This window comes from Brevundimonas sp. SL130, from assembly GCF_026625805.1.
Lineage (GTDB): Bacteria > Pseudomonadota > Alphaproteobacteria > Caulobacterales > Caulobacteraceae > Brevundimonas.
In genome coordinates, this window is sequence record NZ_CP113064.1 from 2,131,965 (window position 1) to 2,189,013 (window position 57,049).

The following is a 57,049-nucleotide window of genomic DNA, read 5'->3' on the forward strand; positions in this document are numbered from 1 at the left end:
CAACTGGGCCGGGGCGTAAAATCCCATCGGCTGGCTGTTCAGCAGCGCACAGGCGAACACCGCCGGATGATGGCATTTGATCCAGGACGAGATGTAGACCAGCCTGGCGAACGACACCGCATGGCTCTCGGGAAAGCCGTAGGAGCCGAAGCCCTTGATCTGTTCGTAGCAACGCTCGGCGAAGACCGCATCATAACCTCGCGCCTTCATGCCCTCGACCATGAGCTGGCCATAGTGGCTCAGGTTCCCGTCGCCTCTGAAGGTCCCCATGGCCTTGCGCATGCCGTTCGCCTGCCTGTCGTCAAACCGCGCCGCGACCATGGCGATCTTCATCGCCTGTTCCTGAAACAGCGGCACGCCCAAGGTCGCCTTCAGCACGTCCTTCAGCTCATCGGGGTGCCCGAACTCTGAACCGGGAGAAGGATAGTCGACGGCTTCCAGACCCTGCCGCCGTCGCAGATAGGGATGGACCATATTGCCCTGAATCGGCCCGGGACGAACGATCGCCACCTGAATGGCCAGATCATAGAACCGCTTCGGCTTCAGCCTCGGCAGCATGTTGATCTGCGCCCGGCTCTCCACCTGGAAGACCCCGATGGAGCGCCCCTGTTGCAGCATTTCGTAGGTCGCCTCGTCGGCGTCGGGGACCGTATCCAAGCTGAGATTCAGCGCCCCATGCTCAAGCAGCAGGTCGAACGCCTTTCGGATACAGGTCAGCATCCCCAGAGCCAGCACATCGACCTTCATCAGCCGCAGCGCATCGATGTCGTCCTTGTCCCATTCGATGAAGGTCCGGTCCGGCATGGCCGCATTGCCGATGGGGACCAGTTCGTCCAACCGGTCCTGGGTCAGGACGAAGCCCCCGACGTGCTGCGACAGATGTCGGGGAAACTCCAGCAGCCGCCGGGTCATGGCGACGGCGCGGATCACGGTCGGATTGCCGACCTCAAGCCCGGCCTGTTCCAGATGTCGGTCGGGAATGTCGGATCCGAAACTGCCCCACTGGCTTCCCGCCAGGCGCGCCGTCACATCCTCGGTCAGCCCCATGACTTTTCCGACCTCGCGGATGGCGCTGCGCGGACGATAACGGATCACGGTGGCGGCGATGCCGGCCCGATGGCGACCATAACGCTCATAGATATGCTGGATGACCTCCTCGCGCCGCTCGTGCTCGAAATCGACATCGATGTCGGGCGGCTCCTTTCGATCCGACGAGAGGAAGCGTTCGAACAGCACGTCGTGCACGCTCGGATCCACCGAGGTGATCCCCAGAACATAGCAGACAGCCGAATTCGCCGCTGAACCCCGCCCCTGACACAGGATGCGCTGGTCGTTCGCAAATCTGACGATGTCGTGGATCGTCAAAAAATAATGGGCCAGATTTTCCTTGGCGATGAAGTTCAGCTCTTTCGTCAGAAGGTCTCGCACCTTGCCCGGCACGCCCAGCGGATATTTCCGCTCCTCATAGGTCGCCACCAGTTCGGCCAACCGATCCTGCGCCGTCATGCCGGGCGGCACCGGCTCTTCGGGATAACTGTAGCTCAGGTCCCCCAGATCGAACGCCACGCGCGCCAGAACCTCCTGCGTCTCGGCCACTGCGTCCGGCGCATCGGTGAACAGGCGGCTCATTTCGGCGGGCGGCTTCAGGTGGCGTTCCGCGTTCTGGTCCAGTCGGCGGCCGGCGTTCTCCAGCGTCACCCCCTCGCGAATACAGCTGACGACGTCCTGCAGGTCGCGCTGGTCGGCGTCGTGATAGAGGACGTCATTGACCGCCAGCAAGGAGACGCCCGTCGTCCCGGCCAAGACCTTCAGCCGCGCCAGTCGACGGCGATCATCGCCCCTCCGGCCCATGACGGCGCCCAGCCAGACCGCCCCCGGCGCAGCCTCGTTCGCCTGACGCAACAAGGCCTCCAGCCCTTCCAGCCGGCGGGGCGGCATGACGATCAGCAGCAGCCCCTCGGGCGCGCGCAGCAGGTCGTTCAGCCCGATCTCGCATTGCCCCTTCCTGGCCCGCCTATTGCCCAGGGTCAGCAGGCGGCACAGACAGCCCCAGCCCTGCCGGTCCTCGGGATAGGCCAGAATGTCCGGCGTCCCGTCGTTGAACCGCAGCCGCGCCCCCAGGATCAGCTTGAAGGCCTGGGCCCGCGCCTTGATCGCCTCCGGGTCGAGATCGACCGGAAACGAATCCTCCACCAGCACCGTCTCGCCCGGTCCGCCGCCATGCCGCACCCGATCCGGCGGCGACCAGCCCTCCTCCCGCAAGGTCTTCAGCGCGCTCCACGCCCGCACCACCCCAGCCAGAGTATTGCGGTCCGCCAGCCCCAGGCCGGTATGCCCGCGCAGAATGGCGCTCAACACCAGATGTTTCGGATGCGACGCCCCCTCCAGAAAGGAGAAGTTGCTGCGCGCCGCCAGCTCGGCATAGGCGGTCATGCGAAGACCCCGTGCACGAACCAGCGCGGCGCCGGCTCCTCGCCGTAGAAGCCGGAACGGAACAGCCAGAAGCGCCGCCCCTCCTGGTCCTCGACGCGGTAATAGTCGCGCGTCGGCTCCAACGGCCCCCGCAAGCTGCGCCACCATTCGGGTGCGATGCGTTCGGGGCCTTCGACACGAACCAGGCGATGATCGACCCGCCGCCAGATGAAGCGGTTCGGCGGATGGTCGGGCACTTCCGCCGTGGCGAGGACCGGTTGGGGCGGATCGAACATCTGCAAAGGACGCAGCGGCGGGTCGGCGGGGTCCGGTTCGGGCCAGGCGGCGATCTCGCCCACCGGAAGGGCCGCAGGCGTCAGACGCACGGCGCGTTCGGGCCTGTGCGACTCTATCGGTTCGAACCGGCTGACCGCCTCCGGTCCCAGCCGCGCCGTCAGCCGATCGACCAGCCGCCCTAGGTCTTCCGCCCCCGGCGGGGTGGCGTCAAAGCCGCGCTGGCGCGACGCCAGACGGTCGGCGACCGGCACGGACAGGCGCAGCTGATCGAATCCGAACCCCGGGTCGAGCGGTCGCGCCAGACTGGCCAGCCGTTCGCGAAACAGCCGCAGCACGGCCGCCGCATCGCGACTGGGCCGGCCCGTCCGTACGGTGATGTGGCGCACCTCCCCGTCCAGGCGGAAAAACCCGGCCTGAAAGGCGCGGCCGCCCTGACCGCGCAGGTCCAGCCGGTCCATGGCCTCGCCCAGCAGGTCGCCGATGACCGCCTCGACATCGGTCGTCTCGGTGATCGGTTCGACCAGGATGCGGTCGACCGAAATCAGCGGGATCGGCCTTTCGGGCCGGATACGAGCATCCTCGCGACCCAGCACACGGTTCAACCGCGTCGCCGCCGCCGCACCGAACCGGGCGGCGATCGGAGCGGTGGGGCGGTCGGCCAGATGCGCCAGGGTCTTCAACCCCGCTCGGGACAGGGCCTGTGTCTCCTTGTCCGACAGCTCCAGGGCCGCGACCGGCAGGCGCCGCAAAGCCTGGCTCTGGTCCTCGCCCTGATAGATCCCGTCCCGCCCGAACCGGGCCAGGGCGCGCGCCGCTTCTGGCGTGCCGGCCATGGCCAGACGCACCGCCAGCCCGACACCCTGCGCCCGCGCCGCGACCGCCTGGACCAGCCCCTCTTCGCCTCCGAACAGATGCGCGCACCCCGTCACATCCAGCGCCAGCCCGTCCGCACCGTCGGTCGCCGCCATCGGGGTGAAGCGGCCGAAATCCAGCAGCACCCGTTTCAGCAGGGCCGCGTCCGCCTCAGGCCGATGCGCGACCACCCGGATGTCCGGCGCCCGCGCCCGCGCATCGGCCAAGGTCATCCCCGGCGACAGCCCCAGGGCCAAGGCCGACCCGTCTGCGGCCGCCAGGCGCAGCGCCCCCTTCAGCTTTTCGACCAGGACAGTGGCCGGCTTAGCCGTAGCGTCGGACCGCCCCTCTTCCCGCCGTAACCGATCCGTCGGCAGCAGGGGAAACCAGACCGCCAGGTAGCGCCGGTCGTTCCGACTGTTGATCTCCAGCATTCCGTCCGCCTTCCTGGAAGACTCCGCGCTCACGATCCCACTCCATGATCCAGCTCCTCGGCTGAGCGCCCAGCCGATGCCGCAACAGTTCGACCGCATAGGTCGGATGGCCGGGGGCGTCCGCCTCCAGCGCCCGTGACAAGGCCCCGCTGACCCGCCACCGGGTCTCGGCCGCGCTAGGCTGGGGCTGGGCCGCCAGCCGCATCAGGACCGCCGTCGCCCGCCCCTGGCTCGCCGCCATCGACAGCCGACGCGTCGCAGTCAAACTCAGAACCCTACTCTCTCCCCAGGCCGTCAGCAGCACCGCCCCCACGGCCCCGCAGGACAGGGCCTCCTCGCCCGCCGCCAACAGGTCCTTCATCTCCTTGACCCGCACCAGAACCAGCCGTCCGGGATCCAGCCCCAGCTCACGCAGGCCCGGCCCGTAAATCCGCCCTGTCTCCAGCCCCGCCATCGCCTGGACGCCCCAGACCACGGGCCGCTCGCCGGCCGCCCGGCGCACCAGCCCCAGGGCGAACCCCAGGGCCGCCGTCGCATCCGGGGTGGTCGCGGCATAGACCTCGTGCAGGCCATGGGTCGCCAGCCCGCCCAGATGCCGGTCCGCCGCCTCCAGCCCCAGGTCGAAGCGCGCGTCATCGACCGGATGGCCATCGGCCTCCAGCGCTTTCAGATGCTCGCGCAGGGCTTCGATCTTAGGGCTCGAACCCAAAACAGTTCTCCTTTTGTTCTAACATATGCCTCCTCCACGCCCGGACGAGTCAAGCAGAGTCCCAGCTTGGCCATGGGAATTTATTCCGCGACGGCCGGTCCAACGAAATATCGAGAATACTTGACTTTGACGCAGGGACTTCTATATCGCCCCCAGCCTCGGGACAGGTCTGCGATCCGCGCCGCCCGCTCGCCCAAAGAGGGGCGGTTCCGTTGCTGCTATGCACGCAGACGCTTTCCACCCCAAGGATTCATGACCGAATTTTCCCAACTGGGCCTTTCGCCCACGACACTTCAGGCCGTCGCCGACACCGGCTACACGACCGCCACTCCGATTCAGGAACAGGCCATCCCGGTCGCCCTCGCCGGACGCGACGTCCTGGGCATCGCCCAGACCGGCACCGGCAAGACGGCCGCCTTCACCCTGCCCCTCGTCGAACGCCTGGCCTCGGGCCGGGCCCGCGCCCGCATGCCGCGCGCCATCGTCCTGGCCCCGACCCGCGAACTGGCCGACCAGGTCGCCGAAAGCTTCGCCAAATACGCCAAGGGCACCAAGCTGAGCTGGGTGCTGCTGATCGGCGGCGTCTCCATGGGCGACCAGGTGGCGGCGCTGAACAAGGGCGTGGACGTCCTGATCGCCACCCCGGGCCGCCTGCTCGACCTGTTCGAACGCGGCAAGATGCTGCTGACCGGCGTCGAGATCATGGTCGTCGATGAAGCCGACCGCATGCTCGACATGGGCTTCATCCCGGACATCGAGCGCATCTTCAAACTGACGCCGCCGCGTCGCCAGACCCTGTTCTTCTCGGCCACCATGCCGCCCGAGATCACCCGCCTGACGACCGCCTTCCTCAAGGATCCGACCCGGATCGAGGCCTCGCGTCCGGCGATGACCGCCGACACCATCACCCAGTATATCGTCCGCATCCCGACCTCGGATCCCAAGGCCAAGCGCGTCGCCTTGCGCGCCCTGGTCGGTCGTGAGGACGTGCGCAACGGCATCGTCTTCTGCAATCGCAAATCCGAAGTCGACATCGTCGCAAAGTCGCTGAAGACCCACGGCTTCGACGCCGCGCCGATCCACGGCGACCTGGACCAGTCGCACCGGATGAAGACCCTGGCGGACTTCCGGTCGGGCGCGCTGAAGATCCTGGTGGCCTCCGATGTCGCCGCGCGCGGCCTGGACATCCCGGACGTCAGCCACGTCTTCAACTACGACGTCTCGCACCACGCCGACGACTATGTCCACCGCATCGGCCGCACCGGTCGAGCGGGCAAGCTGGGCCAGGCCTTCATGATCGTCACCCCGGCCGACGACAAGTCGCTGGATAAGGTGCTGAAGCTGATCAAGATGGACCCGAAAGAATTGGTCCTCGACGACATCGACTTCGCCGCAATCAAGGACGGGGCGCGAGACGACAAGCGCGCGCCGCGTTCGAACGAGTCCCGCTCGAGCGGTCGTGGCCGTTCCCGCGCCGCCGAGCCGACCCAGGCGCCCGTCGCCGTCTCGGCGGCCGCCGCGGTCGAAGCCGAGGCCGTCGAGGCGACGACCCGGTCACGCAGCCGCCGCAAGGCCAAGCCCGAGGTTTCCGCCCAGGCCGTGATCGAAACCGAGATCGCGCCCTTCGCTGAAAAGCCCGTCGCTGAACAGCCGGTTGCTGAAAAGCCCGCCGGCCGCGGCCGCAACCGCACCAAGCCCGCGCCCCGTCCGGAGCCGTTACAGGACTCTAAGATCGAGGCCCAGACCGCGGACGTCACCGCGCCCGTCGAGGAAACCCGCGCCGCCCGCACCGACCGCGAGCCCCATCTGCGTCAGTCGGATCGTCGCGGCGAGCGTCGTCCGGAAGAACGCGAACGCTCGGGCGTAAAGGGCTTCGGCGACGACATCCCGGCCTTCCTTCGCCGTCCCGTCGTCATTCGCGCCTAAACCCCCGCGCGTTTACTCGCTATTACGGATAGGCCTGTAGGTTCTCCCCGAACTCCAGAACGGAGTTTTGGGAGAGACGAATGACGGCGCAGATCGAAATGGCGGTTCGGGGACCGGAAGCCTATTCTCTTGCGCGGGACGTCATCTCCGACATGGAGAAGGTCGGCGTCTGGCCGACCCCGCTGAATTTCGAGCTTTGGCTTCATTACCTCGGTGATCCCGAGGCTCCGCTGGGCCGTGAGATCAAGCGCCTGCTGTCCGAATCGGTCGTCATCAACGACGAGACTGCGGAGCTGCTGGCCGCGGAATTCCTGCCGCGCAGCCGTCTGTCTGAAGATATCCGCGACGCCGGCGCCGTGCTGGATCGTGAACTGGCCAATGTCGCCGGCGCCATCGCCAAGGCCCACAAGACCCAGGCCGACTATGGCGAAACCCTGGTGGCCGCGTCCCAGACCATGGAGGCGGCCGAAGACGGCGCGCCCCTGAAGACCTTGGTCGGCGGTCTAACCGTCGCCACCAAACGGGTTCGGCGCGAAACCGCCATTCTCGAGAAACGCCTGGAAAGCTCCAACAAGGAAGTCGCCCGGCTGCGCGAACACCTGGAACAGGTCCGCCGCGACGCCATGACCGACGCCCTGACCAATCTGGCCAACCGCAAGGCCTTCGACGAGCGGCTTGAACGGGTCTGCGACGGCGACGCCCATGCGCCCCTGACCCTGGCGATCCTCGACATCGATCACTTCAAGCGCTTCAACGACACCTGGGGCCACCAGACCGGCGACCAGGTCCTGCGCTACGTCTCCACGATCCTATCGCGCGTCTGTAGCGGCAATCGCTTCGTCGCCCGTTTCGGCGGCGAAGAGTTCGCGATCATCTTCCCCGGCGAGAAGGCCGGCGCCGTAAACATGGCGCTGGAGACCATCTTGGAAGAGGTTTCGTCGCGCTCACTGCGCCGCCGCTCGACCAACGACGACCTCGGCGCCGTCACCCTGTCCGCAGGCTTCGCCGAACATGTGTCCGGCGAGACCGCCTCCAGCCTGCTGGAACGCGCCGACGCGGCCCTTTACGCATCCAAGCACGCAGGTCGCAATCGGGTCACCAGCGCGATTGCGCTCGAGAACGCCGCCTAAACGCCTGACACGGTCGAGCTTTCTGCCATAGTCGGCCGATGCGCAGCTTCACCTTCAATATCGCCTACTGGATCCTTTCGATCGGCTACGGCCTGACGGCGGCTTTCGCCGCCCTCGCGCCTGGACGCGGTCCGACCAGCCGGGTGATCCGCGCCTATGTCAGGCGCATGGTCCAGGCCATGGCTGTCTTCGCCGGCATCCGACTGGACGTGCGCGGCAAGGACCGCCTGCCCGACGGCGCCTTCATCATCGCTTCAAAGCATCAGAGCTGGGGCGACGGCTTCGCCACCTACGATCAGTTCGACGACCTGGCCTTCGTCACCGGCGACCATCTGGAGAAGTTTCCGCTGCTGGGCGGGGTGCTGAAAAAACTGGGCGCCATCGTGGTCAACAGCTGCGGCGGCCACGAAGCCCGACAGGCCCTGGCCACCCGCGCCGCCGAGGCCAAGGCGGAGAACCGCAAGATCCTGATCTATCCCGAAGGCCATCTGGCCGCGGTCGGGCAGAAATACCGCTACCGCTCCGGCGTCTGGCACATGTACCGCGACTTCGACATGCCGGTCGTGCCCCTGGCCACCAACCTCGGCCTGTTCTGGCCCGAGGAGAAGTACGAGAAACACCCGGGCACGGCCACGCTGGAGTTCCTGGAGCCCATCCCCGTAGGCCTGCCCAAGGACGAGTTTCTGGCGCGGCTCGAAGCCGTGGTCGAGACCCGCACGGCCGAGCTGATCGCCGAGGCCACGGGACAGCCGATCACCCCGGCCGTTCTGGTGGATGCGCCTGTTTAACCCGCCGCCGGCACGATGGTGACGCTCTCGCCGCAGCCGCAGGCGTCGGTCTGGTTCGGATTGTTGAACACGAACTTGGACGCAAGCCGGGTCGTCTCGTAGTCGATTTCGGTGCCGATCAGGAACAGCACGGCCTTGGGCTCGATCAGGATAGTGACGCCCTTGTCCTCGACCACCTCGTCCATCGGGCCGATCGCGTCGGCATAGGCGAAGGTGTACTCCTGCCCGGCGCAACCGCCGTTCTTCACACCGATCCTTAGACCGATGTGGTCGTTCTCGGCATTGTCCAGGATCTCGCGCACGCGTTCGGCGGCGGCGTCTGTCAGGGTCACGGCCTTGGGACGCGGGCGGCGGGGACGGGATGTGGCCTGGAGTTCGGTCATTTGAATATCCCCGTCAGAACATGTTGAGCGCGAGCTTGGCCTCGTCGCTCATCTTCGAGGAATCCCAAGGCGGGTCGAACACCAGATTGGCCTTGGCGCTGCGCACCCCCTCGACCTTCTCGACCGCCGTCTCGACCCAGCCCGGCATCTCGCCGGCGACGGGGCATCCGGGGGCCGTCAGGGTCATGTCCACCACCACGTCGCGGTCGTCTGACACATCAACCCGGTAGATCAGGCCCAGTTCATAGATATCGACGGGGATTTCCGGATCATAGACCGACTTCAGGGCCTCGATCAGGTTCTCGGTCAGGGTGTCCAGCTCGGCCTGCGACAGGGCGCTCTTCTGGGGTTCGTCCCAGGCGTCCGTGAAGGCGTCGCTGTCTTGAATGGTGTCGTCTGTCATCAGCTTACACGAAGAAGTTCCGCGCCTTGATCAGCGCGTCCACGAAGGCGTCGGCATCCTCCACGGTGTTATATAGGGCGAAGGAGGCGCGGGTGCTCGACGTCACCCCCATTCTTTTCGACAACGGCTCGGCGCAGTGCAGTCCGGCCCGCACGGCCACGCCGTAACGGTCCATGATCTGGGCGACGTCATGGGCGTGGGCGCCCTCGACGGCGAAGGTCAGGATCGCGCCCTTCCCTTCCGCCTGCCCCAGGATCCGCAGCCAGTTCTGACCCTGAAGGCGATCAATGGCGTGCTGGTAAAGGGCATGCTCATGCGCCTGAACCGCCGCCCGGTCGTATTGCGCCAGCCATTCCAGCGCCACGCCCAGGCCGATGGCCTCCAGGATCGGCGGCGTCCCCGCCTCGAACCGATGCGGCGGCTTGGCGTAGGTCACGCGGTCCTGTTCGACCGTCTCGATCATCTCGCCCCCGCCCTGATAGGGCGGCAGAGCCTCCAGCGCCTCGGCCTTGCCATACAGGACGCCGATGCCGGTCGGGGCGAACAGCTTGTGGCCGGTCAGGACATAGAAGTCGCAACCGATGGCCTGCACGTCCGGCGTCGCATGGACCGCGCCCTGGCACCCGTCGATCAGCACCTGAGCACCGGCCGCATGCGCCAGTCGCGTGATCTCGGCCACCGGATTGATGGTGCCGAGCACGTTCGACATATGGGTGACCGCGACCATGCGCGTCTTCGGCGACAGCAGGTCCGCGTAAGCCGCCATGTCCAGCGACCCGTCGTCCAGCACCGGGATCCATTTGAGCACCGCCCCGCGTCGCTCGCGCAGCAGGTGCCAGGGCACTATGTTGGAATGGTGCTCCATCTCCGAGACGATGATCTCATCACCCGGCTGGATGGACAGGCCCAGCCCGTTGGCCACCAGGTTGATCGCCTCGGTGCCGCCCTTGGTCCAGACGACCTGTTCGGGGCTTTCGGCGTTCAGGAAGCGGGCGACGATCTCCCGCGCCTTCTCGAACGCCTCGGTCGCCTCGTTCGACAGGGTGTGCAGGCCGCGGTGGACGTTGGCGTAGCCGCCCTCCATCGTCGCTGTCAGGGCGTCGATCACCGCGCGCGGCTTCTGCGCCGAGGCCGCATTGTCCAGATAGACCAGCGGCTTGCCGTTCACCGACCGCGACAGGATCGGGAACTGCGCTCGCACGGCATAGGGATCAAATCCTCCCCCCTTGGGGGAGGTGGCGCGGCGCTCTTGCGCCGCGACGGAGGGGGCAAGATCAGTCACAACCGAGCCGTCAGCCATTCTCGCGCCACCTCTCTCGCGCCCTCATGTTCGATCCGGTCGATGACCTCGATCAGGAAGGCCTGGGTCAGCAGGGCGCGGGCTTCCTCGGCCGGAATGCCGCGCTGCTCCATGTAGAACAGGGCGCTCTCGTCCAGCGTCCCCACCGTATTGCCATGCGCGCACTGCACGTCGTCGGCATAGATGATCAGTTCCGGCTTGGCGTCGATCTCGGCCCGTTCGCTGGCGATCAGGGCGTGGTGCCCCATCCGCGCGTCCGTGCCGTCGGCCCCGCGCTCGACCACGATCTTGCCCTGAAAGACGCCGCGCGCCGTATCGCGGGCCACGCCCTTGATCAGTTGCGAGGTCGCGCCGTCGTGCTCAACGTGGCGAACCACGCTGGTCAGGTCCGCGTGGCGCGATCCGTTCAGCAGATACAGCCCGTCGGCCTGGACCTGCGCGCCTTGGGCATGGTGGCTGATCAGCGTCTCGATCCGTTGCAGCTTGGCCCCGGTCGTGACGATGGTCTGGCGATAGACGCCTCCGGCCTCGACCTTCACATGGGCTTCGGCGATGGAAATCGCGTCTTCCGGCTCCTCGACCAGGACGACGCGCGTCACCTCAGCCCCGGCCGCCACGTCCAGCTCCAGCGTATTATGAGCGACATAGGCCGAGCCGGCGCCCTCATGCGTCTCCAGCAATAACAGTTTGGCGCCCGCCCGCGCCGCCACCCGCGCGCTCGCCGTGTGGCCCGTGCCGACGGCGTCAGAGATGTAGCGCAGCCGCAGCGTCTGCTCGCCCGAGGCGATGAAGTCGGTCACGCCCACCGGTCGCCCATTGGCGAAGACGATGGCGTCTCCACCCAGGGCGTAAAACGGCCCCGGCGCGCCCACAGCCGCCGTGCCCGACAGCGCGGGCGCCTCACGCAGATGACGCTTCAGGTCGCTGTATTTCCACGCCTCATCTCGCCGCGACGGGAATGTGGCGGCGTCGGTCAGGTCGATGGCGAAGGCCGCGCTCACGCCGCGCCCTCAAGCACCGGCGGCAGGTATTTGTCATACCCCTCCGCCTCCAGCTGCAACGCCAGCTCCGGCCCGCCCGAGGCCACGATCCGGCCGCCGGCCAACACATGGACCCGGTCCGGTTTGATATAGTCCAGCAGCCGCTGATAGTGGGTGATGACCAGCATGGCTCGGTCCGGGCGGCGCAGGGCGTTCACCCCCTCCGACACGATCCGCAAGGCGTCGATGTCCAGGCCGGAATCGGTCTCGTCGAGGATCAGCAGCGACGGCTCCAGCAGGGCCATCTGCAGGATCTCCATCCGTTTCTTCTCGCCGCCGGAGAAGCCGACGTTCAGCGGCCGTTTCAGCATGTCGAAGTCCATCTTCAGCGCCTTGGACGCCTCGCGGACCAGCTTCAGGAAGGCCGGCGCCGCCACCTCCTCCTCGCCCCGCGCACGCTTCTGGGCGTTCAGCGCCGTCCGCACAAAGGTCAGGGCCGGCACGCCGGGGATTTCAATCGGATACTGGAAGGACAGGAAGACGCCCTTGGCCGCGCGTTCGGCCGGGTCCAGCGCCAGCAGGTCCTCGCCCGCCCATTCGACCGCGCCCTCGGTCGCCTCATAGCCCGGCCGGCCCGACAGGGCGTAACCCAGCGTCGACTTCCCGGCCCCGTTCGGCCCCATGATGGCGTGCACCTCGCCGGCCGGAACGTCGAGCGTCAGCCCCTTGAGGATCGGCTTTTCGCCGACGGAGACGTGGAGGTTGGAAATGGAGAGCATGTTCAATCAGTCGTTCGGAGTGGGATGAACGGCGCTCAAATCCTGTCGAGCGTCGTAGAAAGCGATGATGCGAATGCCGTCCGGGCGTTCGCGATAGACGATGATCTTCTTCCAGTCGGCTGCGCTCCATTCGAGAAGCCCAGGCCAGCGGGACAGATGACCTTGATGAGGATACTCGGCCAGACGCCAGAGCGTGGCTTTGATCTCCGTTTCCGCCTTGTCCGCAATTGCATGACCGTGCGCGTCAAGATGATCGAGGAAATCGGAGAAGGCCGTCAGCGCGGGCTCAGACCATTCGAAATCCTTCACCGCGTACGACGCGCCGCAAGCCGGGCCTCCGCCTCCGCGTTTGAAATGATCCGCCCCTCGCGCTCCGCGGCCAGTCCCGCCTCGATCTGCGCGATCTGATCCGCCGATAACGGCGAGCCACGGTGAACCTCTTTGTCCATGATGAAACCTTCGGCAGCCGAGGCGATAAATTCGCCGACCGGCATCCCGATCTCGGCCGCCGCACGCTTCAAGCGATCAGCAGTGTCTTCACGGAAAGGAACGGCAATCGTTTCCATCAGAATGTCCTCGACAATCGGATCAGACCCGATTTCTCGATAATACCACGACCCAGCCCCTTGATGGCGTGCACCACGGCCGCCGGGACGGCGAGCGTTAGACCCTTCAGAATCGGTTTTTCGCCGCCGGAGTCGTGGAGGTTGGAGATGTGGAGCATATTTCTCACAGATCCGATCGGGTGGACACAAAGCCGTTGTAGATGATCATCGCGACCACCAATCCGCCGAGAATGGCCTGACCAATCAGTCGGTGACCGTTGGACATCATGACGAGTCCGACCGCTAAAACGGCAATGAAGATGATCAAGCCGACAAGAGCGAAACGTCGCGCTTTTGGCCCCTTCGGGTAGAAGCCGGATGGTCGCCGTTTGAAGAATCGTTCGTGGAAGCTCGTCACCCCACGCTCCCCTCAAGACTGATCGCCACCAGCTTCTGCGCTTCAACCGCGAACTCCATCGGGAGCTTCTGCATCACGTCGCGGACGAAGCCGTTGACCAGCAGGGCCACCGCCTCTTCCTGCGAAAGCCCGCGCTGCTGGGCGTAGAACAGCTGGTCGTCGCTCAACCGCGTCGTCGTCGCCTCATGCTCCAGCTGGGCCGAGCCGTTGCGGGCCTCGATATAGGGGATGGTGTGCGAGCCGCACTCCTTGCCGATCAGCAGGCTGTCGCATTGGGTGAAGTTCCGCACCCCCGTCGCCTTCGGATGCACCGAGACCAACCCGCGATAGGTCGAGTCCGATTTCCCCGCAGACACCGCCTTGGCGATGATCCGCGACTTGGTGTTCTTGCCCAGGTGGATCATCTTGGTGCCGGTGTCGGCCTGCTGATGTCCGTTGGTGATGGCGATGGAATAGAACTCGCCCGAGCTGTCGTCGCCCTTCAGGATGCAGGACGGATATTTCCAGGTGACGGCCGAACCGGTCTCGACCTGGGTCCAGCTGACTTTGGAGCGATCGCCCCGGCAGTCGGCCCGTTTGGTGACGAAGTTGTAGATGCCGCCCTTGCCCTCGGCGTCGCCGGGGTACCAGTTCTGGACCGTCGAATATTTTACCTCGGCGTCGTCCAGGGCCACGATCTCGACCACGGCCGCATGCAGCTGGTTCTCGTCGCGCATCGGCGCGGTGCAGCCCTCAAGGTACGAGACGTAGCTGCCCTTGTCGGCGATGATCAGGGTCCGCTCGAACTGGCCCGTCTGGCTCGCATTGATGCGGAAATAGGTCGACAGCTCCATCGGGCAGCGCACGCCCGGCGGGATGTAGACGAACGATCCATCCGAAAAGACCGCGCTGTTCAGGGCCGCAAAATAGTTGTCCGAGACCGGCACCACCGACCCCAGATATTGCCGCACCAGCTCAGGATATTCGCGCAGGGCTTCAGAAATCGGCATGAAGATCACGCCGACCTTGGCCAGTTCCTCCTTGAAGGTGGTGACCACCGAGACGCTGTCGAACACGGCGTCCACGGCCACGCGTGGCGCCCCCTGCACCCCCGCCAACACCTCCTGCTCTTTCAGCGGGATGCCCAGCTTCTTGTAGATTTCCAGGATCTCGGGATCGACCTCGTCCAGCGACTTTGGCCCCTCCTTCTGCTTGGGCGCGGCATAGTAGAACAGCGACTGGTAATCGACCGGCTCGTACTTCACCGCCGCCCAGGTCGGTTCCTCCATCGCCAGCCAGCGCTCATAGGCGGCTAGGCGCCATTCCAGCATCCACTCCGGCTCGCCCTTCTTCTCGGAGATGAAGCGCACGATGTCGGCGTTCAGGCCGCGCGGCGCGAACTCCTGCTCGATGTCTGACGTAAAGCCGTGCGCGTATTTCTCCAGCGCGGCGACGGCGTCGATGGTTTCCTTGACGGCGGCCATCAGGCGACCTCTCTCACGCGCTCTGCGGCGCGTGTCTTGTGCTTGTCGTAGGCGGCGATCCAGGCGTCGGCGAACCGCACCCAGTCGCTTTCTGTCGTGCCCCAGCCGCCGGAAACGCGCACGCCCCCGGTGGCCAGAGCGTTCAATCCCATGGCGCTGATGGTCTTAGACGGCTTGACCTTGCCCGACGAACAGGCCGAGCCCGCCGACACCATGACCCCAGCCAGATCGAGCGTAATCAACTGTTGAGGACTGTCCCAACCCTCGACCGCCATGAACAGGGTGTTGGGCAGGCGCGCCACGTCAGCGCCGATCACGGTCGCCCCGGCGGCCTTAACCTTGGCCTCGGCGGAATCGCGCCAGCAGACATGCGAAGCCATCGTCTCCAGGTCCCGCGCGGCGCAGTCGGCGGCCACGCCGAACCCGGCGATGCCCGGAACATTCTCGGTCCCGGCGCGCAGCCCCCGCTCCTGCCCCGCTCCGTGCAGGATGCGCACGCCCGACACGCCCTCCTTGAAGACCAACGCCCCGACGCCTTGCGGCCCGCCCAGCTTGTGCGCCGACAGGGTCAGGCTATCCGCGTCCAGAATCCGCATATCGACCGAAATCTTGCCCGCCGACTGTATGGCGTCGATGTGCAGCCAGCCTCCGGCCGCGCGCACCAGAGCGGCGGCCTCGACCACGGGCTGGATCACGCCGCTCTCGTTGTTCGCATGATGAATGGCGACCACGGCCCGCCCCCGACGCGTCAAGGCCTCGGCCAACCAAGCCAGATCAACCACGCCGTCGGCATCGACCGGCAGCACCTCGACGGGCGCTCCCGCATTCGCCGCCGTCTCGGCCACGCATGGGTGCTCGGTCGCCGAAACGATCAGCCGCTCGCATCCGGCGGCCAGGGCGCTGGCGATCGCCTGCGCATTGGCTTCGGTTCCGCCGCTGTTGAACACCACAGCGGTTGGATCGGCGCCGACCAGTTCGCCCACCTGGGCCCGCGCCGTCTCGACCCGCGCTCGTGCGCGCCGCCCGGCCGCATGGACCGCTGACGGATTGCCGTTGTCAGCTAGGGCCTTAGCCATGATCTCCAACACTTCCGGCCGCACCAGGCCCGAGGCGTTGTAGTCCAGATAGACGCTGGTCATGCCGCCACCCCCACAGCCTGCGAAGGTTCGACATTGCGTCGCCGCTGCCCCGTGCGGTTCAGGACCACATCCTCCAGCGACACACCCGCCAGATAACGATGAATTTCGTCGCCCAGGTCTTCCCACAGTTCATGGGTGATGCAGCGCTCGCCCGCCAGCATACAGCCCTTGGGCGATCCGTGGGCCACGCAGCGCGTCGCCCGGATCGGCTCGTCCACCGCCAGCACGATTTCGGCCACCACCGTCTCTTGCGCCGCCTTGGCCAAACGATAGCCACCGCCGGGTCCGCGCACGCTCTTGACCAGGCCGCTCTTGCGCAGACGGGCGAACAACTGCTCCAAATAGCTCAGCGAAATCTCCTGGCGCGCGGCGATTTCAGCCAGCGAAACCGCCCGGATTTCGCCGCTCTCGCCGCGTCCGTTCTTCGCCAGATCGGCCATCGCCATCACGGCGTATCGTCCCTTGGTCGACAGACGCATATCGCACCCTCAAAAATTGCGCGCTTTTCGGGGCTCTTGTGCTAGAACCCGCGCCTTCGCAAAGGCGGCTCGCTTGCGGAGGGACTTAGAAAGTCCCACCTCAGCGGTCAAGTATTACGCACACGCGAAATGACAGTTGAACGGATTCCAGAGCCCCTATGCCTGAAGTCATCCTGCCCGGCGCCTCCGGTCGCATCGAAGGCCGCTATTCCCCGGGCAAACGCCCGAACGCGCCGATCGCGTTGATTCTGCACCCACACCCCAAGGCGGGCGGGCATATGAACAACCCGGTCGCGGTCACCCTGCACCAGCTGTTCCAGCAGCGCGGCTTCGCCACCCTGCGCTATAATTCGCGCGGCGTCGGCAAGTCTCAGGGCGAGTTCGATTCCGGCATCGGCGAGCTGGCCGACGCGGCTACGGCGCTGGACTGGCTTCAGTCGAACAACCCCGGCGCCAGCCAGACCTGGGTCGGCGGTTACCAATTCGGGGCCTATATCGGCATGCAACTCCTGATGAGACGGCCGGAGACGGACGGCTTCATCTCGGTCTCGCCGCCGTCGAACATGTACGACTTCAGCTTCCTGGCCCCCTGCCCGGCGTCTGGCCTGTTCCTGCACGGCACGGCCGACACCATCGTGCCCCCGGTCGAGGTCGAGCGCGTGGTCAACAAGCTGCGCACCCAGAAGGGCATCATCATCGACTACGAACTGGAAGAGGGCGCCAGCCACTTCTGGCAGGACCATATGAGCGCCGTCGAACGCCGTGTCGGGGCCTATCTCGACAAGCGTCTGGAAGAAAAGCCGGCCTGAGCCTAGTTTCGGGTCATCTTAAGGAGACCCGGATGCAGCACGACATCGTCATCATCGGCGGCGGCGCTGGCGGGCTTGAGCTCGCCGCCCGCCTGGGCCGGAAGTTCGGCCCGCGCGAGGGCCGTCGGCGCGTTTTGCTGATCGACCGCTCCATCTTCCATCTTTGGAAGCCCAGCCTGCACGAGGTGGCTGCGGGCTCCATGGACAGCCACCAGGAGGGTCTGTCCTATCCGGTCCTGGCCCGCCGCAATCATTTCAGCTTCGCCTTCGGCGATCTGACGGGTCTCGACCCCACCCGCAAAACCCTCACCTTAGGCGAAATCCGGGATCAGGACGGCGTGGTCCTGGTCAAGCCCCGCACCTTGTCGTTCAACACTCTGGTTCTGGCCATCGGCAGCGGGTCGAACCTGTTCAACACGCCCGGCGCCGCCGTACATGCGCATCTGCTGGAAGACGTCGCCGACGCCGAAGCCTTCAACAAGCGACTGACCGCAGCCTTCCTCGCCGCCGCCTACTCCGATGAGCGGACATTGAACATCGCCATCGTCGGCGCGGGCGCCACCGGCGTGGAACTGTCGACCGAGTTGATCGAAGGTCACGACGAACTGTCCGCCGGCCTGGCCCCGGACCAGAAATTCGACCTCAACGTCACCATCGTCGAGGCCGCGCCCCGCATCCTGGGCGGCCTGCCCGAAACCGTCTCGGCCAAGGCGGCTCACGCCTTGAAGGCCAAGGGCGTGCGGCTGCTGACGGACGCCAAGGTGAGCGCCGTCTACAACGACCGACTGGACACGTCCAAGGGCCCGGTCCCAGCCGGCCTGATCGTCTGGGCGGCCGGGGTGAAGGCGGCGGAATCCAATCGTGATCTCGGCTTGACGACCGGCCGCATCAACCAGTTCGTCGTGGACGACCACCTGCGCGCCTCGACGCCCGACGTCTACGCCATGGGCGACTGCGCCGAGGCGCCGGGCCCTGATGGCCGCCCGGTCCCCGCCAGAGCCCAGGCTGCGGCCCAGCAGGCCGCCTATCTGGCCAAGGCCCTGTCCGATCCGTCACGCGATCCCGGCCCCTATGTCTATCGCGACAAGGGTTCGTTGGTGTCCCTGGGCGGCGACCGAGGCGTCGGCTCGCTTATGGGCAATCTCGGCGGCCCCGACTTTCTGATCGAAGGCCTGATCGCCAAATGGGCCTATATGGCCCTGCACCTGGAGCATCACCGCGCCATTCTGGGCGTACGCCGCACCGCCCTGCTGGCCTTGTCCCGCCTGCTGCACCGTCGCGTCTCCGGACGTCTGAAGCTGCACTAGATCTGACGCCTCTCAGCTGGGTCAGAGGTAGCGCAGCTCCTGCAGATCGACCTCGCGGATCATCCGGCGCGCCGTCACTTCGTCCAGCTGACGCGACCGCGCCATGCGGGTCAGTTCATCCCGTTCCGCCGCCAGGCCGGCCAGCCAGAGCCGACGCTCCACGTCGTCGATCTTGCGCGCCAGCACGGCGTCGTCTTCGTCCGTGCGGGTGTGGGTCTCGATGCGTCGGCGATAGACCTCCATGATCCGGCTGGCGATGTCGGAATAGAGGTCGGGGTTGGTCTTGCCCTCGGCCATGGCGTGGGACACGTCCTCGACAGCGCGCAGGGCGGCTGAGGCGGCCGCAACGCGACCGCGATCCGTCTCCCGTTCCTGCGACGGCTCGGGCGGCAGCTCGACCCCCTTCATCAGACGCGGCAGGGCGAAGGTGGCGACCAACAACGACACGATGATCACCCCCGCGGCCAGGAAGATCGCCAGATTGCGCGACAGCATCGGCGATCCGTCCGCCAGGACGAACGGCAGGGTCAGAATCCCCGCCAAGGTGATCGCCCCCCGCACGCCGGCGAGCGACATCACCATCGTCAGCCGCAGCCCCACCTTGGCCGGCGGCCCGCGATGACGCCGCCGGAACAGGGTCAGCTTCAGCGAGGTCCACACCCAGGCAAACCGCAAGGCGGCCAGGGCGGCGACAATGGCGAAGACATAGATGGCCAGCCACCAGATTTCCGGCCGACTGGTCCCCCGCACCACCTCCGCCGCCCGCGCCAGGATCGACGGCATCTGTTCGCCCAGAATGACAAAGATGATGCCGTTGGCGACGAACTGAACCGTGTCCCACACCACGCCGCGGCGGATGCGGGTCATGGCCAGGGACTGGCCGCCTATGCCGCCGCCTCGCTCGGTGAAACTCATGGTCACGCCCGCCGACACCGCCGCCAGAATGCCGGAAGCCTGCAATTCTTCGGCGACCAGATAGGCCGCGAACGGGATCAGCAGGCTGATCAAAATCTGCGCCCCGACATCCTCGCCCCAGCGACGACTGACGAAGGCCTTGGCCGAGCTGATGGCCATGGTCACCAGAACCCCGACCGCGACACCCACCAGCGCCAACCAGGCAAAGGTCCCCAAGGCGCCGCCGACCGAAAAGGCGCCCGTAGTCGCCGCCGCCACCGCAATCCGCATACAGGTCAGGCCGGTCGCGTCGTTCAGTAACGATTCGCCCTCGAGAATGTGCATGAGCCGCTTCGGGATCGGGGCTCGCGCGGCGATGGCCTTGACCGCAATCGGGTCGGTCGGCGACAGGATGGCGGCCAGGGCGAAGGCCACCGGCAAGGGCATCTCGGGGATCATCCACCAGATCAGGAAGCCCAGCCCGACCACGGTGAACAACACCAGGCCCAGGGCCAGCTCCAGGATCACCGCCCGGTCACGGAACAGGGCTTCCTTGGGGATCCGCCATCCGTCGAGAAACAGCAGAGGCGGCAGGAACAGCAGGAAGAAGATATCCGGCTCCAGATCCACCGTCGTCCCCGTCGCCAGGACGATGGCGGCCCCCAGCCCGATCTGCACCAGCGGCAGGGCGATGCGCGTGATCCGTGCGACCGAGCCCGACACCACAACAGCCAGAAGCAGAAGCAGGACGGTCTCGATCAGGTGCATGAAAACTCAGTCCGCCAGATCAGGATAAAGGCGCTCGAATCGCCCGAGCGCGGCAGGATGCAGACGCACCGTGACATGAGTACGTCCAAGGTCATCGGTATCCCGGAATGTCACCCGCCCATGCTCATACAGCCAGGCCAAGGCCTCGCCCTGCGCAGGCGCGAGCGTCAGACGCGTTTCCGGATCGTCGTCGATCAGGCCGGCGATGGTCTGGCGCAGAGGCTCGACCCCCTCGCCCGTCCAGGCGGAGACCGCGACCGCCTCCCCCGCCTTGGCCAGACGTTCAGCCTGGCCCAAAACAGCCTCACGCGCTTCGTCGTCCAGCAGGTCGATCTTGTTCCAGACCTCCAGCACGCGACGCGTCTTGCCCTCGGGCGTCTCGATCTGTTTCAGCACCGCCTCGACGTCCTTGGCCTGGGCGTCGCTGTCGGCCGAGGCGATGTCGCGGACGTGCAGGATCAGATCGGCTTCGCCCACCTCTTCCAGCGTGGCGCGGAAGCTCTCGACCAGTTCGTGCGGCAGGTCGGAGATGAAGCCGACCGTGTCCGCCACAATCGCCGGCCGGCCCTGCGGCAGCCGGATGGTGCGCTGGGTCGTATCCAGGGTGGCGAACAGCAGATCCTTGGCGAAGACCTCTGATCCCGTCAGCCGGTTGAACAGGGTCGATTTGCCGGCGTTGGTGTAGCCGACCAGGGCGATGGTCGGGAACGGGACCTTCTGACGCTGTTTACGGTGCAGGCCGCGCGTGCGGCGCACCTCTTCCAGCTCGGCTTTCAGCCGCACGATCCGGTCGGCGATCAGGCGTCGGTCCAGCTCGATCTGGGTTTCGCCGGGACCGCCGGTCGAGCCGGTGCCCCCGCGTTGCCGCTCAAGGTGGGTCCAGGTCCGCACCAGGCGCGACCGCTCATAGTCGAGCCGCGCCAGCTCGACCTGCAGCCGGCCTTCCTTGGTGCGCGCGCGGCGTCCGAAGATTTCCAGGATCAGGCCGGTGCGGTCGATGACCTTCACCTCCCATTCCTTCTCCAGATTGCGTTGCTGCACCGGCGTCAGGGCGTCATCGATAATGACCGCCTCGGCATCGGCCGCGCGGACCAAGGCGGCCAGTTCCTCGACCTTGCCGCTTCCAAACAGGGTGGCGGGCGTGGTCCCACGCAGTCGCACGATCTCTTCAGCGCGCACATCAAGGTCCAGCGCGCGGGCAAGGCCCACGGCTTCCTCAAGGCGCTCGCTCGCCAGCCGAGGGCTGTCTGAGCGTCGGTCGGGATGGATAACGACCGCCCGGATCAGCGGGACGGAGTGGTCGATCAGTTTGCTGGTCAATCAGTCTTCTTCGGCGTCGGGCTCGTACATCTGCACGGGCGCGGACGGCATGATGGTGGAGATGGCGTGCTTGTACACCAACTGGGACTGGCCATCGCGGCGCAGCAGCACACAGAAGTTGTCGAACCAGGTCACGATTCCCTGCAGCTTGACCCCGTTCACCAGGAAGATGGTCAGCGGCGTCTTGGTCTTGCGGACCGAGTTGAGGAAGGTGTCCTGAAGGTTCTGACGTTTGTCTTGCGACATGGCAGGTTTTTCCTGTTCTTGGTTGTTCGTCGCCGAGGGAGCGGCGTCGGGGCCGAACGGCGGCCGGAGGCGACCTTAGACGCCGCCTAACCACACCCGCAACGGTCGAGGACCGCTTTTTCTAGTTGGTCGCTGTGCTGTCGGTCTTCAAGATGCGTCAAGCCTCGCGCCGACCGCGAATACAGGCGCCGTGGAAGCCACCGTGGTCCGTATGGGACAGTTCGATGTCGGCGACCCCTGCGTCGAACAAGATCGCAGAGATCACGGTCAGATCGTAATCGAACATGACCATCTCGCCCTTGGCCAGTTTGCGCAGAGCTTTGACATTGGAGATCGTGGTGAAGTCCTCACCCATGACGATGCGCCCGCCTGGAACGGAGGCGTGACGCGGATCTCGATATAGAGCGAACTGAAGGGTGACGAAGCCGCCGGGCGCCAACCGCGCCATCAGGGCTTTCAGCAGAGGGTAGCCGCGCTCAGGAGGTATGTGCTGAAAGACGATCAGCGAAACAATCCAGTCGAAAGCGCGATCAGGCAGCTGTCGCCCGAACGTCGCGCCCGCAGGCACATTTTGACGCGCCTCTACCAGCATGGAATCCGAGATATCGACTCCAAACACGTCGCCTGTGACCGCGGCCAAGGCGCGTGTCAGCCGGCCGACGCCACAGCCGAAATCAAGCGCGGATTTGGGCGCAAAGTCGGGATACCGCCCCCTCAACCATCTGACCTCGTGTTCGATCCCCTGCACGCCGCTCCGGAAGAAGTCAGCCAGAACCTCATCAGTCAGATTGTCTGACTTGAAGCGCGGATCCGTCAGGACGCCGTAATAGGGATTTGTGCGACCGATCTCTTCCCAATCAGCATCAGTATCACGCGGAGCGGCGTCAGCGGCGCCACGACCGAACAGGGTCTTGAGCATGGTCATCCCTCAGACAGAGTCTCGGCGCGCCTGATCAAGATAGAGCTGGCGCAGCTTCAGCGTAATCGGCCCAGGCTTGCCGTCGCCGACCTTTGTTCCGTCAATGGACACCGCCGGCGTGACGAAAGCGCCTGCGGCGGTGAAGAAGGCTTCACGCGCCCGCTTGGCCTCGTCAACGCTGAACGGACGCTCGTCCAGCTCGACCCCGTGTTCCTTGATCAGCGCCATCAGGGTCGTGCGGGTGCAGCCCTTCAGGATGTTGGCCTGGGTGTCGCGCGTCCGCAGCTTGCCGTGTTCGTCCACGATCCAGGCATTGGTCGAAGACCCTTCGGTCACCAGCCCCATTTCGTCCACGAACCAGGCCTCATAGGCGCCCGCCTCGCGCGCCGCCTGTTTGGCCAGGATGTTTGGCAGCAGCCCCACCGTCTTGATGTCGCATCGTCCCCACCGGATATCGGGCTGGGTCAGGACGGCGACGCCCTTCTGCGCCTGCGCCTCGCCGCGCGCGGGCGAAATCGACTTGGCGGTGACGATGACGCTGGGGGGCGTGCCGGGCATGGGAAACGGGTGATCGCGACGGGCCGTGCCGCGCGTGACCTGCAGGTAGACGATGCCGTTCTTGACCCGATTGCGACGGACGGTCTCGCGCAGCACCCGCGTCAGGGCCTCGACCGACATGGGAATATCGATGCGCAATTCGTTCAGGCTGCGGTGCAGGCGGGTCATATGGCCGTCGAAATCCGCCAGCCGACCGTCGAACACGGACCAGACCTCATAAACGCCGTCGGCGAACTGGAAGCCGCGATCCTCGATATGGACCACAGCCTGGCCATGCGGGCTATAGGTTCCGTTGACGTAGGCGACGCGGGACATCAGGCTTGATCTTCCTCTTCTCCGCCGCGCGCGGGCGACACCCCCAGCGACTTCAACTTGCGGTGCAGCGCCGACCGCTCCATGCCGATGAAGGCCGCAGTCCGCGATATATTGCCGCCGAAACGCATGATCTGCGCCGCCAGATAATCTCTCTCGAACACTTCGCGCGCCTCGCGCAACGGCAGGGCGATTGTGCGTTCGGCGCCCAGGGTAGACGACCCGCCGTTCGACGTCGCCACCTCCTGCGGCAGCATGTCGGCGGTGATCGGCTCGTTCGGATCGCCCGTCGCCAGGATCAACAGCCGCTCGATATTGTTGCGTAGCTGGCGGATATTGCCCGGCCAGGGGTGGACCTGCAGCACGGCGACGGCGTCGTCGCCGACCACGCGGCGCGGCAGGCCTTGCGAGGCGCTGATGGTCTCGACGAAATATTCAACCAGTTCGGCGATATCCTCGCGCCGCTCCGACAGGGCCGGCACGCGGATCGGCACCACGTTCAGACGATGGAACAGATCCTCGCGGAACCGCCCCTCGGCGATCTCGGCCTTCAGGTCGCGCGAGGTCGAGGTGACGACCCGCACATCGACCTGCACGTCCTGCTCACCGCCGACGCGACGGAAGCGCTGATCGACCAGGACGCGCAAGATGCGGCTCTGGCTCTCGCGCGGCATGTCGCTGATCTCGTCCAGATAAAGCGTGCCGTTATGGGCCCGTTCGAACACGCCGATCTTGCGCGGGCGACCGTCCTGCCCCTCTTCCCCAAACAGTTCGACGTCCAGACGTTCGGGCGTCATCCCGGCCGCCGAAATGGCCACGAACTCCGCGCGGGCGCGCGGGCTGGCCTCGTGGATCTGACGGGCGACCAGTTCCTTGCCCGATCCGGCCGGGCCGGCGATCAAGACGCGGCTGTTGGCCTGGGCCACCTTGGCGATGGTGCCGCGCAGCGCCTGGGCCGCCTGCGACCTTCCGATCAGGCCGGACGGCGTCATGGTCTGGGCCCGCAGCCGGCGGTTTTCGCGCTTCAGCGTCGCCGCCTCGATCGCCCGCTCGACCACGACCACCAGCCGGTCGGACTTGAACGGCTTTTCGATGAAGTCATAGGCGCCGCGCTTCAGCGCCGTCACCGCCGTCTCGATATTGCCGTGCCCCGAGATCATCACCACCGGCAGGTCGGGATCGATCTCCTTGACCACCTCCAGCAGTTCCAGCCCATCCAGTCCGCCGCCCTGCATCCAGATGTCCAGGATCGCCAGCGACGGCTTCCGCGCTCGGATCGCCGCCAGGGCCTCGTCGGAATTGGCGGCCACGCGCACGGCGTGCCCCTCGTCCTCAAGCAGACCCGAGACCAGATCGCGGATGTCCGCCTCGTCGTCGACGACTAGAATGTCGGAACCGGTAGGTCGCATCTTGCCTCGCTTATTCGGCCACGACGGTCTGGAGCTTGCGCTCCGTCACGTCGCCGGTCTTGCCGTGGGGTTTCAGGGGGAAGATCAGGCACACGCGCGCGCCGCGCAGGGTCTCGGCGTCGGCCAGCTTCAGCTCGCCGCCGTGGTCCTCGCAGATGCGTTTGACGATGGCCAGGCCCAGGCCCGTGCCCTTCTCGCGCGTGGTGACATAGGGTTCGGTCAGACGATCGCGATCCTTGGCCGGCAGGCCGATCCCGTCGTCCTCGACCATGAAGGTCGCCAGGCCGTTCTCCACGATCAGCGAGGCGATGATCCCCGCCTCGTCTGACGCGGCCGCATCGCCATCCGCCAGCCGTCGGGCGGCGACGGATTCGCCGGCGTTCTTCAGGATATTGATCAGGGCCTGCCCCACCATCCGGGCGTCGCATCGCAGCGTCGCCTTGGGCAGGGGCTCGTGCATCTCGACCACGATATCGGCGGCCGCGACCCTCTGGGCGAACACGGCTTCGCGCAGCATCTCCGCCGGATTGGCCGCGCCGAAGCGCGGCGCCGGCATGCGGGCGAAGGACGAGAACTCATCCACCATCCGGCCGATGTCGCCGACCTGGCGGATGATCGTGTCGGTGCACCGGTCGAAGATCTCGACGTCGTCCACCTTGTCCCTATATTTCCGCTTCAGCCGCTCGGCCGACAGCTGGATCGGCGTCAGGGGGTTCTTGATCTCATGGGCGATCCGGCGGGCCACGTCGCGCCAGGCGGCGTTGCGCTGGGCCGTCACCAACCGGGTGATGTCGTCGAAGGTCAGAACCATCTCGCCGCCCTGACCGCCCTCGATCCGGACCCGCAGCCGGAAGGTCTCCCCGCCTCGGCTGATGTCGATATCCTCTTCGATATGGGCCTCGACCCGCCCCACGAGATCACTGAGCTCTGGAGAGAGCGCGGCCAGTTCATGGCCCAGAACCGCCTCTTCTTCGATGTGCAGCAGTTGCAGCGCGCTGTCGTTGATGGCCGAGACACGCCCCCGGCGATCCAGGCCAATGACGCCGGCGCTGACCCCGGACAGCACGGTCTCGATGAACCGACTGCGATCCTGCGCCTCGTCGCTGGCGGCCTTCAGCGCCGTCTGCTGGGCCTGTAGGTCGCCGGTCATCCGGTTGAAGGCGTCGGACAGGGTGGCGATCTCGGCGGGGGCGCCGTCGCTGTCCACCCTGGCGCTGAAATCGCCGCCCGCCACCTGATCCGCCGCCTTCACCAGACGGCCGATCGGCGCCGAAATACTGCTGGCCGCCGACATGCCCAGCCAAACCGCGCCCACCAGCACCAGAAGGGCCGTTTCCAGATAGCTGAGAATGAAGGCCGACTGGATCCGCGACCGGCTTTCCTTCGCTTCCTGATAGGCCTGGATCGACTGGATCGACGCATTCATCCGTGCGACCAGTCCGTCCTGCAAAGGACGCACAAGATACAGATAGGCGTCGCCATAGGCCGGAAGAGCGACGATTGATCGCACGGCGTCCGGATTCTGCGTCACGTCAGTGGGAGGCTGCCCCCCTTCAGCGGCAGCCTCCAGGTAGTTGCGCGGCGGCGCCAGATAAGGGGGGGCATTGGGTTTCTCCGCCCTTGCCAGCACCTGTCCTTCGCCGTTCAAAATGTAGATGGCCGGATAGCCGAAGATATCCCCAAGCTGCGCCAGTGCGTCGTTGAACTGAATACGATTGCCGAACAGACTGCGCGCGCTGCTCAACTGGTCGGAGATCGTTCCCAGGTCTGCGTCCACGGACGAGGCCACATCCTTGACATAGGCGCGACCGACGACAGCGCCGTTTTCGACCGAGGCCTGAACATTGTCGCTGAACCACTGATCCACGCCGCGCGTCACCAGTATCCCGAACACCAGAGCGATCAACACCGCCGGGATCACCGCCACCATGGAAAACAGGGCGACGAACCGCAGATGCAGCCTCGACCCTGCCTCGCCCGTGCTACGGGCCAGCGCCAACACGCGACGTCCGACGATGAAGGCCAGGCCTGAGATCAGCGCCAGATTGGCCAGAAGGACGAACAGCACCAGCTGACTGGTCGAACCCCGCGCCGCCCCCGAGGTCGCCCCGGGCGCAAGCGCCACCAGCCAAACCGCCGCCGCCGTAATCACTACGGCGACGACATAGGCGAAGCCGAAGCCGGCGCGCGACCGCTCCATCTCGAACCGCCCCCAGAATGACTCATCGTCCGACACCCGGTCGGTTCGAGAGGTCACAGCTGAGGGCGTATCCGTCATGCCACAGCAGTGTCGATCAACTGTGGCGCATTTTCAACAACAGACTTGCCCTGATCCGGCAAATTCCGCCGCCAAAGTTCCGACATGGCCGCCTCGACCGCCTCAGGATCATCCAGCCGGCAAATTCTTGCCTTGGCCTCGCGCCGGTGTTGCGGATCGGCCGGCCAGGGCGCCTGTTCGATGTACCAGCCCAGGTGCTTGCGGAACATCTTCAGCCCCAGGGGCAGACCGTAGAAGTCCGCCGAGGCCCGCAGGTGTTCGACGACGATGGCCAGCCGCGCCTCCGGCCCGGGTTCTTCCAGCGACACCCCGTCGATCAGCGCCCGCTCCAGATGCGCCGCCAGCCAGGGCCGTCCATAGACGCCGCGCCCCAGCATCAGACCGTCCGCGCCTGACTGCGCTAGGGCCTCGCGCGCGTCATCCGCCGTCAGTATGTCGCCGTTGACGATCACGGGGATGCCGACCGCCGCCTTGACCGCCCCGACCGCATCCCAGTCGGCCTTGCCGGTATAGAACTGCTTGCGGGTGCGGCCGTGCACCGTCACCGCCTTGACCCCGATCGCCTCGGCCCGCTTCGCCAGTTCGGCGGCGTTTCGGCTGTCGTCGTCCCAGCCCAACCGCATCTTGACCGTCACCGGCCGACCGGTCGCCTGAACCGCCGCCTCCATAATCCGGCAGGCCAGATCCGGCGTGCGCATCAGGGCCGATCCGGCGGCCGAGCCCGTGACCTCCTTGGCTGGACAGCCGAAGTTCAGATCGACGATGTCCGCGCCCGCCCTCTCAGCCATGCGCGCGCCCTCGGCCATCTGGCCCGGATCGCGGCCGACCAGCTGGATTACCGTCAGCGGCAGACCGGCCCCGACGGCGGCGCGGCGCACCACGTCGGGCCGCTCGCGCGCCAGTTCCTTGGCCGCCACCATCTCGGTCGCCACATAGGCCGCGCCCAGTTTGGACGCGAGCACGCGGAACGGCAGGTCGGTGACGCCGGTCATGGGCGCCATCAGCACCTGCCCCGGCACCGTCACGTCGCCGATCTGTAAGGTCTTGGCCATCTCCGCCTTTCGCAGCATCCGAGGCCGCCTCGTCAAGCACCACCGAGGCGGTTTGATGGTTTCGCCCGCCGACGGCGCGCTTTAGAAGGCCGTCATGACTTTCTCGGGCATCATCGTCGCGGCCGGTTCAGGCTCGCGCGCCGGCGGCGACAAACAGTGGCGCACCCTGGGCGGAAAGCCCGTACTGCGCTGGTCGGCCGAGGCCCTGCTGAACGCGGGCGCCGACGAACTGGTCATCGTGATCGCCCCCGGCGCCGAGCCGCGCGTGGCCGAGGCCCTGGCGGGACTGTCGCACTGGCGCGCAGTCGTCGGCGGCGACGTCCGCGCCCAGTCCGTCCGCGCCGGCCTGGCCGCCCTGGCCTGCCCCGCCGACCAGCCCGTCCTGATCCACGACGCCGCCCGCCCCCTGCTGGACCGCGCCGTCATCGACCGCCTGATCGCGGCCCTGTCCGACGCCGGCGGCGCCTTGCCCGCCCTGCCGGTCGCCGACAGCCTGCGTCGCGGCGCCGAGGGCTTGATGGCGGGGGTGGTCGAGCGCGACGGCCTTTGGCGGGCCCAGACGCCCCAGGCCTTCCGTCGCCAGACTATCGAATCCGCCTACGCCGCCTGGACCGGTCCCGACGCCCCGACGGACGAAGCCGTGGTGGTCGAACGCCACGGCGGACGCGTCGCCCTCGTCGCGGGCGATCCACGTCTGATGAAACTGACCTATCCCGAGGATTTCGCCATGGCCGAGGCCCTGTTGTCGCAAGCGACCCGCTATCAGACCCGCATCGGCTCCGGCTACGACGTCCACCGCTGGGGCCCCGGCGGGTCGGTCTGGCTGTGCGGGATCGAGGTGCCGCACGACCAGACCCTGATCGGCCATTCCGACGCCGACGCGGGCCTGCACGCCCTGACCGACGCCCTTCTGGGCGCGATCGCTCAAGGCGACATCGGCGACCACTTCCCGCCGACTGACCCGAAATGGAAGGGCGCTTCCTCCGACCTCTTCCTGCTTCACGCCGCTGAGCTTGTGACCGCGCGCGGCGGCCGCATCGTCAATGTTGACGTGACCCTGATCTGCGAACAGCCCAAGGTGAAGCCGCACCGCCAGGCCATGCGCGAACGGATCGCCAGCCTGCTCTCCCTTCCGCTCGACGCTGTCAGCGTCAAGGCCACCACGACCGAAGGATTGGGCTTCACGGGCCGGGGCGAAGGCCTGGCGGCCCAGGCCGTGGCCACGGTCGAAATCCCTATCCCGGCCTAGGCCCTACTGTGCCGAATACTGGATCTGGCGGACCAGCGACCCGAACAGATTGACATAGTCGTCGGTCCACGGCCGCACCTCAGTCGCCTCTAGCCTGCGCCAGCGCGGGTCGGCCCGATAGGGCGCCATGGCCGCCTCCGACTTGCCGATGACCAGGGCCTCGGTCGAGGATTCGGACATCTGCACCGCCTCGGGCCGTTCCCTATAGATCTGGTGCAGGGCCGGCGCTTTCAGGGCCGCCGCCGCCGCCTCGGCCGGCAGGGTGATCTCCAGGTTCCGGTTCGACAGGTGCAGCACCACCACCCCGTCGGGTTTCAGCAGGCGCAGATAGCCGGCGATGGCCTCGACCGTCAGCAAATGGGTCGGCACCGCGTCCGATGAGAAGGCGTCGATGATCAGCAGGTCATAGCTGCCTGGCGCCTCCTGCTCCATGGTCAGGCGGGCGTCGCCCAGCACCGTCCGCACCGCCCCCTGGGCGCAGCCGTTGATGAAACTGAACCAGCGCGGATCGCGCGACAGCCGGTCCACCATCGGATCGATCTCGAAGAAGCTCATCCGGTCCTGAGTTCGCTTATAGGCGGCCATGGCCCCCGCGCCCTGCCCCACCACCCCGATCACCGCGCCGTCGGGGTGGCGTTCATGAGCGATCATGCCCGCCTGCCCGATGGGCGTGGTCGTGGCGTAATACAGGGTCGGCAGGCATCGATACCGCTCCGACTGCGCCTGGGCGCCGTGCAGGGTGGTGCCGTGCATCAGCACATGAACCGGCCCGTCGAGCCCTTCGATAGTGGTGCTGGCCACCCGCATGACCCCGAAGAAGCTCCGTTCCGTCAGCGTCCAGTCATAGCCGCGCGCGACATGATAGCCGGACCAGACCATGGCCCCGATCACCACGCTGAACATGACCGCCCGGTCCCGCAGCAAAAAGGCGAACAGGGCCGCGATCCCCAGCACCGCCTGGGCGATCCGCACCAGCTCTGCATCCGGCACATTGGCGCGGATATCCGGCGCATAGCGAACCAGCGCCAGCCCTAACGGCCCGGACAGGGCGATCAGCACGCCGATAACGCAGGCGATGATCTCCCAGGTGCGCATCTCACGTCCCCGCCACGGTCGCAGCAGCCCCACCGCGACCAGCACCAGCGGATATTCCCACACCATGTTGAACACGACCGGCGCGATCAGGGCGTTGAACACCCCGCCTATAACCCCGCCCAGCGACAGCAGCAGATAAAACTCGGTCAGCCGCCCCGGCGCCGGCCGCCGCTCGGCCATCAGCTGGTGGCACATCAGGGCGCTGAAGAAGAAGGCCGTCAGATTGACCCCGAAGACGAACAGCCACTCGGTCGTCCTGAACGCCGCCAGGGCCGCGCAGGCCGCCAACACCCCCGCCTGGATCGCCAGGGTCAGGTAGATCGGAATGACCGGCCGCGCCTGGAAGGCGATGACGAAGGTCAGCAGATAAAGGGCCAGCGGGATGACCCACAGAAAGGGCGCCGAGGCCACGTCCGTCGACAGGTGCGCCGTCACCCCCAGCATCAGACTGGACGGCGCGGCGGCCAGCAGGATCAGCAACCCCTTCTCGCGCCAAGCGATGCGGGGCCCGGGTTCCAGCCGCGCGGGCTCTGCCGCCACCGCCTCGCGCCGCCGCCAGGCGAAGACGCCCAGACCCGCGATCATGACCACGAACAGGCCGTAACCCAGGCTCCACCCGCCCCTCTGCCCCGACAGGCTGACCAGGGGCTCGATCAGAGCCGGATAGGCCAGCAAGGCCAGGAAACTTCCCAGGTTCGAGGCGGCGTAAAGCACATAGGGGTTGTTGCCCCCCGGCGCACCATCACCACCTCCAGCCATGGCCGTGACCCGCGCATACCAGGCCTGCAACAGCGGCGCCGTCGCCGACAGAACCGCGAACGGGGCGCCGATCGACACAGCCAGGGTGGCCAGCAGCCAGACCGTCGGCGCCGACGGATCGGGATCGCCCAGCAGGCCGCTGATCCGCAACGGCAGAAACAGGGCCGCGATCAGCAGCAGGCCCAGATGCACCGCCGCCTGAAGACGCATCGATCCGATCCTCTGCAACAGGTGCGCGTAGAGGTATCCGACCAGCAGCGCGGTCTGGAAGAAGACCATGGCCGCATTCCAAACCGACGGCGATCCGCCCAGGGTCGGCAGGATCAGCTTGGTCGCCATCGGCTGCACCACAAAGACCAGGCAGGCCGAGGTGAAGACGGCGATGGCGAACAGGATCGCGGTCGCCTGGGGGGCTGGCCTGCGGGTCGCGACTTGGACCTCGGTCACATCGGTCATGGCTCTGGTTAGAGCGGGACTCGCGGCCTATGAAAAGGCCATGTTCCCGCAAGATATTCAGCGCCTGGCGCAACAGATCGTCGCAACCTCAACCACGCATGGGTTGATGCTGACCACGGCCGAAAGCTGCACCGGCGGCCTGGTCGCCGCCGCCCTGACCGCCGTCCCAGGCTCGTCCGCCGCCCTGGACCGGGGGTTCGTCACCTACAGCAATGAGGCCAAGCAACAGATGTTGGGCGTGCCCGAGGCGACGCTGATCGCCCATGGCGCGGTCTCCGAGCCGACCGCCCGCGCCATGGCCCAGGGCGCCGTCGCCCATTCGCGCGCCGCCGTCGGCGTCGCCGTCACCGGCATCGCCGGCCCCGGCGGCGGATCGCCGGAAAAGCCGGTCGGTCTGGTCCATTTCGCGGCCCAGGGGCCGGGCGGTCTGATCCATCGCCAGGAAAACTTCGGCGACATCGGCCGCGACGCCATTCGCACCGCCGCCGTCCGCGTGGCCCTGGAGATGCTGGCGGACCGGCTCGCCTCATGACCGAGCCGCGTCTCGTCGACTCGCGCGGCCATGTCTGTCCGACGCCCAGTCTCCGATTGATGAAGGCCATGGCCGGCGCCCCGGCCGGGACGGTCTTCGTCCTTCTGGCCACCGATCCCATGGCGCGAATCGACGTGCCCTATCTGATGACCCAGAAGAACGGCCGCCTGCTCGACATTCAGGAAACCGAAGGCGTGATTCGCCTCACGGTGCAGACCGGCTGAACACCGATCTTAAGGCCGCGACCGGCGGCTGGCACGACGCTCGGACAGGTCGACCACATCGGCCTGAGCGGTCGGCGGCGTGGTCCCGCTCTTGGCGTCGGCGTCGGCGGCGATCTCCATCTCGGTAGCGAAGGCGCCGCCGTAGAAGATGGCGTTGATGTTCCACGACAGCCAGATCAGCAGCACCACCACCGCCCCGACCGAGCCGTATGTCGCCCCCAACGGCGCAATCTGCTCCACATAGATGGCGCATAGCCACGACGAGATCACCGACATCAGCGTCGCCACCAGACCGCCGGTTATCGCCGGCAGCCAGGCGACCCGCGAACTGTGGCTCATGGCGTAGCGATAGAGCAGGGTCAGCCCCACCACGAGGCCCAGCGCCGGCAGGAAGGCGTCCATCGGCATCAAACCGCCGCCGAACTTTTCCGCCGCCGATGAGGTCGTATGGGCCAGGATCCGCGCCGTCACCACGGCGCCCGACACCACGGTGAACAGGGCGAAGGCGAAGACGGCGACGAAGAAGGCCAGCAGATTGAATCTGAAGAAGCCGTGCGGCTCCGTCTCATCGTGGATCAGGTTAAGCCCTGCCAACAAGGCCTTGAAACCCCTGTGCGCCGCATAGGCGCCGACGATCAGGGCGAAGGCGCTCTGCGCCGACACCGTGCGGGCCGACGCATTGGTAAGGCGCGTGATCTCATCGCGGAAAATCGTCTGCGCCGCCTGGGGCAACAGGTCCGACAGGGCCGCCGCCTGGGCGCTGACCTCGCTGATCGACAGACCCAGCTTGTAGAAGCCGATCAGGATGGCGATGGCCGGAAACACGGCCAGCAGGGCGAAGAACGACACCCCGCCGGTGTACAGCATCACGTCGCGACCCCAGCTTCGGGTAAAGGCGCGCACTGCAAGACCACCCCAGAATCCGGGCGCCTTCAGAACCGATCGGGTCAGGTGATCACTCAAGCCGGTTCTCACAACCGTTGAACAGGCGACTTAACCTAGAGCATTCCTTCGCCGAGGAAAATCCCACTCCGAAACACCCGTCTATCCCCGCTCCAGACGCGCCAAGTCATTGCTTCCTTAAGGGGCGCCTCGCTATGGTCCCAGCCGCCTTTGCGGGCGATGGGCGCACGGACGTCCATGGGGAGACGACTAACTTGGCTTTCGACGCGCGTGTATTGATCCTGGCGGCCCAGGATGGCCGGATCGGACCGCTCGCGGCCGGACTGGACGCCCTCGGCTGGACGACCGTCACTGCCCGCGACCTGGCCGCGGCCGAGGCGACGCTGCAAGACTTCCCGCTGGACGCCGCCGTGATCGATTTCGATTCGTACCAGGACGACGCCGTCGCTCGACTGCGCGCCGCCGCCCATCCGCGCAGCCTGCCGGTCATGGTGGTCGGCGCCCCGCGCGGTTCCGCGGCCGATGCGGACCTCGCCGTCACCACACCGCCCCATCCCGCCCAGGCGGCCCTACGCCTGGAGCAGATGACCCGCGCGGCCGTGGCCGAGGAGGAGTTCGATCTTCGCTGCGACACCTTCGCCGCGCGCGGCCTGGATCTACAGCCCGGCGGCCCCGATCATTCGCCCCTGCGTATTCTGGCCGCCGGCGTGGCCGAGCGCCGCTTCCTGGCCCTGTCCAACGCCCTGACCGCCTCCGGGGTCGAGGTCGTCGCCGCCCCCACCCCCTACACCGCCTTCGACTATCTGCACGAAAGCCCGTTCGACGCCGCCGTCCTGTGGGGCGCCAAGGACCATGCCCCGGCCCTGTCCATCGCCTCGGGCATGAAGCGCAACACCCGCCTCTATCACATCCCCCTGATGCTCTATCTCCGGGGCGGCAGCGAGATGAGCCTGGACGAGCTGTTCAACCGGGGCTTCTCCGACGTCGCCACCGCCGACACCCGCGAAGACGAGACCGCCGAACGCCTGCTGGCCCTGGCCAAGTCGCACCGTCGCTACCTGACCATCCGCAAGGCGCTGGATTCGGTTCGTGGCCTGGACATCATGGACCCGACGACCGGCCTGTTCACCCCCGAACTGTTCGCCGCCCACCTGGCGCGGGTCGCCGACGCCTCGCGCGCCCGGCGACGCCCCCTGTCGGTCTGCGTCCTGCGGGTGCGTGAGAACGAGGCCGTCGCCTGGGCCCGCCAGGGCGGCTGGCTGGACCGCGCCCTGCCCCAGATCGGCGCCATGATCTCGCGCCTCGTGCGGGTCGAGGACACTCCGGCCCGCCTGGCCAAGGAAGTCTTCGCCCTGGCCCTGCCGGCCACACGCGGCGAGGCCGCCCGCCTGGCCGCCGAACGGATCGCCGCCGTCATCGGCTGCACCGCCTTCGACGCCGGCCCCGACCGCTCGCCCTTCGTCGCCGAATTCGACGTCGGCGCCGCCGAAATGCGCCCCAACGAATCCGCCGGCGCCCTGCTGGAGCGCGCCTCCGCCGATTTGTTCGACAAGGTGCGGTAGGGTTGGATCATGTCCCCCTCGGGCAGATGTGCGAAAGGCCCAAAAGTTGCGCGCCGTAACGTTTCCGAGAGCGGAAATCGACGATTGAACCAAAGCGCGTCTTCGAGCCGTTGCGAACGAGAGAGTACAGCCAACGCTATGCTTCGATCATGACAAAAGCAGGTCACCCCTCACTCGTTCGCGATATTCGCTTCTTCACCGGCAGCAGCTACACTTGCGGATGCCACGAGGCGACTGCGTTTGGGCGGCGAGTTTCATTCCTCCTACGATCTCGCGGCTACAGCTTTGGGTCTTGGCACCATCTCTACATACGCACAGTCGAGGGTGATCAGGCTGACACCCCCGTCGTGGCGTTGGAGGGCTTCGAGTGGTGGCATCGATTCGTCGAGGTCGCTGTTCCGCCAGGATTTGCCGCAATGGACGAAGGCAAGCGAACACAACTTTTGATTGCCCGAACCAAGCACGTACTAAGATCGCTCTTTCCCAATAATGGCAGCGTGCTCGAAGAAGTACTCGCCGAGGCCGAGCGAGAACGGGATCGCCTACGTTTTCTGATAAAGCGAAAAAAAATCGGCAATCAAAGCGTGGAAGCGAGTTTCAACCTGGCCACCTGGCCAGCCCCCTCAGATCTCATCCTTGTCATAAAAGACCACAAAGCAAGTATTTGTCTATCTTCAGCAAGGATCGAGCTAGAATTTTACGCTGACGCCTTCAGCCTAGTCGGCGACATACGCCGAGAGGGCGAAACTGTAAAAATAGTCCCGAAGACGTCTTTCACAGCGCAGTTGGTGGCGACGCGGTATGAGACGTCACTCACCCTTCCTCTGACGACCTTTAGAGCATGGCTCGCTTTGACGGAATCGGGATTCCCAAGTTTGCGGTGATCTGATTCAACATTCGTGCTGGATGGGAGGCCAGCCCGGATGACGGCTCCTTATTCGATGGATCTTCGTGAGCGAGCGTTGGCGCGTAAGGCGGAGGGCGAGACACACCGGGAGATCGCGGCGGCGCTTCGGATCAGTCCGTCTTGCGTGTCCAAGTGGACGAAGCGAGTTGGAGAGACAGGTTCGGTGGCGCCGGGCCAGGTCGGCGGCCACAAGCCTCGCACGCTATCAGGAGACTGCGCCGAATGGCTGCGCACCCGCATCGCCTCAGGGCCGTTCACGCTCAGAGGGCTGACGGCCGAACTTGCCGCGCGCGGGATCAAGACCGGCCCTCGAGCGGTGTGGGTGTTCGTGCACGCTGAAGGACTGAGCTTCAAAAAAAACACTGCTGCCTGAGGAGCAGGCCCGGCCTGACGTCGCGCGCCGCCGCGCACGCTGGAAGGCGCATCAGGGGCGGATCGACCCGTCGCGACTGGTGTTCCTGGACGAGACCTGGGTCAAGACCAACATGGCGCCCTTGCGCGGCTGGGGGCCGAGGGGGCGACGCTTGAAGGGCCACTCGCCCTTCGGTCACTGGAAAACCCTGACCTTCATCGCCGCCCTGCGCCATGACCGGATCGACGCGCCCTGGGTTATCGATGGTCCGATCAACGGCGCGATCTTCCTCGTCTACATCGAGAAAATACTGGCGCCGACCTTGTCGCCTGGCGACGTCGTCGTCCTCGACAACCTCGGCAGTCACAAGGGCAAGGCCGCCCGCGCCGCTGTCAGGGCCAAAGGCGCACACATGATCTTCCTGCCCCCTTACTCCCCCGACCTGAACCCCATCGAACAGGTCTTCGCCAAGCTCAAACACCTCATGCGCAACGCCCAGCCCAGAACCTTTGAAGCCACATGGCGAAAGGCCGGAGAGATCATCAATCTCTTCAGCCCCGCCGAATGTGCGAACTACCTCGTCAACTCAGGATACGGTTCCGTGTGAAGGAAGCACGCTCTAGCCCGCTCGTTTGCCTCCCTCCCACGTCGCATCTGATCGCGGGGCCCCTGATATAAGGCGGGACTCGGTACGCCCGCTTTACACGTCAAACAGACCATCAACGTGTCCGCTTACAGGCAGGCGGCCGGCCCCTTGCCCGCGGCGATGCGTCCTTGTCGTTTCATGCCTTGAGCTGGCGACCAGACGATCCACCGTACTGCGCCCGCGATACACCCGATCCTTGCCCCCAAGAACGAGCCGCGGCGGGAACCTTACGCCCCCGCCACCCGCGCCAGATCGGCCGTGATCCGCTCCGCCACCTTCAGCCGCTCTTCCGCCGTCGGCCAGTCGCCCGTCACCACAATCTTCTGATCCGGCCGGATCTTCCAGAAGGCCTGGTTCTTCTGGATCAGCCCAACCAATCCAATGGGATTGGGGAAGCTGTTGTCGCGCAGGGTCAGCACGGCGCCGCGCGGCCCGATGTCGATCTTCTCGATACAGGCGCGGCGACAGTTCGACTTGATGCCGACGATCTTCAGCAGTTGCTGCGCCTCGTCCGGCAGGGGCCCGAACCGGTCGATCAGTTCGGCGGCCAGGGCTTCACGATCCTCGGCCTGTTCGGCGTCGGACAAGCGCCGATACAGGCTGAGACGGACGTTCAGGTCCGGCACATATTCCTCTGGAATCAGGACGGAAGCCCCGACGTTGATCGACGGCGACCAGCCGCGATCCACAGTGGCCCCCTCGCCCTTCTCGCGCAGCTCGGCGACCGCGTCTTCCAGCATCTGCTGATACAGTTCGACCCCGACCTCGCGGATATGGCCCGACTGTTCGTCGCCCAGCAGATTGCCGCCGCCGCGCTGGTCCAGGTCGTGGCTGGCCAGCTGGAAGCCGGCGCCCAGATTGTCGAGCGACTGCAACACCTGCAACCGCCGCTCGGCCGACAGGGTCATCGGCTTGACCGCGTCCGTGGTCAGATAGGCGAAGGCCCGCGCCTTGGACCGGCCGACCCGGCCCCGGATCTGGTACAGCTGCGCCAGGCCGAACATGTCGGCGCGGTGCACCACCAGCGTATTGGCCGTCGGAATATCCAGCCCGCTCTCGACGATAGTGGTCGAGACCAGCACATCGTATTCGCCGTCATAGAAGGCGCTCATCACCTCCTCGAGCTGGGTCGCCGACATCTGGCCGTGGCCGACCACGAACTTGATCTCAGGCACCTGCTCGCGCAGGAATTTCTCGATGGCCGGCAGGTCCTTCAGGCGTGGCGCGACATAATAGGCCTGACCCCCGCGATATTTCTCGCGCAGCAGGGCCTCGCGCACCAGCACCGGATCCCACGGCGTCACATAGGTCCGCACCGCCAGGCGATCGACCGGCGGGGTGGCGATGATCGACATCTCGCGAATGCCCGACAGGGCCATTTGCAGGGTGCGCGGGATCGGGGTGGCGGTCAGGGTCAGCAGGTGAACATCGGCGCGCAGCGACTTCAGCTTCTCCTTGTGCTTGACGCCGAAATGCTGCTCCTCGTCGACGATGACCAGGCCCAGGTCGCGGAAGCCGACCTGTTCGGACAGCACCGCATGGGTGCCGACGACGATCTCGACCGAGCCGTCCTTCAGCCCCGCCCGCGTCTCCGCCGCCTCCTTGCCTCCCACCATCCGCGACAGTTGCCGCACCTTCACAGGCCAGCCGGCGAACCGTTCGGTGAAGGTCTTGTAGTGCTGGCGCGCCAACAGGGTCGTCGGCGCCACAATGGCCACCTGCTGCCCCGTCATGGCCACCACAAAGGCGGCCCGCAGCGCCACCTCGGTCTTGCCGAAGCCGACGTCGCCGCAGATCAGCCGATCCATCGGCGTGCCCTTACCCAGATCCTCCAGCACGTCGCCGATGGCGTTCAGCTGATCGTCCGTCTCCTCGTAGGGGAAGCGGGCGCAGAATTCGGCGAACAGGCCCGGCGGCGGCACGACAGCGTCGGTCTCGCGCAGCGCCCGCTTGGCGGCGAGCGCGATCAGCCCCTCGGCCATGGCGCGCAGGCGCTCCTTGGCCTTTGACTTGCGCGCCTGCCAGCCGGCCCCGCCCAGCCGGTCCAGCTGGGCGCCTTCTGAATCCGAGCCGTATCGGGTCAGAAGGTCAATGTTTTCAACCGGCAGATAGAGTTTGCTCTCACCGGCGTACAACAGCTCCAGGCAGTCGTGCGGCGCCTGCTGGATCTCCAGCGTCTTCAACCCCTCGTACCGCCCGATGCCGTGATCCAGGTGAACCACCAGGTCGCCAGTGGTCAGGGCCGAGGCCTCGGCCAGGAAGTTCGACGCCCGCCGCTTCTTGCGCGGCCGCGCCAACCGGTCGCCCAGGATGTCGGTCTCGGAGATAACCGCGACCTCGTCCGTCGCAAACCCATGCTCCACCGGCAGGACGCCGCGCAGATACAGGTCCTTCGGCGCGGTCTGGACATCGGCCCAGTCGCGCACGGCGACGATATGATCCAGGCCGTGGTCGGCCAGCATGGTCGCCAGACGTTCCGACGAGCCCTCGGTCCACGAGGCGAACAACACCCGCTTGCCGTCGGCCTTCAGCGCGGCCGCATGGGCCGCCACCGCCTCAAACAGGTTGACGCTGTCCTGCGCCCGCTCGGCCGCAAAGGTCCGACCCAACCGGCCGCCGGCGTCCTCGCCACCGCCCGAGAAGGGCGTGAACCGTCGCACGGCGCGCCCCGCCAGCGCCTGGTTCCAGTCGCCGGCGTCCAGATACAGCGATCGGGGCGGCAGGGCGCGATTGGCCGCCGCGTGCCCTTTGGTTTTCGCCGCTTCCGTCCGCCCATCATAGGCGTCGGCGATCAGGTCCCACCGCTCGGCCCGCGCGCTCTCGGCCTGATTGTCGAGGAAGATCAGCGCCTGATCCGGCAGATAGTCGAACAGCGAATCCAGCGTCTCGTAAAACAGCGGCAGCCACTGCTCCATGCCCTGACGCCGCGCGCCCTCGCTGATGGTCGCATACAGCGGGTCGTCGCCCGGCGCCCCGAACAGGTTCAGATAGCCGGTGCGGAACCGCGAGATGGCCGCCGCATCCAGCAGGGCCTCCGACACGGGCGCCAGCGACACCGCCGTCATCTGGCCCGTCGATCTCTGGGTCTCGGGGTCGAAGGTGCGGATCGATTCCAGTTCCGATCCGAACATGTCCAGCCGCACCGGCTCCTCGAAGCCCGGCGGATAGACATCGACCACCCCGCCCCGCACCGCGAACTCGCCCCGCTCAGATACGGTCGAGGCCCGGACATAGCCGTTGGCCGCGAAATATCGCTCCAGCGCCTGGATATCCAGATCGCGGCCCACCTTGGTCTCGAACCCGGCCTGGGTCGTCACCGACCTGGGCGGCGTCCTCTGCATGGCCGCGCCGACGGTCGTGACCACCAGAACCGGCGCGTCCCCCGGCTTGCGCTGGGCCAGCCGCGTCAGGGTCGCCATCCGCTGGGCGGCGATCCCCGGCGTCGGGCTCAGCCGGTCATAGGGCAGGCAGTCCCAGGCCGGATATTCAAGAATTTCGACATCTTGCGAGAAGAAGCGAAACGCCTGAACGAATCCGCCAGACCGCTGATAGTCGCGCGCCACGAACACGCCGATCCCGCCGGCGGCCTTGATCCGCTCGGCGACGACCAGGGCGTCCAGCCCCTCCGGCGCCCCGCCCAGATCGGCGTCGGTGCGGTGCTGCACAGTGACCTGTTGATCCATCAGCCGATACCCTTGCCGACCTCGGCCGCCACATGTTCGCGCATGAAGGCCCGCACCTTGGCCATCACCGGCGTCTCGAACTCGGCCGGCGTCGGGTCACGCTCGATGATCCAGCCGTAGAGCCACTGGTCCTCCTCGTCGATCAGCAGCTCGAGCTGGTCCAGCTCGGCGTCCGTCAGGGTCGGCGCCACCTGGTCCGAGAACGGGCCCAGCACCATGTCGGCCTCGCGGAAGCCGCGCCGCCAAGAGCGGAACTGGATTCGGCCCAGCCGCTGTTTGCGCTCCAGGGCCGTTTGGTCGCCACTGTCGTCTTGGGGATGCGCGTCGATGTCGGTCACAAGGATCCTTGCCCGTTGAATATGCCAGGTGCGCTCAAGCAGAGAGCCGCCGCGCGGCGAGCGATCGCGCACCCGGAATGGAAGAAGCGCAGATAGCCTTCCTGAACGGACTTCGCCACCCGTCATGGTCACGCTATGTTCCCGGCGATGCGTCCGCAGATTCTCTTTCCCCTGTTCGCCGAGGTCTCCAGCCTGAAGGGCGTGGGCCCCCGCGCCCTGCCCCTGGTGCAGAAGGTGGCGGGGCCGCTGGTGCGCGACCTGGCCTTCCTCAGCCCGTCGGGCGTCATCGTCCGCCGGCCCATGGAGGCGGCGACCGCCGTGGACGGCGAGGTCGGGATCTTCGAGATCGTCATCGACCGCCTGTTCGTCCCCAGCCGCCCCGGCGCCCCGCTGAAGGTCCGCGCCAGCGACCCGACCGGCTTCGTTCACCTGGTCTGGTTCGGCGGCTCGCCCCAGCATATCGACCGACTGCTGCCGCGCGGCGAGACCCGGCTGGTCTCGGGCAAGGTCGAGCGGTTCAACGGCGAGGTCCAGATCGTCCACCCGGACATCGTCACCCTGGACAAGGCCGCCGACATCCCCGCTTCCGAACCCGTCTATCCGGCGACCCAGGGCTTGACCTCGCGCCAGTTGCGCAAACTGGTCCAGGCCGCCCTGCCCGCCGCCCCCGACCTGCCGGAATGGCAGGACCCCGCCTGGCTGAAGAAGCAGAACTGGCTGGGCTGGCGCGCCGCCCTTGACGCCCTGCACGCCCCGGCGGGCGAGCTGGACCTGACGCCCGACGCCCCGGCCCGCCAGCGCCTGGCCTATGACGAATTCCTGGCCCACCAGCTGGCCCTGGCCCGCCGTCGCCGCGCCCGCGAAATCAAACCCTCGCCCGTCATGGCGCCCGGCCCCGCCTCCGACCACCTGCTCCAGGCCCTGCCCTTCACCCTGACCAACGCCCAGGCCCAGGCCGTCGCCGAAATCCGCCGCGACCTGGCCTCCGGCAAACAGATGGGCCGCCTGCTTCAGGGCGACGTCGGTTCGGGCAAGACCGCCGTCGCCGCCCTGGCCCTGGCCGACGCGGCCTCCAGCGGCTTCCAGTCCGCCCTGATGGCCCCGACCGAAATCCTGGCCCGCCAGCATTACGAAAAGCTCGGCCCCTTGCTGGAGTCGGCCGGCGTCGCCTCCGTCCTGCTCACCGGCCGCGACACCAACGGCCAGAGGCGCGAGAAGCTGGCCGCCCTGGCCTCGGGTCACGCCCAGGTCGCCATCGGCACCCACGCCCTGTTCCAGGACGCCGTCCGCTTCGACCGCCTGGCCCTGGCCGTCATCGACGAGCAGCACCGGTTCGGCGTCAGCGAGCGCCAGCGGCTCCAGGCCAAGGGCGATCCGCGAATCGGCGCCGTCCACCTGCTGACCATGTCGGCCACCCCCATCCCCCGCACCCTGGAACTGACCCAGTACGGCGAACTGGAGGTCAGCCGCCTGATGGAGAAGCCGCCGGGCCGCACCCCCGTCACCACCGCCGTCGTCCCCCTGGTCCGCATCGGCGAGGTCGCCGCCCGGTTGAAGACGGCGCTGGACGCCGGCGCCCAGGCCTATTGGATCTGCCCTCTCGTCGCAGAATCCGAGGCCATCGACCTCGCCGCCGCCGTCGATCGCGCCGACGATCTGCGCCGCCTGCTGGGGGTCGAGGTCGGCCTGGCCCATGGCCAGATGCCGGGCGCCGAACGCGAAGCCGTCATGGCCGACTTCGCCGACGGCCGCCTCCCCCTGCTGGTCGCCACCACCGTGGTCGAGGTCGGGGTCGATGTGCCCAACGCCTCCATCATGGTCATCGAACACGCCGACCGCTTCGGCCTGGCCCAGTTGCACCAACTACGCGGCCGCGTCGGTCGCGGCTCAAAGGCCAGTTCCTGCATCCTGCTGTACGGCGGCCAGGACGGCGCCCTCGGTGAAACCGCCAAGGAACGCCTCGAGACCCTCCGCCGCACCGAGGACGGCTTCGTCATCGCCGAGGAGGACTTCCGCCTGCGCGGTGGCGGCGACCCCCTGGGCCTGAAACAGAGCGGCTTCCCCGCCTACCGCTTCGCCGACCCGATCCGTCACCGGTCCCTGATGCTGGCCGCCGCCGACGACGCCCGCCTGATCCTGGGCCGCGACCCCGACCTGACCTCCGAACGCGGCCAGGCGGTTCAGGTGCTGGAAGAGCTGTTCGACTGGAAGGGGCATAAGGCGGGGGCAGATTAATAGGGACGGCCACGCCCGCGCCCACGCCCAACACCCAACACCCGTCATCCTAGGCCTTGTGCCTAGGATCCATAGACTCAGACGCCAGGAACGATCGCACATCCGCCGACCACGCCCGACGCTACACACCGAGCGTATGGATCCTAGGCACAAGGCCTAGGATGACGGTGATCAAACAGCTCCCGCCACGTCTGCTGTTCCACATGGCGGACTTGGGGTGGAGGCGCAGAGCCCTATCGTTTCAGCCCCTGATCGCCTCCATCAGCGGCGTGATTCCCAGCACCGCCCTTTGGATCTTGCCTCATGCTTTTGGCGTCGCGACCGGCTAGAACGCCCCGGATGTTGCGCCTCTCAGAACTCAAACTGCCCCTCGACCACCCGCCGGAGGCCTTGCCCGCTGCGATCGCCGCCCGCCTGGGCGTGCCGCCGCACGATCTTATCTCCTGGTCGATATGGAAGCGGGCGCACGACGCCCGCCGGAAATCCGCGATTCTGAAAGTCTATATCCTCGACGTCGAGGTGAGGGACGAATCGGCGGTGCTGGCCCGCCTTGCGGACGACCTGCACGTGGCGCCGACGCCAGACGTCGCCTATCGCCCGGTCGCTGTCGCACCCAAGACCGAGCGCCTTCGGCCGGTCGTGATCGGGGCCGGGCCGTGCGGCTTGTTCGCCGGGCTGATCCTGGCCGAGATGGGGTTCAAGCCGATCATCCTCGACCGCGGCAAGGTGGTTCGGCAGCGGACCAAGGACACCTGGGGCCTGTGGCGGAGCAGCAAGTTGGACCCGGAATCCAACGTGCAGTTCGGCGAGGGCGGCGCGGGCACCTTCTCCGACGGCAAGCTCTACAGCCAGATCAAGGATCCGCGTTTCCTGGCCCGCAAGGTGTTGACCGAATTCGTCGCGGCCGGGGCGCCGGAGGAAATCCTCACCGAGGCCCACCCGCACATCGGCACCTTCCGCCTGGTGACCATGGTCGAGGCCATGCGCGAGAAGATCGAAAACCTGGGCGGCGAATACCGCTTCGAGCACCGGGTCACCGACATCGATCTCGACAAGGGCGTCCTCCGGGGCGTGCGCCTGCACACCGGCGAGACGCTGGAAGCCGACCACGTGGTCTTCGCCATCGGCCATTCGTCGCGCGACACCTTCCAGACCCTCTACGAGCGCGGCGTCCATATCGAGGCCAAGCCGTTCTCGATCGGCTTCCGCATCGAGCATCCGCAATCCTGGATCGACCGGGCCATGTTCGGCCCCTGCGCCGGCCACCCCGATCTGGGCGCGGCGGCCTATACGCTTTCACACCACTGCTCGAACGGCCGCACCGTCTACAGCTTCTGCATGTGCCCGGGCGGCACCGTAGTCGCGGCCACCAGCGAGCCCGGCCGCGTCGTGACCAACGGCATGAGCCAATATTCGCGCAACGAGCGCAACGCCAACTCCGGCTTCGTGGTCGGCATCTCGCCCGAGGATTACGGGAGCGACCACCCGCTGGCCGGCATCGAACTGCAACGGGATCTGGAGACCCGCGCCTATGCGGCCGGCGGCGGCGACTATTTCGCGCCCGGCCAGCTGGTCGGCGACTTCCTGGCGGGCCGCCCCTCGACCACGCTAGGCGAGGTCGTCCCCAGCTATAAGCCGGGCGTGCGCCCGACCGACCTGGCGCCGCTGATGCCCGACTATGTGATCGCCGCCATGCGCGAGGCCCTGCCCGTCTTCGGCCGCAAGATCGCCCGCTACGACGACGCCCAGGCGGTTCTGACGGGCGTCGAAACCCGCAGTTCATCCCCGATCCGAATGACCCGCGGCGCCGACTTCCAGAGCCTGAACGTGCGCGGCCTCTTCCCTGCCGGCGAAGGCGCCGGCTACGCCGGCGGCATCCTGTCGGCCGCCGTCGACGGCATCAAGGTCGCCGAAGCCGTCGCCCGGTCGATGGTGGCGGAGGGGACGGCATAGACGAAAGGCGGCGCATCGCTGCGATCGTGCGACAATCCGGACCTCGTCAGAGGGCGTGGAGCAGACTTCATCCCCCCAGTCGAGTTTCGCCGAATGCCGCATCCGGCGGAAGGCATGCCGCCTTGCTCGCCGGTCCAACAGTTACGCTACGCGCCAGATCGGTCATTCACTGTCGGCCCCAAACGCGACATTCAGCGCGCGGCTCGAAAGTCGGGTTTCCGGCCGCTAGCATAAGACGGTTCGCGACCCGTTGCGGCCATTGGTGGCTTAAGGCACAAGCGATGCATGAATGACGCAGCCTTCGTTGAGCGCACGTTTGAAAGTGGCGACGACAAGATAACGATCCGCTTTCTGCAGCCTACTTTAGCTCCGGGCGGCGAGTATCAGTGCCGATGGGCAATCAACTGGCCCAATGGAGTTCGGCAACGCTATTCATGTGGTTTGGACGGTATTCAAGCGCTCATGTTGGCAATGAAGATGGTTCACTCGGAGCTGGTGGATAGCGACCTCTACAAGTCGGGAAAGCTGACATACGTCGATCAGTATGATTTGGACCTACCACCCGGCTGGGGCGAAGGTCAGTTGTATGTGCCACCGGAAGAGAACGGCAGCTAACCACCCCTTGCCGACCTCCAGGGAGTCCGCTCATGGGCTCTCCCACGAAAGTCTGGTTTCGGTGATCCTGCCTACGACGCACCCACCCCGCCACCCGCCTAGCCGGCGGCTGAACAGCCTCTCGCAATAGTTGCGCCCCACGGCCTTTATAGACATAGTCCGGCCAGTATCGGGGGACCATATGAACATCTACATCATCGCCGGCGGCGTAGCGCTCGGCGTCTTCGTCATTGGATTCCTGATCGCGTTGGTTCTGCGCCGGGTGGTCCCGACCAACGAAGTTCACATCGTCCAGCGCGGGCGGTCTCGCGTCAGCTACGGCGCCAGTCAGTCGGCCGGAAACGTCTACTACGAGTGGCCGGCCTTCCTGCCCAGGATCGGCGTCCTGGTGACCAAGTTCCCGGTCTCCATATTTGACGTGAACCTGAAAGACTACGAAGCCTACGACACCGGGCGCCTCCCGTTCCGGGTGGACGTCCAGGCGTTCATGCGGATCGCAAAATCGGATACGGCGGCGGAAAAGGTCGCCAATTTCGACGAGCTGCAACATCAGCTGTCCGGCATCCTTCAGGGCGCCGTCCGGAACGTGCTGGCCACCCACAAGCTCGAAGACATCCTCGAAGCCCGATCAACCCTGGCCGAGGCCTTTACCGCCCAGGTGGACAATCAGCTTCAGGCGTGGGGCGTCGAGACGGTCAAGAACATCGAGTTCATGGACATCCGCGACAGCGCCAACTCGCAGGTCATCGCCAACATCATGGCGAAGGAGAAATCCCGCATTGATCGCGAGAGCCGCGAGGCCGTGGCGATGAACAGCCAGTTTGCCCAGACCAAGGAGATCGAGGCCCAACGCATCGTCGAGGTGAACAAGCAGGATGCTTTGCAGCAGGTCGGAATGCGGACGGCCGAGCAGGAGAAGCAGGTCGGTATCGCCAAGCAGGTCGCCGAACAGCAGGTTCTGGTCGCCCAGAGGGACACCACCGAACGTGAAATGGATGTGAAGCTGGTCGCCGATACGCGCTCCGCCGACATCGCCAAGGGGGTCGCGGAAGTTCAGGCCGCGCAGGAGCGCGAGGTCACGATCATCCGGGCGGAGGGGCAGCGCCAACAGCAGGTCATCGCCGCAGAGGCTGAACGTCAACGGCTGGAGCTGGTCGCGCAAGGAACCCTGGCCCAGCAGAAGCTCGACGCCGAAGGACTACTGGCGCAGGGCCAGAGCCGCGCCGAAGCCGAGCGGCTCCTGCTTCTGGCGCCGGTCTCGACGCAGATCGAACTCGCCAAGGAGATCGGCGGCAACGACGGCTACCAGACCTACTTGGTGCGCGTGGAGCAGATCAAAGCCGGGCAGGCCGTGGGCGTCGCCCAGGCTGAGGCCCTGAGCGCCGCCGACATCAAGGTGATCGTGACCGGCGGCGACGTGCCCCAGGGTATGAACAGCATCACCGACGTGTTCAGCGCGCGGGGCGGCCAAGCCCTCGGCGCGATGCTGGAGGGGCTGGCTCAGACCGACGCCGGCAAGGCCGTGGTGGAGCGGGCAACCAAGGGCGCTGCAAAGCTCAAAGAGTAGCGTCGTACAGGTCCGTCCGGCCGCCGACGGGAATGTCAGTAAGTAGCACCGCTCTCAACGTCGGCTTCCCACCCGTTGCGGACATTCAGCGCGACGGGCAGGTTCGGCGCCTGTGAATGCGCGAGGGGCTTTTCGACCGTGGAACATAAAGAGGTTTTAGCCCGCGCGCCTGGCTCTTTCATATTGGTTGGCGGTAGCGTGGAAGTCGATGCTCCCCCGTTTGGGGACGGTCCGGCCCGGCTCTGGGCCGATGAGCGTTGCGTCTGCATTGGAACCCTCGCTGAGGTCGATGGGCACGCGCGAGTGATTGTCGGATCGAATGTTGATCACGCTAACCTCGCGCTAGCCTTCAGCGGTGAAATCTCCACTCCGGCCCGGCGACTGGTGGTTAGCGACGCTGAACTGAACACGCTGATCGAAGTCGCCGTTCCTACCCAACTGACCAGCCTCTCGATCTGGACGAACGACGCCCGCGAACCAACCATGATCGCAATCAACGTCACGGATCGTTAGGTCCGCTTTCCACCCCTAGCCGCAGTTCGGCGGGTCCGCTTTTGGGCTGTGGTGCCGATGTCCGCTTTCCGCGCTGGTGTCGATGTCGTGGTCCGACCCATAGCGGACGTTTAGGGGCGCGTTTCTGCTTCTCGGAGCATTTGGTCGAAGACTTCCTCGGATAATTTCTTGAGGTCTTCGAACGCCGGAGCGGTTGATCGTTGATCACCGTTGCCCTCGCCGCTGATCCGGAGGCCTCGATCAGTCTTAGTAATTGTGAAGACGAATGGCGTCGCCGGGTTATCCGGAGCCGAGACCACAATCAGCGTCCGCCGGTCATCACATCCGTAGGTCAGCCACTCGGTGCCGCCGAACGAGCGTTGTATCGGCCCACTCATGCATTGCAGCGGTTTCGCAGCGGGCTTATGATCCTGTTGAACAGGCAAAGTCAGCAGGGCAAATGCAATCACTGGCACGATTATTGGCACGGTTCGGTCCCCCAATTTCACATTGGATCATGTAAAGGCCGATTTCCATCCGCAGTCGAACTTCCGCTTTCGACCCATTGCAGACGTTGGCCGATTGAACTTAGGAGAGCTGATGATCATCGCCACGATGTTGTTCGCTTTCTATCAATCGGCACCGCCTGCCGCAGCGCGGCCTGAACCTGCCGTCTGTGAACTATCCGAGCGTGACCTAGCGACAGGATCTCGGCTTTGGTGCCCTGCCGAGCTCCAGAGACGAGTGCCGCAAAGCCTCATGACGACGATGCCCATCGATGGGATCGGCAAGGGATGGGCGCTGTTGAAATGCGACCTCGGCGAAGGTGGCGTAACGACGGCGTGCAGTCTCGTCGATGAGTCGGAACCGGGTTCTTCGTTCGGCGCATGGGCGAAACGCGTTCAGCTCAGAGCGACTGCTCAGAGCACCGATGGCAGTTTTCCCCCTGTGGGCGATAGCTACTACGCCTTTGCTCGATGGGAGGTTCGCTAGCGTCTGCTTCACTCACCTAGCGGACGAAGGCATCGACCGCTTTCCAAACTGGCCGTCATTGTCTCTTTGCAGCAGTGACGTCCAAGACCGAAATCGACCCATTGCGGACGTTGAAGCCCCGATGCCAAATGATCGAATGGAAGCGACCCCTTCGAGCCGGATCATCGACCAACGCGTCCGAAACAGGATTATGGAGGAATTGCTTGGGCTGGCAGAAGGCGACGAGAGCGTTCGCCGCATAGGTGCCGGAGAATACTTCGAAGCCTTCTATGACTGGGTTCCGCATCGCGGCGATGGCATCAGACCGAATAGCGCGCTGACGCAGGATGAAGCCGCTCTTATCCTCAAAGTCAGCATCGCTCTGGACGAGGCATGTGACGCAACGCCTAAAATGGTGTCGACTCAAGAACTTATAGCTACCGGTTGGCCTGAACGGATTAAGCCACTCGCCCGATCCGCACTGGACCAGATGCTGAAGCGAGGCCGGTTTAGAGAAGAAATCGAAGAAGATGAGCCGTCATCAACCGCTCTTTGGCCTTGAAGGGACGTCCGCTTCCCACCCCTAGCGGCAGTTCGGCACGTCCGCTTTTGGGCTGTGAGGCCGATGTCCGCTTTCCGCGTTGGTGTAAATGTCGTGGTCCGACCCAGAGCAGACCATGGATAGCCAGCTTGTTTGACAGAACCAGACAAGGCACGGTCCATCCATGACGCTAGCGCGCTATCCCCTCGCAGTTCCGGCAGATCGGTTAGTTGCGGACATCGAAGCGCGACTAACTGCCGACCCAGATGGCCGTGTTGGATACGAGTGCCTGTTCATCACGACGATATCCACCAGACCAGCGATGGCGTTCGAACTATTCCCGGAAGCGTTGAGGGCTCCAGGCTGGAAAGCGCACGTTGTCGAACAGCTGAGCCGGGCGGAACGCGATGCTCGAGACGGCGAGGCGGTCTACTTCGAGCCCTATGGAGAAAATGTCCGCTAACCACCGCGAACAGATGTCCGGTACGTCCGCTTTCCAGCGCGCCCCTGCTGAATGCAAATGTGAGGAGAGCGGTTCGTATAGATGAACCAAGGACGGCAAACGACGCTTACCGCTCCTAATTTTCCGAAATGACGCTAATCATTTCAACGCCCTAACGCGCCCGAACGGCCATCGACCAACCACGCCCCCGAGACTGTGCTAGCCTCGTCGTCCGGTCTTTGACATCGGGCGCGCGCCGCAGTCCGCCTGCGCCGTCCGCTCCCCATCAACGCCACAGTCGTCGCCCCTGGCGCGTTTGGCGCCTTTGGCACGGTTGTCACCCTGTTTTCGCGCCAAACCGACCGGCCTCAGCCGATCATAAAGCCGCAGCCGTCGCCCATGGCGCATTTGGCGGTTTGTCACCCTGTTTTTACGACAGGCCTGCCAAAACTCAGCCGATCATGCAGCGCCAGCCGTCGAACCCGACCTCGACATTGGCCGGAACAATCGCCGACAGTTCCTTGTAATCCATGTCGATATGCAGGTTCGTCAGCACGGCCCGCTCGACATCCGCCGCCGCAATCCACTCCAGCGTCCGGTCCAGATGGGCATGGGTCGGATGGGGGGTGTAGCGCAGGGCGTCGACGATCCAGACCTGGCAACCCGCCACCGCACGGATCGCCGCCTCGTCCAGGTCCGACACGTCGCTGGAATAGACCATGTCGCCCAGCCGATAGCCGACCGACCGGATCGGCCCGTGCCCCTGATCGAAGGTCACGACCGGGATCGCGCCCCCCGGCCCCTCCACCGACCAGTCCGTCCCGTGGGGCGGAATGACCTGGGCGTCCAGCAGCGGCGGATAGCCGAACTTGCTCTCGAAGATATAGTCGAACCGGTGCGACAGGGACGTCAGGGTCGCCTCATCCATCCAGGCCGGGATCCGCTTGCGCGCCCGCGTCGCGAAGGTCCGCAGATCGTCGATCCCGTGGGTCTGGTCCGCATGGTCGTGGGTATAGAGGACGGCGTCCACATGCCGGGTCTCGCTGGCCAGCATCTGTTCGCGCAGGTCCGGCGAGGTGTCGATCAGGATGTTGGTCATCCCCTCCGGCCCGGTCTTCCGCGCCAGCATCGAGCAGCGCGTGCGCCGGTTCCTCGGCTCGGCCGGGTCGCACACGCCCCAGTCGCCGTCGCCCCGCGGCACCCCGCCCGAGGATCCGCTGCCCAGGATGACGACTTCGAAACTCATGCCGATCTCGGTATCCGGTCAAAGAGGCCGAAGAAGGCCTCGGTGGTTCTCAGGTCCGCCTCCTCGGCGCTCCAGCCCCGGATCTCGGCCAGCTTGTCCAGCACATGGCTGATATAGGCCGGCTCGTTGCGCCGCCCCCGATGCGGGATGGGCGCCAGATAGGGGCAGTCGGTCTCGACGATTATACGCTCGGCCGGCATGTCCCGGATCACCGCCCGCACATCCTCGGCCGCCTTGAAGGTGGCGATGCCTGAAACCGAGAACCAGGCCCCAAGTTCCGCAGCGATTCCCGCCAGTTCCGCCCCGCTGGTGTAGCAGTGCATCAGCATCTTGAACGGCCCGGCGGCGTGCTCCTCCTTCAGGATCGCCCCCATGACCTCATCCGCCTCGCGGGTATGGATCACCAGCGGCAGACCGGTCTCCCGCGCCGCCGCCACATGCTGTCGGAACACCGCCGCCTGGATCTCGCGCGGGCTGAAGTCATAGTGGAAGTCCAGACCGCACTCGCCGATCCCCACCACCTTGGGCCGCTGCGCCAGCTCGATCAGGGTCGCCGCCGTCAGATCCGCCGCATCCTTGGCCTCGTGCGGATGGACCCCGACCGTGCACCAGATGTCGTCGTTGGCCATGGCGATCCCATGGGTCGCCTCAAAGGTGGTCAGCTTGTCGGAGATCTCGACCATCAGGCCGACCCCGGCCTCGCGCGCCCGGGCGATCACGTCGTCCCGGTCCTCGTCGAACTGGGGCGCGTGCAGGTTCACATGACTGTCGATCAGCATCAGCCCATCCGCGCCTGCTGGGCCTGGACCCGCTTCAAGTCCGCCAGCGCCCCGGCCAGCACATCGGCCTTGTCCAGGTTCAGCCCTGCCGCCCGCTCCGGCAAGGGCTGCAGCCGCTCCCACAGCTCGGCCCACCGGTTGCCTGCGCCGGCCGGACTGCTCAAGGCCCGCATCCGCACCGCCGCGATCAGCCGGTCCATCAGGGTCTCAAACCGCTCCTGGCCTTCCGCGCCCCGGAACTTGTCGGCGACGGCCAGGGCCTCGGCCCGGTCCACATCCCCCTCGACCCAGCGCCGCGCCAGCTGGTCCATCTCGAAGGTCGCCCCCGACGCCAGGGCCAGGGCCGCGCCCGGCGATCCGCCCGCCATGGCCGCCGCGTGCTCGGCCTCCTCCGGCTCCGCCCCCGTGCGGTTCCGCACCAGGGTCTCCAGCCGCTCCGGCGTCCAGATGGGGAAGCTCAGCCGCCGGCAGCGCGACCGGATCGTGGCCAGCAGCCGCCCCGGCGCGTGGGTGACCAGGAACAGCACGCCCCGCTCGGGCGGCTCCTCCAGAACCTTCAGCAAGGCGTTGGCCGCATTGATGTTCAGGTCGTCGGCCGCATCGATGATGGCCACCCGGTGCTGGGCCTGGGACGGGCTCTTGGAGAAGAACTCGGGCAGGTCGCGCGACTGATCGACCGAGATCGACTTCTTGGTCTTTCCGCCCTCGACCAGCCGCTCCAGCACCAGCAGGTCGGGATGGGACTGGGCCGAGATCAGCCGGCTGACCGGATCCTCGCGCCGCGCGCCCAACGGCCCGCGCGCCGGATCGGCCGCCGCCCCCAGCAGCCGCCGCGCCGCGCGATAGGCGAAGGTCGCCTTGCCCGTCCCCTCGACCCCGCACAACAGCCAGGCATGGTGCAGCCGCCCCCGCTCCCAGGCGTCCAGAAAGGCCGCTTCCGCCGCCGCATCAGGGACCAGATCGAACCGGTCGCGGGGATGATCGTCGCTCACAGCAGCCGGTCCTGAACCGCCCGCCAAACCCGCGCCTCGACCTCGTCCAGCGATCCCACGGCGTCGATCAGCACACACCGCTCCGGATGGGCCTCGACGATCCTCAGAAAGCCCTCGCGCAGTCGCTTATGGAACTCCAGCCCCTTGGACTCGAACCGGGTCTCGAACAGGCCGCGCCCGAACGCCCGCTCCAGCCCCACCTCGACCGGCAGGTCGAACACCAGGGTCAGGTCCGGCTGATCGGTCCCGACCACGCCCGCATCGATCTGTTCGATAAAGCTCTGGGCCACCCCGCCGCCCGCGCCCTGATAAGCCCGGCTTGAGTCGGCGAACCGGTCGCACACCACCCAGTCGCCGGCTTCCAAAGCCGGCCGAATGGTCCGCTCCAGATGGTCGGAGCGCGAGGCGTACATCAGCAGGGTCTCGGTCATGGCCGACCAGGGCTCGGCGTCGGTGGCCACCACCAGGTTGCGGATCACCTCCGCCCCCTTCGACCCGCCCGGTTCGCGCGTCCGCACCACCTGGCGATCGCCCAGCACGGATTGCAGCCGTTCGACCAGCCGCCCGACCTGAGTCGACTTGCCGGCCCCCTCGCCGCCTTCGAAGCTTATGAATTTTCCACGGGTCACGGGCGCACAATGGCGACCGCGGCGCGGGAGGCAAGCCTTAGCCGCCGGATATCAACAGAGCGTCCGCATATCCGCGCGCCACGACCGCCTGACGGGCCGCTTCCGCCGCATTGGCGTCGATCCAGGGCCCGACCAGAACCCGATATCCGCCGCTGCTGGCGTCCACGGTCGCCCGCGCGCCCAGTCGCCCAGCGATTCGCCGCGCCGCCGCCTGATCCGAAAACGACCCGGCCTGCACCCAATAGGAGCCGCTTCCGCTCACCAACGCCGTCGCTTCGATGGGCGCAGTCGGTGGCGCGGGCTGATACGGCCTAGCCGTGGTGGATTGCGCCGAAGGCGGCGGCGCTTCCGCCCTCAGCACCGTCCCTCCGCCCAGCCTTGGCGCTCGCCCAAGGTAGCGAACCCGCACCCGGCCCACGCCTTGCCGCAGCATATCCAGCTCCTGCGCCGCCCCCCGCGACAGATCGATGATCCGACCATCGACGAACGGCCCGCGATCATTGACCCGCACGATGATCCGCCGTCCGTTCTCCAGATTGGTGACTTCCACCAGACCCGGCAGAGGCAAGGTCTTGTGCGCCGCCGTCAGCTGGCTCATGTCGAACCGCTCGCCGGTCGAGGTCGGCCGCCCGTTGAAGGCGTCGCCATACCAGGAGGCCATGCCGACCTCCTCATAGTCCGGCTGTTCCTTGGGCGTGTACCACCGCCCGCGCACCTGATAGGGCCGCATCGTCCCCGACACGATCGGCGCCGGATCCTTGACCACCGGCACAGCCCCGCCGCCTCGCCCGGCGCCCAATGTCGAACAGGCTGCCAGCAACGAGAACAGCCCCAAAGTCAGGCCGCTCCGCACCCATTGTCCAACTCGCATCGGTACGCCTCGTCACAATCGTCCAAAAAAGAGGATGACCGAAGACATTTCCGCTTTGGTTAACGCCCCCTTCCCCTGCTATGGCGTCCGCCCGACCGGGCGATCCGGCAAGGAAGTGTGGCCGAGTGGTTTAAGGCACTGGTCTTGAAAACCAGCGACGGTGAAAGCCGTCCGTGGGTTCGAATCCCACCGCTTCCGCCAATAGCGTTGATTTTATTGCGAAAATTGGAAGATTTTCCTCACACCCACCTAACAGCCCGCCTACCGGATAACGATTGAGACGCCGTTTCAGGACGGTTCAGGCGTGTTCATTTCGCCTGGCCAAAGCCCTGCTCGGCGAGATCGCTGTCGTTCGAGCGAAGCGATTCTACCCGCGCTGTCGCCGGGAAACGGCTTCAGCGGCCCCGGCATACCCGTGATCCGCAGACAGGCGTATGGCTCCGGGTATTCGCACTTGAAACGTTGCAAGGCGTTCCACAGGCAAGAGGCTTGGGCTCAGGACTCATAGCCAGAAGAGCACGGTTGCGGCGAGGGCTATGGCGGACAGGAAGACGGTTGGGCAGCGATCGTAGCGGGTTGCGACCCGTCGCCAGTCTTTCAGGCGTCCAAACATGATTTCTATGCGGTTCAACCCTTTCAACTCGATATCCCACACAAAATACCGCTCTGGGCCCGCCACCAGGGCGTCTACGGCCCGTTTGGTCAATTTCGTGGTCACCGTATGGTCACCAGACATTTCGCCTCCGTCCCGCCACAGCGGGTTTTGAACGCCCATTTTGGTGACCACATGGTCACCACTTGGGAGCAAATCGGAGGATAAGGCGGTCATCCCGAGCCATCGCCCTTTGCCCAGTTTACGCCATCAAAACAGGCACTTGGGAAACATCGGGAAACCCGAGGGTTCGAGCTCGATGTCCCAGTAGAGGTAGGTGACCGGGCAGATATGGGCGGCGACCACCTTGGCCTCTCTGCCCGCAACGCCCGTCGACATCCCACAGGGTGCAAACGGATTCAGCCAGTCCAAAAATGCCATTCCTTTCACCTTTAGCCGATCTGTCCGCCAGCTTCAGGAGAAGAGTGTCAGCGACGCCAGTTTCCGCCAACCCTTACGGCGCGCGCATCGATAAAATGGCGAACAAGCCCTCAGCTACCGGCCCCGCCGATGGGCTACGGCCGCACCTGCCGCTGCCGCCAATCAAGCGGTGAAATTCCGGCGCAACGCAGGAAGAAGCGTGAGAAATATGAAGGGTCGGCGAACCCCAGCTGGTAGCCGACCTCGGCGACGGACAGGGTCGAATAGGCCAGGAGCCGCCGCGCCTCCAGCATCTGGCGATCATGGATGAGCTGCAGCGGCGTCCGCCCGACCACCTCCATACAGGCGCGCACCAGAGTCGATCGCGCAACCCCGACCTCCTTGGCCAAGGCCTGAACCGAGCCGGGATCCGCAAGGCGACGCTCCACAGCGGCGCGGTAGGACTGGACCACCCGGACCGCAGTCGTGACGACCGTTCGCGCCGCTGGGCCGCCGCACGCCACATGGGACAGCACAACCAGGGCCCAACCGGCCAAGGCCGCCCCCCGCCCCGCCGACGCGCCGCCGAAGGCCTCCAGCAAGGCGGCGAAGGCGGCGTCCAGTGCGTCGGCGCGAGACGGCACGGCGACCACAGGCTGGGCGACGCCTCCGCCATGCACCGCAAGGAAATCCCCCGACACCATCAGCACGAAGCCGTCGCTTCCTTCCTCGAATTCGAAACCATGCACTGCGCCCGCCGGTATGGCGACCAGCAGGCCAGGCGAGAGCGTGAAGACATCGGCGTCTAGGGTCATGCGCCCGCCGCCCGACTGCACCCAGAGAATCTGGAGGAGATCCCCGTGCCGATGCGGCAGGATCCGCCAACGGTTGGGGCGGCTCCGCGACGCCAGGGTCTCTACATGTAAAGGCTCTACATCGGCGCCGATCTCTCCGTAGAGGCCGTACCGGGGAAAGGGACCAGGGTCAGGCGCCTTTTGCATGATCCAAAAATGCCATTTTCAGGTCAGTCCGTCCATCGCCTCTTTCCAGCGACGTCGTCAGTCTGTCGGCAATCATAAGGGAGGCATCATTGGACCACCGCACCCAGGTCGCCATCATCGGCGCGGGGCCCGCCGGCCTGTTGCTCGCTCACAAGCTGCGACGCGCGGGCGTCGATTGTCTCGTGATCGAACGACGAGACCGAGACTATGTCGAAGGCCGCGTCCGCGCCGGCGTGCTCGAACAGGTCACGGTCGATCTTCTGGCGGAACTCGGCCTCGACCAACGCCTCAGACGCGAAGGTCTTGTTCACGGCGGAACGCGCCTTTCGGCGGACGGCCAGTCCTTCCGCATCGACTTCGCCGCCGCGACCGGCGGCCGGACCGTGATGGTCTATGGCCAGCAGGAGGTCATGAAAGACCTCTTCGACGCCGCCCCGGATCACGACGTCTCCATCGTGTTCAACGCCGAGGACGTGGCCCTGTCGGATCTGGACACGGACCGGCCTGTCGTGCGCTGGCGCAAGGACGACCAGACCCATACGCTGAGATGCGACTATGTCGCCGGATGCGACGGCTATCACGGCGTCAGCCGCGCCTCGATCCCCGCCACGGTGCTGCGGACATTTGAGAAGGTCTATCCGTTTGGATGGCTCGGCATCATCGCCGAGGCGCCGCCCGTCGATCACG

54 protein-coding genes, 1 tRNA gene and 1 pseudogene (2 of these 56 only partly in view) are annotated in these 57,049 nt (G+C 66.2%); 20 read left to right on the forward strand and 36 right to left on the reverse strand.

Annotated features, from left to right (window positions below; all coding sequences use genetic code 11):
- The 3 genes in view from OU998_RS10455 to OU998_RS10465 are tightly spaced (each overlapping or abutting the next) and all read right to left on the reverse strand, a layout consistent with a single transcriptional unit that may run on beyond the window.
- Positions 1-2,433, reverse strand: the 5' portion of a protein-coding gene (locus OU998_RS10455) for an error-prone DNA polymerase (protein WP_267513383.1). It extends 933 nt beyond the left edge of the window; the window shows 2,433 of its 3,366 coding nt (coding positions 1-2,433); its start codon is at positions 2,431-2,433; its stop codon lies off the left edge, out of view.
- Positions 2,430-3,995, reverse strand: coding sequence for a Y-family DNA polymerase (locus OU998_RS10460; protein WP_267513384.1), 1,566 nt, complete (start codon positions 3,993-3,995; stop codon positions 2,430-2,432). The genes OU998_RS10455 and OU998_RS10460 overlap by 4 nt, the downstream gene beginning before the upstream one ends.
- Complete coding sequence (locus OU998_RS10465) at positions 3,886-4,704, reverse strand: ImuA family protein (RefSeq protein WP_267513386.1); 819 nt, start codon at positions 4,702-4,704, stop codon at positions 3,886-3,888. Before OU998_RS10465 ends, OU998_RS10460 begins: the two co-directional genes overlap by 110 nt.
- 252 nt (positions 4,705-4,956) lie before the next feature.
- Between OU998_RS10465 and OU998_RS10470 the strand changes: the two genes are divergently transcribed.
- The 3 genes from OU998_RS10470 to OU998_RS10480 all read left to right on the forward strand — a co-directional run bounded on the left by OU998_RS10470 (position 4,957) and on the right by OU998_RS10480 (position 8,548).
- The gene (locus tag OU998_RS10470) at positions 4,957-6,630 is read left to right on the forward strand and encodes a DEAD/DEAH box helicase (protein ID WP_267513387.1); all 1,674 of its coding nucleotides are present in this window, start codon (positions 4,957-4,959) and stop codon (positions 6,628-6,630) included.
- 80 nt (positions 6,631-6,710) lie between these two features.
- Positions 6,711-7,760: a GGDEF domain-containing protein gene (locus OU998_RS10475; protein ID WP_267513389.1), complete on the forward strand. Its 1,050-nt coding sequence runs from the start codon at positions 6,711-6,713 to the stop codon at positions 7,758-7,760.
- A gap of 38 nt (positions 7,761-7,798) precedes the next feature.
- Positions 7,799-8,548, forward strand: coding sequence for a lysophospholipid acyltransferase family protein (locus tag OU998_RS10480; protein WP_267513391.1), 750 nt, complete (start codon positions 7,799-7,801; stop codon positions 8,546-8,548).
- Here OU998_RS10480 and OU998_RS10485 read toward each other — a convergent pair.
- The 12 genes from OU998_RS10485 to OU998_RS10540 form a co-directional block, all read right to left on the reverse strand.
- Positions 8,545-8,931 carry a HesB/IscA family protein gene (locus OU998_RS10485; RefSeq protein ID WP_267513392.1) on the reverse strand — a complete coding sequence of 129 codons (387 nt, stop codon included), beginning with the start codon at positions 8,929-8,931 and terminating at the stop codon, positions 8,545-8,547. The two genes, OU998_RS10480 and OU998_RS10485, sit on opposite strands and share 4 nt — an antisense overlap.
- Before the next feature lie 13 nt (positions 8,932-8,944).
- The gene (locus OU998_RS10490) at positions 8,945-9,334 is read right to left on the reverse strand and encodes an SUF system Fe-S cluster assembly protein (RefSeq protein WP_267513394.1); all 390 of its coding nucleotides are present in this window, start codon (positions 9,332-9,334) and stop codon (positions 8,945-8,947) included.
- Positions 9,335-9,338: 4 nt separating this feature from the next.
- A complete protein-coding gene (locus OU998_RS10495) occupies positions 9,339-10,535 on the reverse strand; it encodes an aminotransferase class V-fold PLP-dependent enzyme (RefSeq protein ID WP_267516771.1) in 1,197 nt (398 codons plus the stop codon).
- 77 nt (positions 10,536-10,612) lie between these two features.
- Positions 10,613-11,635 carry a Fe-S cluster assembly protein SufD gene (gene sufD / locus OU998_RS10500; RefSeq protein ID WP_267513395.1) on the reverse strand — a complete coding sequence of 341 codons (1,023 nt, stop codon included), beginning with the start codon at positions 11,633-11,635 and terminating at the stop codon, positions 10,613-10,615.
- Positions 11,632-12,393 (reverse strand): Fe-S cluster assembly ATPase SufC, encoded by a 762-nt coding sequence (gene sufC, locus OU998_RS10505; protein ID WP_267513397.1) that lies wholly within the window; start codon positions 12,391-12,393, stop codon positions 11,632-11,634. The genes sufD and sufC overlap by 4 nt, the downstream gene beginning before the upstream one ends.
- Before the next feature lie 6 nt (positions 12,394-12,399).
- Positions 12,400-12,702 (reverse strand): type II toxin-antitoxin system RelE/ParE family toxin, encoded by a 303-nt coding sequence (locus OU998_RS10510; RefSeq protein WP_267513398.1) that lies wholly within the window; start codon positions 12,700-12,702, stop codon positions 12,400-12,402.
- A complete protein-coding gene (locus OU998_RS10515; RefSeq protein ID WP_267513400.1) occupies positions 12,699-12,959 on the reverse strand; it encodes a hypothetical protein in 261 nt (86 codons plus the stop codon). Before OU998_RS10515 ends, OU998_RS10510 begins: the two co-directional genes overlap by 4 nt.
- Positions 12,959-13,117, reverse strand: coding sequence for a hypothetical protein (locus OU998_RS17090; RefSeq protein WP_420709727.1), 159 nt, complete (start codon positions 13,115-13,117; stop codon positions 12,959-12,961). Before OU998_RS17090 ends, OU998_RS10515 begins: the two co-directional genes overlap by 1 nt.
- 5 nt (positions 13,118-13,122) lie before the next feature.
- The gene (locus tag OU998_RS10525) at positions 13,123-13,356 is read right to left on the reverse strand and encodes a hypothetical protein (protein WP_267513401.1); all 234 of its coding nucleotides are present in this window, start codon (positions 13,354-13,356) and stop codon (positions 13,123-13,125) included.
- Positions 13,353-14,819, reverse strand: coding sequence for a Fe-S cluster assembly protein SufB (gene sufB, locus OU998_RS10530; protein WP_267513402.1), 1,467 nt, complete (start codon positions 14,817-14,819; stop codon positions 13,353-13,355). The genes OU998_RS10525 and sufB overlap by 4 nt, the downstream gene beginning before the upstream one ends.
- Positions 14,819-15,958, reverse strand: coding sequence for a cysteine desulfurase family protein (locus tag OU998_RS10535; protein ID WP_267513404.1), 1,140 nt, complete (start codon positions 15,956-15,958; stop codon positions 14,819-14,821). The genes sufB and OU998_RS10535 overlap by 1 nt, the downstream gene beginning before the upstream one ends.
- Positions 15,955-16,437 carry an Rrf2 family transcriptional regulator gene (locus tag OU998_RS10540; RefSeq protein WP_267513405.1) on the reverse strand — a complete coding sequence of 161 codons (483 nt, stop codon included), beginning with the start codon at positions 16,435-16,437 and terminating at the stop codon, positions 15,955-15,957. The genes OU998_RS10535 and OU998_RS10540 overlap by 4 nt, the downstream gene beginning before the upstream one ends.
- A 158-nt stretch (positions 16,438-16,595) precedes the next feature.
- Between OU998_RS10540 and OU998_RS10545 the strand changes: the two genes are divergently transcribed.
- Together OU998_RS10545 and OU998_RS10550 are read left to right on the forward strand one after the other, a co-directional pair.
- Positions 16,596-17,246, forward strand: a complete 651-nt coding sequence (locus OU998_RS10545; RefSeq protein ID WP_267513407.1) for an alpha/beta hydrolase — start codon at positions 16,596-16,598, stop codon at positions 17,244-17,246.
- A 32-nt stretch (positions 17,247-17,278) separates the two neighbouring features.
- On the forward strand, positions 17,279-18,553 hold the full coding sequence (locus tag OU998_RS10550; protein WP_267513410.1) for an NAD(P)/FAD-dependent oxidoreductase: 1,275 nt from the start codon (positions 17,279-17,281) through the stop codon (positions 18,551-18,553).
- Positions 18,554-18,574: 21 nt separating this feature from the next.
- Here OU998_RS10550 and OU998_RS10555 read toward each other — a convergent pair whose 3' ends face one another.
- The 8 genes from OU998_RS10555 to dusB all read right to left on the reverse strand — a co-directional run bounded on the left by OU998_RS10555 (position 18,575) and on the right by dusB (position 28,309).
- Positions 18,575-20,215, reverse strand: a complete 1,641-nt coding sequence (locus OU998_RS10555; RefSeq protein WP_267513411.1) for a Na+/H+ antiporter — start codon at positions 20,213-20,215, stop codon at positions 18,575-18,577.
- A gap of 6 nt (positions 20,216-20,221) precedes the next feature.
- Entirely contained in the window at positions 20,222-21,535 is a 1,314-nt protein-coding gene (hflX, locus tag OU998_RS10560) for a GTPase HflX (protein WP_267513413.1), read from the reverse strand.
- Positions 21,536-21,781 carry an RNA chaperone Hfq gene (gene hfq, locus OU998_RS10565; RefSeq protein ID WP_105563529.1) on the reverse strand — a complete coding sequence of 82 codons (246 nt, stop codon included), beginning with the start codon at positions 21,779-21,781 and terminating at the stop codon, positions 21,536-21,538.
- Between the two features lie 157 nt (positions 21,782-21,938).
- Positions 21,939-22,700 (reverse strand): class I SAM-dependent methyltransferase, encoded by a 762-nt coding sequence (locus OU998_RS10570; protein WP_267513416.1) that lies wholly within the window; start codon positions 22,698-22,700, stop codon positions 21,939-21,941.
- Positions 22,701-22,709: 9 nt separating this feature from the next.
- Positions 22,710-23,573, reverse strand: a complete 864-nt coding sequence (locus OU998_RS10575; protein ID WP_267513417.1) for a D-amino-acid transaminase — start codon at positions 23,571-23,573, stop codon at positions 22,710-22,712.
- Positions 23,573-24,979, reverse strand: coding sequence for a sigma-54-dependent transcriptional regulator (locus OU998_RS10580; RefSeq protein WP_267513418.1), 1,407 nt, complete (start codon positions 24,977-24,979; stop codon positions 23,573-23,575). Before OU998_RS10580 ends, OU998_RS10575 begins: the two co-directional genes overlap by 1 nt.
- Before the next feature lie 10 nt (positions 24,980-24,989).
- Complete coding sequence (locus OU998_RS10585) at positions 24,990-27,257, reverse strand: ATP-binding protein (RefSeq protein WP_420709728.1); 2,268 nt, start codon at positions 27,255-27,257, stop codon at positions 24,990-24,992.
- Complete coding sequence (dusB, locus tag OU998_RS10590) at positions 27,254-28,309, reverse strand: tRNA dihydrouridine synthase DusB (protein ID WP_267516772.1); 1,056 nt, start codon at positions 28,307-28,309, stop codon at positions 27,254-27,256. The genes OU998_RS10585 and dusB overlap by 4 nt, the downstream gene beginning before the upstream one ends.
- Before the next feature lie 94 nt (positions 28,310-28,403).
- Here dusB and OU998_RS10595 point away from each other — a divergent pair, with 94 nt between their 5' ends.
- The gene (locus tag OU998_RS10595) at positions 28,404-29,558 is read left to right on the forward strand and encodes a bifunctional 2-C-methyl-D-erythritol 4-phosphate cytidylyltransferase/2-C-methyl-D-erythritol 2,4-cyclodiphosphate synthase (protein WP_267513420.1); all 1,155 of its coding nucleotides are present in this window, start codon (positions 28,404-28,406) and stop codon (positions 29,556-29,558) included.
- Between the two features lie 3 nt (positions 29,559-29,561).
- On the opposite strand, the gene OU998_RS10600 is transcribed toward OU998_RS10595, so the two are convergent.
- Complete coding sequence (locus OU998_RS10600; protein ID WP_267513421.1) at positions 29,562-31,868, reverse strand: spermidine synthase; 2,307 nt, start codon at positions 31,866-31,868, stop codon at positions 29,562-29,564.
- A 40-nt stretch (positions 31,869-31,908) separates the two neighbouring features.
- Here OU998_RS10600 and OU998_RS10605 point away from each other — a divergent pair, with 40 nt between their 5' ends.
- Both OU998_RS10605 and OU998_RS10610 read left to right on the forward strand, forming a co-directional pair.
- Positions 31,909-32,400 carry a CinA family protein gene (locus OU998_RS10605; RefSeq protein ID WP_267513422.1) on the forward strand — a complete coding sequence of 164 codons (492 nt, stop codon included), beginning with the start codon at positions 31,909-31,911 and terminating at the stop codon, positions 32,398-32,400.
- Positions 32,397-32,624 carry a sulfurtransferase TusA family protein gene (locus tag OU998_RS10610; RefSeq protein ID WP_267513423.1) on the forward strand — a complete coding sequence of 76 codons (228 nt, stop codon included), beginning with the start codon at positions 32,397-32,399 and terminating at the stop codon, positions 32,622-32,624. The genes OU998_RS10605 and OU998_RS10610 overlap by 4 nt, the downstream gene beginning before the upstream one ends.
- 9 nt (positions 32,625-32,633) lie before the next feature.
- On the opposite strand, the gene OU998_RS10615 is transcribed toward OU998_RS10610, so the two are convergent.
- Complete coding sequence (locus tag OU998_RS10615; RefSeq protein WP_267513424.1) at positions 32,634-33,587, reverse strand: YihY/virulence factor BrkB family protein; 954 nt, start codon at positions 33,585-33,587, stop codon at positions 32,634-32,636.
- A 194-nt stretch (positions 33,588-33,781) separates the two neighbouring features.
- Here OU998_RS10615 and OU998_RS10620 point away from each other — a divergent pair, with 194 nt between their 5' ends.
- The 3 genes from OU998_RS10620 (at position 33,782) to OU998_RS10630 (ending at position 36,955) form a co-directional block, all read left to right on the forward strand.
- Positions 33,782-35,089, forward strand: a complete 1,308-nt coding sequence (locus tag OU998_RS10620; RefSeq protein WP_267513425.1) for a diguanylate cyclase domain-containing protein — start codon at positions 33,782-33,784, stop codon at positions 35,087-35,089.
- Between the two features lie 416 nt (positions 35,090-35,505).
- A complete protein-coding gene (locus OU998_RS10625; RefSeq protein ID WP_267513426.1) occupies positions 35,506-35,973 on the forward strand; it encodes a hypothetical protein in 468 nt (155 codons plus the stop codon).
- Between the two features lie 39 nt (positions 35,974-36,012).
- Positions 36,013-36,955 (forward strand): IS630 family transposase gene (locus OU998_RS10630; RefSeq protein WP_267513427.1). Its coding sequence is split into 2 segments (ribosomal slippage): positions 36,013-36,348 and positions 36,350-36,955, totalling 942 coding nucleotides; the frame shifts between segments, so codons are not numbered across the junction.
- A 266-nt stretch (positions 36,956-37,221) separates the two neighbouring features.
- Here OU998_RS10630 and mfd read toward each other — a convergent pair.
- Positions 37,222-40,677 (reverse strand): transcription-repair coupling factor, encoded by a 3,456-nt coding sequence (gene mfd / locus OU998_RS10635; protein ID WP_267513428.1) that lies wholly within the window; start codon positions 40,675-40,677, stop codon positions 37,222-37,224.
- The gene (locus OU998_RS10640; protein WP_267513429.1) at positions 40,677-41,015 is read right to left on the reverse strand and encodes a succinate dehydrogenase assembly factor 2; all 339 of its coding nucleotides are present in this window, start codon (positions 41,013-41,015) and stop codon (positions 40,677-40,679) included. The genes mfd and OU998_RS10640 overlap by 1 nt, the downstream gene beginning before the upstream one ends.
- A gap of 147 nt (positions 41,016-41,162) precedes the next feature.
- Between OU998_RS10640 and recG the strand changes: the two genes are divergently transcribed.
- From recG to OU998_RS10665, 5 genes are all read left to right on the forward strand, one after another.
- Entirely contained in the window at positions 41,163-43,250 is a 2,088-nt protein-coding gene (recG, locus tag OU998_RS10645; protein WP_267513430.1) for an ATP-dependent DNA helicase RecG, read from the forward strand.
- A 339-nt stretch (positions 43,251-43,589) separates the two neighbouring features.
- Positions 43,590-45,203: an NAD(P)/FAD-dependent oxidoreductase gene (locus OU998_RS10650; RefSeq protein ID WP_267513431.1), complete on the forward strand. Its 1,614-nt coding sequence runs from the start codon at positions 43,590-43,592 to the stop codon at positions 45,201-45,203.
- Between the two features lie 285 nt (positions 45,204-45,488).
- Positions 45,489-45,818, forward strand: a complete 330-nt coding sequence (locus OU998_RS10655; RefSeq protein ID WP_267513432.1) for a DUF6968 family protein — start codon at positions 45,489-45,491, stop codon at positions 45,816-45,818.
- Positions 45,819-45,999: 181 nt separating this feature from the next.
- Entirely contained in the window at positions 46,000-47,385 is a 1,386-nt protein-coding gene (locus OU998_RS10660; RefSeq protein ID WP_267513433.1) for an SPFH domain-containing protein, read from the forward strand.
- 198 nt (positions 47,386-47,583) lie between these two features.
- Complete coding sequence (locus tag OU998_RS10665) at positions 47,584-47,898, forward strand: hypothetical protein (RefSeq protein ID WP_267513434.1); 315 nt, start codon at positions 47,584-47,586, stop codon at positions 47,896-47,898.
- 110 nt (positions 47,899-48,008) lie between these two features.
- On the opposite strand, the gene OU998_RS10670 is transcribed toward OU998_RS10665, so the two are convergent.
- A complete protein-coding gene (locus OU998_RS10670) occupies positions 48,009-48,365 on the reverse strand; it encodes a hypothetical protein (protein WP_267513435.1) in 357 nt (118 codons plus the stop codon).
- A 112-nt stretch (positions 48,366-48,477) separates the two neighbouring features.
- Between OU998_RS10670 and OU998_RS10675 the strand changes: the two genes are divergently transcribed.
- Positions 48,478-48,870, forward strand: a complete 393-nt coding sequence (locus OU998_RS10675) for a hypothetical protein (protein WP_267513437.1) — start codon at positions 48,478-48,480, stop codon at positions 48,868-48,870.
- 136 nt (positions 48,871-49,006) lie between these two features.
- Positions 49,007-49,411, forward strand: a complete 405-nt coding sequence (locus OU998_RS10680) for a hypothetical protein (protein WP_267513439.1) — start codon at positions 49,007-49,009, stop codon at positions 49,409-49,411.
- A gap of 872 nt (positions 49,412-50,283) precedes the next feature.
- On the opposite strand, the gene OU998_RS10685 is transcribed toward OU998_RS10680, so the two are convergent.
- The 5 genes from OU998_RS10685 to OU998_RS10705 are packed head-to-tail and all read right to left on the reverse strand — an operon-like array spanning position 50,284 to position 54,349.
- A complete protein-coding gene (locus OU998_RS10685) occupies positions 50,284-51,078 on the reverse strand; it encodes an MBL fold metallo-hydrolase (RefSeq protein ID WP_267513441.1) in 795 nt (264 codons plus the stop codon).
- Positions 51,075-51,857, reverse strand: a complete 783-nt coding sequence (locus OU998_RS10690) for a TatD family hydrolase (RefSeq protein ID WP_267513443.1) — start codon at positions 51,855-51,857, stop codon at positions 51,075-51,077. The genes OU998_RS10685 and OU998_RS10690 overlap by 4 nt, the downstream gene beginning before the upstream one ends.
- Positions 51,857-52,849 (reverse strand): DNA polymerase III subunit delta', encoded by a 993-nt coding sequence (locus OU998_RS10695; protein WP_267513445.1) that lies wholly within the window; start codon positions 52,847-52,849, stop codon positions 51,857-51,859. The genes OU998_RS10690 and OU998_RS10695 overlap by 1 nt, the downstream gene beginning before the upstream one ends.
- Positions 52,846-53,478, reverse strand: a complete 633-nt coding sequence (tmk, locus tag OU998_RS10700) for a dTMP kinase (protein ID WP_267513446.1) — start codon at positions 53,476-53,478, stop codon at positions 52,846-52,848. The genes OU998_RS10695 and tmk overlap by 4 nt, the downstream gene beginning before the upstream one ends.
- A gap of 37 nt (positions 53,479-53,515) precedes the next feature.
- Entirely contained in the window at positions 53,516-54,349 is an 834-nt protein-coding gene (locus OU998_RS10705) for a septal ring lytic transglycosylase RlpA family protein (protein WP_267513448.1), read from the reverse strand.
- Between the two features lie 111 nt (positions 54,350-54,460).
- Between OU998_RS10705 and OU998_RS10710 the strand changes: the two genes are divergently transcribed.
- A tRNA-Ser gene (locus OU998_RS10710) sits at positions 54,461-54,550 on the forward strand.
- A 301-nt stretch (positions 54,551-54,851) separates the two neighbouring features.
- Here the strand turns inward: OU998_RS10710 and OU998_RS10715 are convergent.
- From OU998_RS10715 to OU998_RS10725, 3 genes and pseudogenes are all read right to left on the reverse strand, one after another.
- Positions 54,852-54,986, reverse strand: a pseudogene (locus OU998_RS10715) (transposase); the annotation flags it as partial.
- A gap of 225 nt (positions 54,987-55,211) precedes the next feature.
- Positions 55,212-55,382 carry a hypothetical protein gene (locus OU998_RS10720; protein WP_267513449.1) on the reverse strand — a complete coding sequence of 57 codons (171 nt, stop codon included), beginning with the start codon at positions 55,380-55,382 and terminating at the stop codon, positions 55,212-55,214.
- 134 nt (positions 55,383-55,516) lie between these two features.
- Entirely contained in the window at positions 55,517-56,362 is an 846-nt protein-coding gene (locus tag OU998_RS10725) for a helix-turn-helix domain-containing protein (protein ID WP_267513451.1), read from the reverse strand.
- Positions 56,363-56,451: 89 nt separating this feature from the next.
- On the opposite strand from OU998_RS10725, the gene pobA reads away from it, so the two are divergent.
- A protein-coding gene (pobA, locus tag OU998_RS10730; RefSeq protein WP_267513453.1) for a 4-hydroxybenzoate 3-monooxygenase crosses the window boundary here: on the forward strand, positions 56,452-57,049 show its 5' portion. It continues 587 nt past the right edge of the window; the window shows 598 of its 1,185 coding nt (coding positions 1-598); its start codon is at positions 56,452-56,454; the stop codon falls past the right edge of the window.

Bases quoted from the DNA above. Each gene is read 5' to 3' on its own strand.
- OU998_RS10460 (WP_267513384.1), bottom strand. From the start codon at position 3,995: ATGCTGGAGATCAACAGTCGGAACGACCGGCGCTACCTGGCGGTCTGG.
- OU998_RS10470 (WP_267513387.1), top strand. From the start codon at position 4,957: ATGACCGAATTTTCCCAACTGGGCCTTTCGCCCACGACACTTCAGGCC.
- OU998_RS10475 (WP_267513389.1), top strand. From the start codon at position 6,711: ATGACGGCGCAGATCGAAATGGCGGTTCGGGGACCGGAAGCCTATTCT.
- OU998_RS10480 (WP_267513391.1), top strand. From the start codon at position 7,799: ATGCGCAGCTTCACCTTCAATATCGCCTACTGGATCCTTTCGATCGGC.
- OU998_RS10485 (WP_267513392.1), bottom strand. From the start codon at position 8,931: ATGACCGAACTCCAGGCCACATCCCGTCCCCGCCGCCCGCGTCCCAAG.
- OU998_RS10490 (WP_267513394.1), bottom strand. From the start codon at position 9,334: ATGACAGACGACACCATTCAAGACAGCGACGCCTTCACGGACGCCTGG.
- sufC (WP_267513397.1), bottom strand. From the start codon at position 12,393: ATGCTCTCCATTTCCAACCTCCACGTCTCCGTCGGCGAAAAGCCGATC.
- OU998_RS10515 (WP_267513400.1), bottom strand. From the start codon at position 12,959: ATGGAAACGATTGCCGTTCCTTTCCGTGAAGACACTGCTGATCGCTTG.
- OU998_RS17090 (WP_420709727.1), bottom strand. From the start codon at position 13,117: ATGCTCCACATCTCCAACCTCCACGACTCCGGCGGCGAAAAACCGATT.
- sufB (WP_267513402.1), bottom strand. From the start codon at position 14,819: ATGGCCGCCGTCAAGGAAACCATCGACGCCGTCGCCGCGCTGGAGAAA.
- OU998_RS10535 (WP_267513404.1), bottom strand. From the start codon at position 15,958: ATGACCAGCGTCTATCTGGACTACAACGCCTCGGGCCTGGTGCGGCCG.
- OU998_RS10540 (WP_267513405.1), bottom strand. From the start codon at position 16,437: ATGCGTCTGTCGACCAAGGGACGATACGCCGTGATGGCGATGGCCGAT.
- OU998_RS10545 (WP_267513407.1), top strand. From the start codon at position 16,596: ATGCCTGAAGTCATCCTGCCCGGCGCCTCCGGTCGCATCGAAGGCCGC.
- OU998_RS10550 (WP_267513410.1), top strand. From the start codon at position 17,279: ATGCAGCACGACATCGTCATCATCGGCGGCGGCGCTGGCGGGCTTGAG.
- OU998_RS10555 (WP_267513411.1), bottom strand. From the start codon at position 20,215: ATGCACCTGATCGAGACCGTCCTGCTTCTGCTTCTGGCTGTTGTGGTG.
- hfq (WP_105563529.1), bottom strand. From the start codon at position 21,781: ATGTCGCAAGACAAACGTCAGAACCTTCAGGACACCTTCCTCAACTCG.
- OU998_RS10570 (WP_267513416.1), bottom strand. From the start codon at position 22,700: ATGCTCAAGACCCTGTTCGGTCGTGGCGCCGCTGACGCCGCTCCGCGT.
- OU998_RS10575 (WP_267513417.1), bottom strand. From the start codon at position 23,573: ATGTCCCGCGTCGCCTACGTCAACGGAACCTATAGCCCGCATGGCCAG.
- OU998_RS10580 (WP_267513418.1), bottom strand. From the start codon at position 24,979: ATGCGACCTACCGGTTCCGACATTCTAGTCGTCGACGACGAGGCGGAC.
- OU998_RS10585 (WP_420709728.1), bottom strand. From the start codon at position 27,257: ATGACGGATACGCCCTCAGCTGTGACCTCTCGAACCGACCGGGTGTCG.
- dusB (WP_267516772.1), bottom strand. From the start codon at position 28,309: ATGGCCAAGACCTTACAGATCGGCGACGTGACGGTGCCGGGGCAGGTG.
- OU998_RS10595 (WP_267513420.1), top strand. From the start codon at position 28,404: ATGACTTTCTCGGGCATCATCGTCGCGGCCGGTTCAGGCTCGCGCGCC.
- OU998_RS10600 (WP_267513421.1), bottom strand. From the start codon at position 31,868: ATGACCGATGTGACCGAGGTCCAAGTCGCGACCCGCAGGCCAGCCCCC.
- OU998_RS10605 (WP_267513422.1), top strand. From the start codon at position 31,909: ATGTTCCCGCAAGATATTCAGCGCCTGGCGCAACAGATCGTCGCAACC.
- OU998_RS10610 (WP_267513423.1), top strand. From the start codon at position 32,397: ATGACCGAGCCGCGTCTCGTCGACTCGCGCGGCCATGTCTGTCCGACG.
- OU998_RS10625 (WP_267513426.1), top strand. From the start codon at position 35,506: ATGGACGAAGGCAAGCGAACACAACTTTTGATTGCCCGAACCAAGCAC.
- mfd (WP_267513428.1), bottom strand. From the start codon at position 40,677: ATGGATCAACAGGTCACTGTGCAGCACCGCACCGACGCCGATCTGGGC.
- recG (WP_267513430.1), top strand. From the start codon at position 41,163: ATGCGTCCGCAGATTCTCTTTCCCCTGTTCGCCGAGGTCTCCAGCCTG.
- OU998_RS10650 (WP_267513431.1), top strand. From the start codon at position 43,590: ATGTTGCGCCTCTCAGAACTCAAACTGCCCCTCGACCACCCGCCGGAG.
- OU998_RS10655 (WP_267513432.1), top strand. From the start codon at position 45,489: ATGAATGACGCAGCCTTCGTTGAGCGCACGTTTGAAAGTGGCGACGAC.
- OU998_RS10660 (WP_267513433.1), top strand. From the start codon at position 46,000: ATGAACATCTACATCATCGCCGGCGGCGTAGCGCTCGGCGTCTTCGTC.
- OU998_RS10675 (WP_267513437.1), top strand. From the start codon at position 48,478: ATGATCATCGCCACGATGTTGTTCGCTTTCTATCAATCGGCACCGCCT.
- OU998_RS10680 (WP_267513439.1), top strand. From the start codon at position 49,007: ATGGAAGCGACCCCTTCGAGCCGGATCATCGACCAACGCGTCCGAAAC.
- OU998_RS10685 (WP_267513441.1), bottom strand. From the start codon at position 51,078: ATGAGTTTCGAAGTCGTCATCCTGGGCAGCGGATCCTCGGGCGGGGTG.
- OU998_RS10690 (WP_267513443.1), bottom strand. From the start codon at position 51,857: ATGCTGATCGACAGTCATGTGAACCTGCACGCGCCCCAGTTCGACGAG.
- OU998_RS10705 (WP_267513448.1), bottom strand. From the start codon at position 54,349: ATGCGAGTTGGACAATGGGTGCGGAGCGGCCTGACTTTGGGGCTGTTC.
- OU998_RS10720 (WP_267513449.1), bottom strand. From the start codon at position 55,382: ATGGCATTTTTGGACTGGCTGAATCCGTTTGCACCCTGTGGGATGTCG.
- OU998_RS10725 (WP_267513451.1), bottom strand. From the start codon at position 56,362: ATGCAAAAGGCGCCTGACCCTGGTCCCTTTCCCCGGTACGGCCTCTAC.